51 protein-coding genes and 1 pseudogene (2 of these 52 only partly in view) are annotated in these 57285 nt (G+C 68.1%); 27 read left to right on the top strand and 25 right to left on the bottom strand.

The genetic code is table 11. The annotated features are described in order from the left end of the window. From HSO01S_RS05530 to HSO01S_RS05520, 3 genes are all read left to right on the top strand, one after another. Positions 1–2092, top strand: the 3' portion of a protein-coding gene (locus HSO01S_RS05530; RefSeq protein WP_066039553.1) for a cell wall-binding repeat-containing protein. It extends 326 nt beyond the left edge of the window; only the last 2092 of its 2418 coding nucleotides appear in the window; its start codon lies off the left edge, out of view; its stop codon occupies positions 2090–2092. A gap of 60 nt (positions 2093–2152) precedes the next feature. Continuing rightward, on the top strand, positions 2153–3265 hold the full coding sequence (gene purM / locus HSO01S_RS05525; protein ID WP_066039552.1) for a phosphoribosylformylglycinamidine cyclo-ligase: 1113 nt from the start codon (positions 2153–2155) through the stop codon (positions 3263–3265). Between the two features lie 91 nt (positions 3266–3356). Continuing rightward, positions 3357–3701: a hypothetical protein gene (locus HSO01S_RS05520; protein ID WP_174522967.1), complete on the top strand. Its 345-nt coding sequence runs from the start codon at positions 3357–3359 to the stop codon at positions 3699–3701. Between the two features lie 205 nt (positions 3702–3906). Here HSO01S_RS05520 and HSO01S_RS05515 read toward each other — a convergent pair whose 3' ends face one another. Next, on the bottom strand, positions 3907–5121 hold the full coding sequence (locus HSO01S_RS05515; protein WP_066039551.1) for a DNA-3-methyladenine glycosylase family protein: 1215 nt from the start codon (positions 5119–5121) through the stop codon (positions 3907–3909). Positions 5122–5309: 188 nt separating this feature from the next. On the opposite strand from HSO01S_RS05515, the gene HSO01S_RS05510 reads away from it, so the two are divergent. Together HSO01S_RS05510 and HSO01S_RS05505 are read left to right on the top strand one after the other, a co-directional pair. After that, entirely contained in the window at positions 5310–5534 is a 225-nt protein-coding gene (locus HSO01S_RS05510; protein WP_066039550.1) for a hypothetical protein, read from the top strand. Positions 5535–5701: 167 nt separating this feature from the next. After that, positions 5702–6772 (top strand): isopenicillin N synthase family dioxygenase, encoded by a 1071-nt coding sequence (locus HSO01S_RS05505; RefSeq protein ID WP_066039549.1) that lies wholly within the window; start codon positions 5702–5704, stop codon positions 6770–6772. Positions 6773–6959: 187 nt separating this feature from the next. On the opposite strand, the gene HSO01S_RS05500 is transcribed toward HSO01S_RS05505, so the two are convergent. Further along, positions 6960–7778 (bottom strand): AraC family transcriptional regulator, encoded by an 819-nt coding sequence (locus tag HSO01S_RS05500; protein WP_066039548.1) that lies wholly within the window; start codon positions 7776–7778, stop codon positions 6960–6962. 76 nt (positions 7779–7854) lie between these two features. Between HSO01S_RS05500 and HSO01S_RS05495 the strand changes: the two genes are divergently transcribed. Further along, on the top strand, positions 7855–8400 hold the full coding sequence (locus tag HSO01S_RS05495; RefSeq protein WP_066039547.1) for a VOC family protein: 546 nt from the start codon (positions 7855–7857) through the stop codon (positions 8398–8400). 53 nt (positions 8401–8453) lie between these two features. Then, the gene (locus tag HSO01S_RS05490) at positions 8454–9359 is read left to right on the top strand and encodes an alpha/beta fold hydrolase (protein ID WP_084361334.1); all 906 of its coding nucleotides are present in this window, start codon (positions 8454–8456) and stop codon (positions 9357–9359) included. Positions 9360–9423: 64 nt separating this feature from the next. Here HSO01S_RS05490 and HSO01S_RS05485 read toward each other — a convergent pair whose 3' ends face one another. The 3 genes and pseudogenes from HSO01S_RS05485 to purD form a co-directional block, all read right to left on the bottom strand. Further along, positions 9424–10128, bottom strand: a complete 705-nt coding sequence (locus HSO01S_RS05485) for an alpha/beta fold hydrolase (protein ID WP_066039546.1) — start codon at positions 10126–10128, stop codon at positions 9424–9426. Between the two features lie 43 nt (positions 10129–10171). Then, entirely contained in the window at positions 10172–11047 is an 876-nt protein-coding gene (locus HSO01S_RS19725) for a phosphoribosylaminoimidazolesuccinocarboxamide synthase (protein ID WP_373280207.1), read from the bottom strand. 138 nt (positions 11048–11185) lie between these two features. Further along, positions 11186–12499: pseudogene (gene purD / locus HSO01S_RS19720) on the bottom strand (phosphoribosylamine--glycine ligase); the annotation flags it as partial. A gap of 87 nt (positions 12500–12586) precedes the next feature. Here purD and HSO01S_RS05475 point away from each other — a divergent pair. Both HSO01S_RS05475 and HSO01S_RS05470 read left to right on the top strand, forming a co-directional pair. Next, the gene (locus HSO01S_RS05475) at positions 12587–12949 is read left to right on the top strand and encodes a sterol carrier family protein (protein ID WP_066039544.1); all 363 of its coding nucleotides are present in this window, start codon (positions 12587–12589) and stop codon (positions 12947–12949) included. A 109-nt stretch (positions 12950–13058) separates the two neighbouring features. Beyond that, entirely contained in the window at positions 13059–13403 is a 345-nt protein-coding gene (locus tag HSO01S_RS05470) for a hypothetical protein (RefSeq protein ID WP_066039543.1), read from the top strand. 18 nt (positions 13404–13421) lie between these two features. Here HSO01S_RS05470 and HSO01S_RS05465 read toward each other — a convergent pair whose 3' ends face one another. The 7 genes from HSO01S_RS05465 to HSO01S_RS05440 form a co-directional block, all read right to left on the bottom strand. After that, a complete protein-coding gene (locus HSO01S_RS05465; protein WP_066039542.1) occupies positions 13422–13628 on the bottom strand; it encodes a DUF3073 domain-containing protein in 207 nt (68 codons plus the stop codon). Positions 13629–13758: 130 nt separating this feature from the next. After that, complete coding sequence (locus tag HSO01S_RS05460; protein ID WP_245635898.1) at positions 13759–15792, bottom strand: APC family permease; 2034 nt, start codon at positions 15790–15792, stop codon at positions 13759–13761. A 149-nt stretch (positions 15793–15941) separates the two neighbouring features. Further along, entirely contained in the window at positions 15942–16076 is a 135-nt protein-coding gene (locus tag HSO01S_RS19590) for a hypothetical protein (protein WP_281177808.1), read from the bottom strand. Between the two features lie 185 nt (positions 16077–16261). Next, positions 16262–17761 carry an MFS transporter gene (locus HSO01S_RS05455; protein ID WP_066039540.1) on the bottom strand — a complete coding sequence of 500 codons (1500 nt, stop codon included), beginning with the start codon at positions 17759–17761 and terminating at the stop codon, positions 16262–16264. Positions 17762–17850: 89 nt separating this feature from the next. Further along, positions 17851–18378 (bottom strand): TetR/AcrR family transcriptional regulator, encoded by a 528-nt coding sequence (locus HSO01S_RS05450; protein WP_245635897.1) that lies wholly within the window; start codon positions 18376–18378, stop codon positions 17851–17853. A gap of 115 nt (positions 18379–18493) precedes the next feature. After that, positions 18494–20335 carry a cell wall-binding repeat-containing protein gene (locus tag HSO01S_RS05445; protein ID WP_066039538.1) on the bottom strand — a complete coding sequence of 614 codons (1842 nt, stop codon included), beginning with the start codon at positions 20333–20335 and terminating at the stop codon, positions 18494–18496. Positions 20336–20520: 185 nt separating this feature from the next. Continuing rightward, positions 20521–23115, bottom strand: a complete 2595-nt coding sequence (locus HSO01S_RS05440) for an ATP-dependent DNA ligase (RefSeq protein WP_066039537.1) — start codon at positions 23113–23115, stop codon at positions 20521–20523. Between the two features lie 37 nt (positions 23116–23152). Here HSO01S_RS05440 and ku point away from each other — a divergent pair, with 37 nt between their 5' ends. Next, the gene (ku, locus tag HSO01S_RS05435) at positions 23153–24085 is read left to right on the top strand and encodes a non-homologous end joining protein Ku (RefSeq protein WP_066039536.1); all 933 of its coding nucleotides are present in this window, start codon (positions 23153–23155) and stop codon (positions 24083–24085) included. Positions 24086–24093: 8 nt separating this feature from the next. Here ku and HSO01S_RS05430 read toward each other — a convergent pair whose 3' ends face one another. Together HSO01S_RS05430 and HSO01S_RS05425 are read right to left on the bottom strand one after the other, a co-directional pair. Further along, on the bottom strand, positions 24094–25407 hold the full coding sequence (locus HSO01S_RS05430; RefSeq protein WP_066039535.1) for a hypothetical protein: 1314 nt from the start codon (positions 25405–25407) through the stop codon (positions 24094–24096). After that, entirely contained in the window at positions 25404–26342 is a 939-nt protein-coding gene (locus HSO01S_RS05425) for a DMT family transporter (RefSeq protein WP_066039534.1), read from the bottom strand. Before HSO01S_RS05425 ends, HSO01S_RS05430 begins: the two co-directional genes overlap by 4 nt. Before the next feature lie 102 nt (positions 26343–26444). Between HSO01S_RS05425 and HSO01S_RS05420 the strand changes: the two genes are divergently transcribed. Beyond that, positions 26445–27827 carry a glycine--tRNA ligase gene (locus HSO01S_RS05420; RefSeq protein ID WP_066039533.1) on the top strand — a complete coding sequence of 461 codons (1383 nt, stop codon included), beginning with the start codon at positions 26445–26447 and terminating at the stop codon, positions 27825–27827. 118 nt (positions 27828–27945) lie between these two features. Continuing rightward, positions 27946–29622, top strand: coding sequence for an L-serine ammonia-lyase, iron-sulfur-dependent, subunit alpha (locus tag HSO01S_RS05415; protein ID WP_066039532.1), 1677 nt, complete (start codon positions 27946–27948; stop codon positions 29620–29622). 32 nt (positions 29623–29654) lie between these two features. On the opposite strand, the gene HSO01S_RS05410 is transcribed toward HSO01S_RS05415, so the two are convergent. Next, positions 29655–30608, bottom strand: a complete 954-nt coding sequence (locus HSO01S_RS05410; RefSeq protein WP_066039531.1) for an aldo/keto reductase — start codon at positions 30606–30608, stop codon at positions 29655–29657. Positions 30609–30659: 51 nt separating this feature from the next. On the opposite strand from HSO01S_RS05410, the gene HSO01S_RS05405 reads away from it, so the two are divergent. Further along, positions 30660–31427, top strand: a complete 768-nt coding sequence (locus HSO01S_RS05405; protein WP_066039530.1) for a MerR family transcriptional regulator — start codon at positions 30660–30662, stop codon at positions 31425–31427. Between the two features lie 31 nt (positions 31428–31458). Here the strand turns inward: HSO01S_RS05405 and HSO01S_RS05400 are convergent, their stop codons facing one another. Next, a complete protein-coding gene (locus tag HSO01S_RS05400) occupies positions 31459–32013 on the bottom strand; it encodes a GNAT family N-acetyltransferase (protein WP_066039529.1) in 555 nt (184 codons plus the stop codon). Positions 32014–32246: 233 nt separating this feature from the next. Between HSO01S_RS05400 and HSO01S_RS05395 the strand changes: the two genes are divergently transcribed. Together HSO01S_RS05395 and HSO01S_RS05390 are read left to right on the top strand one after the other, a co-directional pair. Next, entirely contained in the window at positions 32247–33749 is a 1503-nt protein-coding gene (locus HSO01S_RS05395; RefSeq protein ID WP_084361369.1) for a flavin monoamine oxidase family protein, read from the top strand. Further along, complete coding sequence (locus tag HSO01S_RS05390) at positions 33746–35128, top strand: NAD-dependent succinate-semialdehyde dehydrogenase (RefSeq protein WP_066039528.1); 1383 nt, start codon at positions 33746–33748, stop codon at positions 35126–35128. The genes HSO01S_RS05395 and HSO01S_RS05390 overlap by 4 nt, the downstream gene beginning before the upstream one ends. A gap of 121 nt (positions 35129–35249) precedes the next feature. Here HSO01S_RS05390 and HSO01S_RS05385 read toward each other — a convergent pair whose 3' ends face one another. After that, positions 35250–35999, bottom strand: a complete 750-nt coding sequence (locus HSO01S_RS05385; protein WP_066039527.1) for an SDR family oxidoreductase — start codon at positions 35997–35999, stop codon at positions 35250–35252. A gap of 203 nt (positions 36000–36202) precedes the next feature. Here HSO01S_RS05385 and HSO01S_RS05380 point away from each other — a divergent pair, with 203 nt between their 5' ends. After that, positions 36203–37048, top strand: a complete 846-nt coding sequence (locus tag HSO01S_RS05380; RefSeq protein ID WP_066039526.1) for a helix-turn-helix transcriptional regulator — start codon at positions 36203–36205, stop codon at positions 37046–37048. A gap of 379 nt (positions 37049–37427) precedes the next feature. Here HSO01S_RS05380 and HSO01S_RS18655 read toward each other — a convergent pair whose 3' ends face one another. Then, positions 37428–37904: a DUF6301 family protein gene (locus HSO01S_RS18655; RefSeq protein ID WP_157078926.1), complete on the bottom strand. Its 477-nt coding sequence runs from the start codon at positions 37902–37904 to the stop codon at positions 37428–37430. Positions 37905–37980: 76 nt separating this feature from the next. Between HSO01S_RS18655 and HSO01S_RS18650 the strand changes: the two genes are divergently transcribed. The 3 genes from HSO01S_RS18650 to HSO01S_RS05370 all read left to right on the top strand — a co-directional run bounded on the left by HSO01S_RS18650 (position 37981) and on the right by HSO01S_RS05370 (position 40448). After that, entirely contained in the window at positions 37981–38202 is a 222-nt protein-coding gene (locus HSO01S_RS18650; protein ID WP_157078925.1) for a hypothetical protein, read from the top strand. Positions 38203–39259: 1057 nt separating this feature from the next. Next, positions 39260–39922, top strand: coding sequence for a hypothetical protein (locus tag HSO01S_RS05375; RefSeq protein WP_066039525.1), 663 nt, complete (start codon positions 39260–39262; stop codon positions 39920–39922). Between the two features lie 172 nt (positions 39923–40094). Further along, positions 40095–40448 (top strand): hypothetical protein, encoded by a 354-nt coding sequence (locus HSO01S_RS05370; protein WP_157078924.1) that lies wholly within the window; start codon positions 40095–40097, stop codon positions 40446–40448. An 849-nt stretch (positions 40449–41297) separates the two neighbouring features. Here the strand turns inward: HSO01S_RS05370 and HSO01S_RS05365 are convergent. Then, positions 41298–42974, bottom strand: a complete 1677-nt coding sequence (locus HSO01S_RS05365; RefSeq protein WP_066039523.1) for an FAD-dependent oxidoreductase — start codon at positions 42972–42974, stop codon at positions 41298–41300. A 152-nt stretch (positions 42975–43126) separates the two neighbouring features. On the opposite strand from HSO01S_RS05365, the gene HSO01S_RS05360 reads away from it, so the two are divergent. Then, on the top strand, positions 43127–43672 hold the full coding sequence (locus HSO01S_RS05360) for an MmyB family transcriptional regulator (protein ID WP_157078923.1): 546 nt from the start codon (positions 43127–43129) through the stop codon (positions 43670–43672). A gap of 20 nt (positions 43673–43692) precedes the next feature. On the opposite strand, the gene HSO01S_RS05355 is transcribed toward HSO01S_RS05360, so the two are convergent. Genes HSO01S_RS05355 through HSO01S_RS05340 form a run of 4 tightly spaced genes read right to left on the bottom strand, consistent with a single transcriptional unit; the run spans position 43693 to position 48072 of the window. Then, entirely contained in the window at positions 43693–44412 is a 720-nt protein-coding gene (locus HSO01S_RS05355; RefSeq protein WP_066039521.1) for a hypothetical protein, read from the bottom strand. Between the two features lie 15 nt (positions 44413–44427). Continuing rightward, entirely contained in the window at positions 44428–45285 is an 858-nt protein-coding gene (locus HSO01S_RS05350; RefSeq protein WP_066039520.1) for an alpha/beta fold hydrolase, read from the bottom strand. Positions 45286–45298: 13 nt separating this feature from the next. Next, positions 45299–46525, bottom strand: a complete 1227-nt coding sequence (locus tag HSO01S_RS05345; protein ID WP_218003773.1) for an MFS transporter — start codon at positions 46523–46525, stop codon at positions 45299–45301. Then, the gene (locus tag HSO01S_RS05340) at positions 46522–48072 is read right to left on the bottom strand and encodes a thiamine pyrophosphate-dependent enzyme (RefSeq protein WP_066039519.1); all 1551 of its coding nucleotides are present in this window, start codon (positions 48070–48072) and stop codon (positions 46522–46524) included. Before HSO01S_RS05340 ends, HSO01S_RS05345 begins: the two co-directional genes overlap by 4 nt. A gap of 225 nt (positions 48073–48297) precedes the next feature. On the opposite strand from HSO01S_RS05340, the gene HSO01S_RS05335 reads away from it, so the two are divergent. After that, positions 48298–48957 carry an ABC transporter ATP-binding protein gene (locus tag HSO01S_RS05335; RefSeq protein WP_218003772.1) on the top strand — a complete coding sequence of 220 codons (660 nt, stop codon included), beginning with the start codon at positions 48298–48300 and terminating at the stop codon, positions 48955–48957. After that, positions 48954–50282: an FtsX-like permease family protein gene (locus HSO01S_RS18265; protein WP_084361332.1), complete on the top strand. Its 1329-nt coding sequence runs from the start codon at positions 48954–48956 to the stop codon at positions 50280–50282. Before HSO01S_RS05335 ends, HSO01S_RS18265 begins: the two co-directional genes overlap by 4 nt. Here HSO01S_RS18265 and HSO01S_RS05330 read toward each other — a convergent pair. Together HSO01S_RS05330 and HSO01S_RS05325 are read right to left on the bottom strand one after the other, a co-directional pair. Next, positions 50218–51165 (bottom strand): SLAC1 family transporter, encoded by a 948-nt coding sequence (locus tag HSO01S_RS05330; protein ID WP_169799943.1) that lies wholly within the window; start codon positions 51163–51165, stop codon positions 50218–50220. The two genes, HSO01S_RS18265 and HSO01S_RS05330, sit on opposite strands and share 65 nt — an antisense overlap. A 4-nt stretch (positions 51166–51169) precedes the next feature. Next, positions 51170–51994 (bottom strand): alpha/beta fold hydrolase, encoded by an 825-nt coding sequence (locus HSO01S_RS05325; protein ID WP_066039516.1) that lies wholly within the window; start codon positions 51992–51994, stop codon positions 51170–51172. A gap of 276 nt (positions 51995–52270) precedes the next feature. On the opposite strand from HSO01S_RS05325, the gene HSO01S_RS19445 reads away from it, so the two are divergent. The 5 genes from HSO01S_RS19445 to HSO01S_RS05305 all read left to right on the top strand — a co-directional run. Further along, on the top strand, positions 52271–53125 hold the full coding sequence (locus tag HSO01S_RS19445; RefSeq protein ID WP_084361331.1) for a helix-turn-helix transcriptional regulator: 855 nt from the start codon (positions 52271–52273) through the stop codon (positions 53123–53125). Positions 53126–53161: 36 nt separating this feature from the next. Then, positions 53162–53653, top strand: a complete 492-nt coding sequence (locus HSO01S_RS05315; protein WP_157078921.1) for an MmyB family transcriptional regulator — start codon at positions 53162–53164, stop codon at positions 53651–53653. An 83-nt stretch (positions 53654–53736) separates the two neighbouring features. Then, the gene (locus HSO01S_RS18260) at positions 53737–54171 is read left to right on the top strand and encodes a GlcG/HbpS family heme-binding protein (protein ID WP_169799942.1); all 435 of its coding nucleotides are present in this window, start codon (positions 53737–53739) and stop codon (positions 54169–54171) included. Then, a complete protein-coding gene (locus tag HSO01S_RS05310) occupies positions 54168–54965 on the top strand; it encodes a helix-turn-helix domain-containing protein (RefSeq protein ID WP_084361329.1) in 798 nt (265 codons plus the stop codon). The genes HSO01S_RS18260 and HSO01S_RS05310 overlap by 4 nt, the downstream gene beginning before the upstream one ends. After that, on the top strand, positions 54962–57285 hold the 5' portion of the coding sequence (locus tag HSO01S_RS05305) for an ATP-binding protein (protein ID WP_084361328.1). The gene runs 403 nt beyond the window's last position; the window shows 2324 of its 2727 coding nt (coding positions 1–2324); its start codon is at positions 54962–54964; its stop codon lies beyond the right edge, outside the window. The genes HSO01S_RS05310 and HSO01S_RS05305 overlap by 4 nt, the downstream gene beginning before the upstream one ends.

Below are 57285 nucleotides of genomic sequence, written 5' to 3'. Positions count from 1 at the left end.
CGTCGACGTGCTCTCGTCGCGACTCGAAGGGACTGATCTGGTCGTGAATGTCGCCGACCAAGCCGATGTCGCGGCTGTGGCGGCGGTCAATGCGACCCCCGAGATCGGTGAGCGGACTCCGGATGCGGCTCAGCTCGACGCCATCCGAGCGGCTGCGTCCGGAGCATTCGAGTTCAAGGGCGATCTGGTCGGAGGCCAGGGGTACTACTCCGAGGACGACTATTACTACTACTACTGCTCGACCGCGTTCAACGGTCAGACGAAGTCCGGCCCGCCCAGTCAGACCCTCACTGCGGGCCACTGCCTCGTGCCCGGAACCATCGGGGGCGGGTACGCGACGGAAATGGTTCAGTCCTACCCGGACGATGACGAGTGGCGCGTGGGTTCTCCCATCGGCTGGCCCGACCCGGGAAGTTACGTCCTCGGCAACGGGCTCGACACAGGGCTCATCACAACCAGTGGAATGAACCCGCTGCCCCAAGTCGGAACCTGGAACAACAACACGGGGCCGGTCACTGCGGGAGCGCGTCAGACCATCCGCGACTACGCCGACACCATCGTCGGGCAGCCAGTCTGCAAGTCGGGACGAACCAGCGGATGGACGTGCGGCACCATTCTGGAAACCGACGTCACCCTCACCGCGAGGAATGACGCCGGCGTGGCCGCTCAGATCAACGTCGACCTGACCGACCTCTGCGCACTGGCCGGGGACAGCGGGGGAGCCGCTGTATCGTCTTCCTTCGCCGTCGGTCTTCTCTCAGCGGGCACCTACGACAACAACTGTGCTGAGAAGGACAGATACAGTGCCCTGTTCCCCATGGTCGCGGTCCCAGGGCGCGGTTCGGTGACGAGCTCAGAACTCAACTGGGAGCCCATCGTCGAGGTGGCCGCACCGATCGTCGACACCCCCGCCGGTGGCGAGCTCAGGTGGGGCCTGCCGATCACCGGAAGCGTGCCCGGCGGATCGATCCATCACTCCGTCCGCATCACCATCGACTCGGGCCGCACGTACACCGCCCCGGTGGCTGCGGACGGAACCTGGTCGCTCATCATCTCCGACCTCTCCAATTCCACCCACAGCTACTACGCCACCACCGCATTCGGTTCCGGAATCGGTCAGAACGGCTCGCTGGCCACGAACGGATGGATCCGGGTGGTCGGGGCCCCGAGCGTCGCGCGCATCGCGGGCACCGACCGGTACGACGGCGCCGTGAAGATCTCGCAGGCCGCGTACCCGGCACCGGCGACCGTTCCCGTCGTCTACGTCGCGACCGGCCAGAACTACCCGGATGCGCTCAGCGCCGGCCCCGCCGCCGTGAAGCAGGGCGGCCCGCTGCTGCTGGTCACCCGCGACGAGGTGCCGGCCGTCGTGCAGGCCGAGATCCGTCGCCTGGCGCCCGGCCGCATCGTCGTGGTGGGCGGCCCGAACTCGGTGTCGGATGCCGTCGCCGGACAGCTCGGCACGCTGGTCGCCGGCACGAGTGTCGAGCGGCTGGCCGGCGCCGACCGCTACGCGGCGAGCCGCGCGGTCGTGCAGAGCGTCTTCGGCAGCCCGGAGGGGGCGACCGCTCCGAGCGCCTACGCGGCGACCGGCACGAACTTCCCCGACGCCCTGTCGGCGGGCGGCGCGGCCGGCTCGGCCCTCGAGCCCGTCGTGCTCGTGAACGGATCCCAGCCCTCGGCCGATGCCGAGACGCTGCAGCTGTTCCGCTCGCTCCAGACCCAGAGCATCGTCGTCGCCGGTGGGCCGAACTCGGTCTCGCAGGGCGTGCTCGACTCGCTGTCGGGAGTGCCCGCATCCGTCAGCCGCGTCTCGGCGGCCGATCGCTACCAGACCTCGATCGCGCTCAACCAGGCGTTCACGTCGAGTTCGACCGTGTACCTCGCGACGGGCCTCAACTTCCCGGATGCGCTGGCCGGCGGCGTGCTCGCCGGCACGACGCACGCGCCGCTGTACGTGGTGCCGACCGACTGCGTGCCGCGCGGGGTGCTCTCGGACATCCAGCGGCTGGGGGCTACGAAGGTGGTGCTGCTCGGCGGGCCGAACTCGCTCAGCCAGAACGTGCAGAACCTGGCGGCCTGCCCGGCGTGATGGCGGAGGTGCGAGAGGGGCCTGCCCGGCGTGACGCAGCGGGCCTGCGAGAATAGGCGCATGAGCAACAGTTACGCCGCAGCCGGAGTCGACACCGAGGCGGGCGACCGCGCGGTCGAGTTGATGAAGGCGGCGGTGCAGCAGACCCACGGCCCCGAGGTTCTCGGCGGGGTGGGCGGCTTCGCGGGGCTGTTCGATGCATCCGCTCTCAAGGGCTACGCGCATCCGCTGCTCGCCACCTCGACCGACGGAGTCGGCACCAAGGTCGCGATCGCCCAGGCGCTCGACAAGCACGACACCATCGGGCAAGACCTGGTGGGCATGGTCGTCGACGACATCGTCGTGGTCGGCGCGAAGCCGCTGTTCATGACCGACTACATCGCCTGCGGCAAGGTCGTGCCCGAGCGCATCGCGACGATCGTCGCCGGAATCGCCCGCGCCTGCTCGGCGACGGGCACGGCCCTCGTCGGTGGCGAGACCGCCGAGCACCCGGGGCTGATGGGCGCCGACGACTACGACGTGGCCGGTGCCGCGGTCGGCGTGGTCGAGGCGGATGCGACGCTCGGCGCCGAGCGGGTGCGTGACGGCGACGTCGTGCTCGCGCTCGAATCCTCGGGGCTGCACTCGAACGGGTACTCGCTCGTGCGGCACATCCTCGCCGGGGCATCGCTCGCCTACGACTCGCACTCGGACGACTTCGGCGGCGTCGTCGGCGAGGTGCTGCTCGAGCCGACCCGGTTGTACACGGGGCCGCTGGTGCAGATCCTGGCCGACCCGGCGCTCGCCGGCGCCATCCACTCGCTCTCGCACGTGACGGGCGGTGGTATCGCGGCGAACCTCGCGCGGGTGCTTCCGGTCGGATCGTGGGTCGAGGTCGACCGGTCGACCTGGTCGCCGGCGCCGGTGTTCCGCGTGCTGTCGTCGATCGCGGGCTCGACGCTCGAGTCGTCCGAGGGCACCTGGAACCTCGGTATCGGCTTCTTCGCCGTCGTCGAGGCGGGGCGAGCGGATGCGGTGGCCGCCGCGATCTCGGCCCTCGGCATCCCGACGTGGCCGGTCGGCACGGTCTCGACCGCGGCGCGCAGCTTCTGGCCGGCCGACGGCTTCGAGCAGGGTGCGAAGGGTGTCGACGGCGGAGCCGTGAAGCTCGTGGGCGCCTACCCCGCCCCCTGACCCGCTGGTCTCCGGCCCTCCGGCCGGCGCCGTTGCGGCCGGTCTCGGTTTCGGCCTGACGCGGTGGGGGCTGCGGGGGTAGCCTGGCGGCGTGGCCGTGCCGGTGAGTTCGGAGGAGGCGCTCGAGCGTCTCGACCTGGTGGTCGCCGAGCTCGGTGATCCGTCGGTCGAGCGCGGCCGCATGATGGGTCGTCCCGTGCTCACGCGTGCCGGAACGATGTTCGCGTGTCTGAGCGGCGACACCCTGGCGCTGAAGCTCGGCGCAGGATCGGCTGAGCACACGGCCGCGCTGGCCGTCCCCGAGGCCGAACTCTTCGACCCCGGAGGCAAGCGCCGCCCCTTCAAAGACTGGGTGGCGCTCCCGCTCGCGGCCGCTCCCCTCTGGCCCCTCTTCGCGGCCGACGCCCTGGCCCTCGCCCGCCTAACCCCCCGCTGACCCCGCCCCCGCCCCCGGTTCGCTCGGCCTTGTGGCACCCCCGACTGCCCTCGACCCGTCACTTGTTGTCGCTATCCGACGCTTTTAGCGACAACAAGTGACGTCTCGCGGACCTGTCGGCGCCCCCCACCCCGCGCTCGCCGAGGAGTCACTTTTACGTCCAAAGGGAGCGTTTTGGACGCAAAAGTGACTTCTCGAAGTGGGTTTACGCCTTGCGACGGAGGCCGAAGAGGGCGCGGCGCCGGGGCGGAGATGCCTCCACCGCGGTGGCCTCTGCGTCGGCAAAGGCATCAGGGGATGCCGCGACGTCCGGTTCCGTAACGGTTGTTACTGTTCCGGAGTCCTCGTCCTCGTTTTCGGCGTCCGTGGCGGAGGCATCCTCTTCGGGTGCCGCATCCGCATCACCGCCGGCCGCAGCATCCGCGAGACCGGCGGGAGCTGCCCTCGCAGCACCGTCGGCCGCAGCAGGGGCAGCATCCACATCCGCAGAACCGTCGGCCGCGGCGCGACGCAGGAGCACCGTGACCCACGTGCGGTACGGCGCCCAGCCCTCGCTGAGCACCTCGAGCTCGTCGGGCGCGGGCGGCGCGTCGAGGTCGTACGCGACGGCGACCGCCTCGGCGAAGCGTTTCTCGCCGAGCGGCGCGGCATCCGGATCACCCGCACCCCGCAACAGGATGAGCTCGGCCGAGAACGGCCCGACACCCGGCAGCGTCTGCAGGAACTCGAGGGCGTCGGCGCGGGGCATCCGGCGAAGACGAGCGCTGTCGATCGTGTTGCGGCGTGCGATCTCGCCGAGCGACCGCAGCCAGTCGACCTTCTGCGGCGTCAGCCCCTTGAACGACGACAGCTGCGCCAGAACCGCGGGCGCCGGGAAGGCCGAGCGCTTCGTTCCGTTGATGAGCACTCCCACCCCGAGCTCGTCGGCGAGCCGCGCCTTGAGCGCGGCCGCCTGCCCGGTGCGAATGCGCTGGCTGATGATCGACCACGCCGCCGCTTCGTACCACGACCAGAAACCCACGGGCCGGAGCCCGGGGTAGCGCTCCTGCAGGCCGCCGATGACGGGGTCGGTCTCGCCGATCGCCGCGTAGCCGGTGGCGTCGACGTCGAGTGAGAGGATGCGCTCCACCTGCTGGCGAGCCGCCGACAGCTCGAGCCGCTTCAGGGGGCGGGCGGCGACGATCCGGCCGCGCACCTCGGTCCCGACCTGCTCGACGCTGATGCCGACCGTCAGCCACGACCCCTCGAGGGCGAAGACCGCGTCGAGGGTCTGGCCGGCTTCGGCGGGCCCGGCCGAGTACGCGGCGGGCTCGAACCCCTCGAGAAAACGGATGCTCTCGGCCAGCGAGTACGGACCTCTCGGCTGCAGCGCGAACGACCCCCGCGGCGCGGCCGCGGCGAGCTCGCGGACGTCGACCATGCCCCCATCCTGGGGGATCGACCTGGCAATCACCAGCCCAGGCCCGTCGCCAGGCCCTGCGACGGAGCCCCGCCGACCCCCGCATCCGCCCGCAGCCGACCCGAGCATCCACACGTCGCCGACCCCCGCATCCGCCCGTCGCCGGCCCCGCACCCACCACCCCCGCCCCATCCGGGTACCCTTGCAGCATGACAACACCAGCTCTCGCGCACCTGTCCGGCGGCCCCCTCGACGGCCAGACCATCCCGCTCGACGACGGAGCCCCCGACGAGCTCGTCCTCCCCTACAGCGAAGGCCAGCTCGTCTACCTCAAGGCGTCCGACTCCGACGGCTCCGAGGGCCCGCCCACGGCCCAGTACCGCTACAACGAGACCTCTGAGATCCTCGTCGAGGGCACGTACAACGAGCACTGATCCGCACCGCACCTTCTGAGGGCCGCGTTACATCGTCGTAACGCGGCCCTATTACTGTCGTGGAAACACTTTCGTTCAACGGAAACCTCCATCGGCGGCCTCGCCCGCCGGAGAGCCAAAACAGAGACACGTCGAGTGGCCATCCCCTTTGTTCTCAAGGAGTAGTCATGACATTCCAGGTTCCCGCAGTCGACATCACGCCCTACGTCTCGGGCGGCACCGCCGATGAGAAGGCCGCGGTCGCCGAGGCGATCGACGCGGCATGCACCGAGGTGGGGTTCATCCAGATCCTCGGGCACGGCATCCCGCGACAGACCACCGACGGTCTCGCAGCCGCGATGGACGAGTTCTTCGGACTCGACCTCGACACGAAGAAGCGCTACCGCACGCCGCCCGGCATCAACCGCGGCTACGCGCCGCCGAAGTCCGAGAGCTTGAGCCTCAGCCTCGGCGTCGAATCCGCCAGCCGGATGAACGACTTCTTCGAGGCCTTCAACGTCGGCGCCTCGCAGGCCGACTACCCGGGCGTCGAGCTCGATCCGGTGCACTACGCCGAGAACGTGTGGCCGTCGGCTCCGGATGCGGCACCCGGCTTCGAACCCCGCGTCGCCGCCTACTTCGCCGAGGCCCGCCGGGTCGCGAACACGATGACCGAGATCTTCGCCGACGCCCTGGGCTTGCCCGCCGGCTTCTTCGACGCCTATACCGGACACTCGCTCGACGTGCTGCGCATGAACAACTACGCCCTCCCGCCCGGAACGGTCGACCTCGACGGCGACCTCACCGGCATGGGCGAGCACACCGACTACGGCATCGTGACCGTGCTCTGGGCGGATCAGGTGAAGGGCCTGCAGGTGCTCGGCGCCGACGGCGGCTGGCACGACGTCTCGCCCGCCGACGACGCGCTGCTGATCAACCTCGGCGACGTGACCGCGCGGTGGACCAACGAACGGTGGATGTCGACACTCCACCGCGTGAAGCCGCCCATCATCGACGGCACGATCGAGCGGCGCCGGTCGGCCGCGTACTTCCACGACGGCGACTTCGATGCGCTGATCGAGACGCTGCCCTCGTGCATCTCGGTCGACCGCCCGAACCTCTACGAGCCGGTCACGGTCGGCGAGCACATCGCGGCGAAGCTCGCGGGCTCGCGGGCGGGCGTGCGCAACGAGCGCGCCGAGCGCGAGGCGGCCCGTGTCGTGGCGGCGGCAGCCGCGGCGGCACCCACCGGCAGCTAGCCCGCGGGGCGCCCTCTCGCCGGCCGGTCGGTGCGGCCGGCATGGCCATCACCGTGTGGTGCGGGCTGCGCGGATCGTGGTGGCGGCCTCGTCCGGTGACTAGCCATTAGGGCGATGGATCTCCGACCGGTGGTGCGGCCGGCTGGGCCGTCAGCGCGAGGTGCGGGCGGCTCGGGCGGACCGGCCGTCAGCGCGCGGCGCGGGCGGCGCGGCGGGCCGCCTCGGGGGTCTCGCCGAGGAAGAGTGCGTACCGGCGCGAGAAGTGTGGGTAGTCGGCGTAGCCCACCCGGGCGGCGAGGTCGCTGAGGTCGGTCTCCGGATGCGCGAACAGGGTGGTGGCCGCCTCCTGCAGCCGGCGGCACTCGATCAGCCACTTCGGACTGACGCCCAGTCGCTCACCGACCAGCCGCTCCAGCGAGCGCAACGTCAGCCCGGCGCGGTCGGCCAGGTCGGCGGCCCGCAACAGCTCGGGGTCGTTCTCGGCGAGGTCGCACACCGTGTTGAGCAGCCGGCCCCGTTCATCCACTCGGTCGGCCACGGGCAGCAACCACGACCGCAGCGCCGCCACCAACTCCCGCCACGACCCTATCTCGCCGGTGGCGTCGGCGATCCGGGCCGTCGGAGCACCGGGCAGCGGCTCGGAGGTCGAGACGAGCGCCTTCGCGGGTGTCGTCGTCAGCGCTGCCCCGGCCGCGGGACGGAAGAGCACCCCGACCACCCACGACGTCCCGCGGAGCGGCTCCACGAACAACCGCGGATCCGGCCCGGCCAGCGCCGCCCCTTCCGGCCGCACGACCGCGTTGAAGGCGGGGTACCCGAGCACGCGCTGCGGCCTGATCTCGCCGGCCGGGATGCTCCACCGCGCCACCCACACGTGCCGCACCAGCTCCTCGAGCCCCGGACCCAGCTCGAACCGATCGAACCGCACCCCCGAGTCGCCCGGGTTGAGATGCCCCTTCGACTCGGGTGCGGATCCGATGTCGGGTGCGGATTCGATGTCGCTCATCCTGCTCCTCCGGGTTCTCGGATGCGTGTCGCATTCGTACAAGACGGCCGCCGGATGCTCGTCCTAGCATGACCGCATGACCACCGAAAGCGCACCCTCAGCCACCCCCACCCGCGCCGCCACCGGCGCGCACACGACGAACGGCATGCCGCACGGCTCCACCTCGCTGACCCCGCACCTCGTCGTCGCGCCCGCGGTCGCCGCGATCGACTTCTACCGCGACGTCTTCGGCGCGCGGGTGGTCGACGTCACCCGCTTCCCGGCGGCCGACGGCGGCGAGCTGATCGCCCACGCCGTGCTCGACCTCGGCGCCGGGATGCTCACCCTCAGCGACCCGCTCGACGACTACGGCCTCGTCGGCGCGGCCGCCGCATCCGCCGCCGCGGGTGGGCACTCGTTCTCGCTGGCGATCTACCTGCCCGACGTGGATGCCGCGACGGCCGCCGCCGAGGCAGGGGGAGCGACGGTCCGCGAGCGGCCCGCGACCTTCGTCTCGGGCGACCGCTTCGCGTCGGTCATCGACCCCTTCGGGGTGCGCTGGAGCATCATGACCCGCGTGGAAGACCTCTCGCCCGAGGAGGGCGCCCGCCGCGTCGCCGAGTGGGCGGCCACGCAGGGCTGAACCGGCGCCGCCTCGGGCTATCCACGGGCGGCGGCAGACGGCAGAGTGGGGTGATGGCTCTCTTCGACGACGTGATCGAGGGTCTCCGCGACCCCAAGGCCCCGCTGCTCCACGTCGCCGTCGACACCGGCACCGGCACCGGCACCGGCGTCGGCGCGGGATCCGACACCCCGGCCCCGCATCCGCTGGGCCTGTTCGGCGCACGCGGGTCCGGAGCCGCCGACCACGACGACCGACCGATCGTCGTGATGCTGCACGGCATCGCCTCCTCGTCGGCGACGTTCTTCTACGTCATCCCGCTGATCGAGAAGACCCACCGCGTGATCGCGATCGACCTGCTCGGCTTCGGCGGCTCGCCCCAGCCCGAGGGCGCCGAGTACACGCTCGAGGAGCACGTCGCGGCGATCGCGCACACCATCCGCTCGCTGCACCTCGACCGCCCGTTCGTGCTCGTCGGCCACTCGCTCGGGTGCCTGATCGGCACCCGCTACACCGCGACCCACGGATCCCACGTCACCAAGCTCGTGCTCGTCAGCCCGCCGGTGTACCTCTCGCCCCAGGAGATCGGCGACCCCCGCGTGCGCAGCCGGGTGCAGGGGTACCTCCAGGCGTACCAGTACTTCCGCGGCAACAAGCAGTTCACGACCGCGACCGCGGCTGTGGTGTCGCGGCTGCTGCCGGTCGAGCACGTGATGGAGATCACCGAGCAGAACTGGGATCCGTTCGTGAAGTCCCTCCAGCACTGCATCGAGTCGCAGACCGTCGTCAGCGACCTCGCGGGCGTCGACGTGCCGATCGACGTCATCTACGGACGCCTCGATCAGTTCCTGGTGCCGGGCAACCTCAAGGTGATCGAGAAGATGCGCAACGTCACCACCCACGTCGTCAACGTCAGCGACCACATGATCCGAAAGCCCATGGCCCGGGTCGTGGCGACGGCGATCGACGCCCCGGCCTGACCCCCGCCCGACGGCGCGCACCCGCCAGCCGCTCAGCCCTCGCCCGGCACGGATTCAGAAGAACTCAGCCCGAGATCGCCTCCAGGATGGCCGCGGCCAACTCGCGGGGCCGGGTGAACTGCGGCCAGTGCCCGGTCGGCAACTCGACGACCGTCACCGAGCGCAGGTGCGGGAACTCGGCGAAGTGCTCGTCGCCCGAATCGAGATACCCCTGCAGCTCCTCCTCGGTGAACGTCGTCGCGATCAGCGTCACCGGCACCTCGAAGCGCGCCGGATCGTGCAGCCGCTGCGGATCCCTCGCCACCCGCACCGGCTCGGGCACCGCGATCGACCGGAACCACGCCCGCAGATCATCCGTCAGCTCGCGCAGATCGGCCTCGCCGAACCCGTCCCAGCGCGGCAGCGGCACATCCGCCCCCTCCGCCGGCAGCTCGAGGTTCACCGCGACCCCGTCGGCGGTGGGCCAGCTGTCGACATAGACCGCCCGCACGACGCGAGCCGGCCGTGCGTCGACCGCACCGTGGATGATCGACCCGCCACCCGAATGACCGACCAGCACGATCTGCTCCGCCGCCGGGATCGAGTCGATCAGGGCCACGATCTCGGCGGTCTGAGAGGCCAGGGTCACCGCCCTGCGGTCGTCGTCGACCGAGGCGAGGCCTTCGAGGGTCGGTGTGTGCACGGTGTGCCCCGCATCGCGGAGTGCGGGCACGACGTCGTTCCACGACGAGCCCTTCAACCAGAATCCTGCGACCAGAATCACGTTCATGGTCAGACCCTACGCGGCACCCCCGACACCCGTCACTGGAGTACTACTCCCCGGTCAGCCGCTCCAGCAGCTCCCGGTACCGCAGCACCGTCCGCTCCACGATCTCCGCGGGCAGCGTCGGCGGAGTGCCGTCCTGGTCCCAGTTCGCGGCGAGCCAGTTGCGCACGATCTGCTTGTCGAAGCTCGCTGTGCGCTCACCCGAGTCGTAGGCCGCGGCATCCCAGTACCGGCTCGAATCGCTCGTCAGCACCTCGTCGGCGAGCGTGATCTCGCCGGTCTCGGGGTCGCGGCCGAACTCGAACTTCGTGTCGGCGAGGATGACGCCGCGCGCCTCGGCGATCGTGGATGCGCGGCGGTAGATCGCCAGCGACAGGTCGCGCAGCGCCTCGGCGTCTGCCTGACCGACCAGCTCGACCGTGCGCTCGAAGCTGATGTTCTCGTCGTGCTCGCCCATCGGCGCCTTGTAGGCCGGGGTGTAGATCGGCTCGGGTAGGCGGTCGCCGTCGCGGAGGCCGGCAGGCAGCGCGATGCCGCAGACGCTCTGGGTCGCCTGGTACTCCTTCCACCCGCTGCCCGAGAGGTAGCCGCGCACGACGCACTCGATCGGGAACATCTCGAGCGCCTTGACCACCATCGCCCGCCCGGCGAGCTCGTCCGGGATGCCGGGCAGGCCCTGCGAGACGGATGCCCCGGACACGAGGTGGTTCGGCACGCCGGTGAGCTGGTGGAACCACCACCGGCTGAGCCGCGTGAGCAGCTCGCCCTTGCCGTGGATGCCGGGCTCGAGCACGTGGTCGAACGCGCTCACCCGGTCGCTCGCGACAACGAGGAGCGCGGCCGGCTCGGCACCTGCGGGGGTGTCGGCGGGCACGTAGAGGTCGCGGACCTTGCCGCTGTAGAGGTGCCGCCAGCCGGGCAGCTCCGCCGACCCGGAGTCATCGACCCCGTCGGCACCCGAGCCCGACCCGGCATCCGAACCAGAGCCCGACCCGGCATCCGAACCAGAGCCCGACCCGGAAGCCGAACCCGAGACGGATTCCGACCCAGCCCCCGAACCCCCCGCGACCCGCTCCGCGATGTCCCGCCGGTACTGCCCGCCCTCGAGCCCGATCGACTCCAGCACCCCGTACGCCCGATCCCGCGCCTGCCCGAACGTCGGAGCCACGGCGACGACGTTGAGCACGCGCCCCCCGGTCGCCCGCAGCACCGGCCGGTCGCCGGACTCGTCCCGGTCGGTCGCCGCGTGCAGCACGCTCACGCCCTCGACCCCGGTTCCGGTCCCGCCGACCTCACCGACCCCGCCGGCCCACTCGTCGACCCCGAGCCCGGTGATCACGCGACCGGTCACGGGCGAGCCCGGGTAGTTCTCGCTCGCCAGCACGACCGTCACGGCGACCTCGTCCGAGAACACCGGCCGGGGCACGTCGCCGAGCGTGCCCGTCGCGGCCGCGAAGAGCAGGCCGCTCAGCGGCGTGACGAGCCGCGGCAGCACGACCTGCGTCTCGGGGTCGCCGAAGCGCGCGTTGAACTCGATCACCCGGATGCCCTTCGGGGTCAGGATCAGTCCGCAGTAGAGCAGGCCGATGAAGGGCGTGTCCTCGCTCGCGAGCTGCCGCACGGTGGGCAGCGCGATCGTCTCGATCACCTCGTCGACGAAGGCCTGCTCGCTGCCGAACCGCTCGTCGAGCCACGGCAGCGGCGAGTACGCGCCCATGCCGCCCGTGTTCGGGCCGAGATCGCCGTCGAGCAGCCGCTTGTAGTCCTGCGCCGGTGACAGCGGGGCGACCGAGTGCCCGTCGCTGAGGAGGAACAGCGACACCTCCTCGCCGTCGAGGAACTCCTCGATCAGCACGTCGCCGTGCTGCAGCCAGTGCGCGGCGTGCGCGGTCGCGGCTTCGAGGTCGCTCGTCACCAACACGCCCTTGCCGGCGGCCAGCCCATCGGCCTTCACCACGTAGGGGGCGCCGAACCGCGCCAGAGCAGCGGATGCCTCGGCCAGCGTGCCCGCGGTCGTCGCGCCACCCGTCGGCACGCCCGCGGCATCCATGATGCGTTTCGCGAAGGTCTTGCTGCCCTCGAGCGCGGCGGCCTGCCGGCCCGGTCCGAAGACGGGGATGCCGCGGGTGCGGAGCGCGTCGGCCACACCGGCCACGAGCGGGGCCTCGGGCCCGATCACGACGAACTGCACGTCCTCGGCCTGCACGTACTCGACGACCGCCTTCGGGTCGTCCGGGTCGAGCGCGACGGTCGGCACGACTGCCGCGATGCCCGCGTTGCCCGGAGCGGCCACGATCTCGTGCGCCTCCTCCCGCAGCAGTGCGGTGATGATGGCGTGCTCACGTGCGCCCGAGCCGAGTACGAGGATCTTCACGCCCCCAGCCTACCGAGGGGCGCCCGTGCCGCCGGGCTGCCACCGGGCGACTGCCGCTGCCCGGCCCGCGGGGGATACCGTGGACCCATGGCAAAAGCGAGGATCGGCGACGCCGACGGCACCGCGGCCGTCGCCGCCGCCACGGCCGACTTCGACCAGGCGTCGCGGGACACCCGTGCGACCGCCGTGCGCTACCTGCTGCAGCGGCTCGCCGACGCCGCCGAGGGCAACTCGGTCGAGGTGCGGGTGCCGCCGTTCGGCGCCGTGCAGTGCATCGAGGGCCCGGGGCACACCCGGGGCACCCCGCCGAACGTGGTCGAGATGGATGCACGCACCTGGCTCGAGCTCGCCACCGGCCGGCTCAGCTGGGCCGAGGGTCGCGCGACCGCCCGCATCCACGCCTCCGGCCAGCGCGCCGATCTCTCGGCCGTCGTGCCCCTGGCCCGCTGAACCGCGCGAACCATCCCGACCGCTGAATCGCGCGAACCGCGCCACAACGGAGCCGCGCAAAGCGTCCCGATCGCACCCCATGCCCAGCCGAGTGCGCGACAATAGAGGCGTGAGTTCGCACCCCGACGTCCCGCCCACCCGCGACGGCGACCAGGCACCCGGCCAGATCGGGCCGGTGTCGGTCCGCCGTGCGCCCCGCTACTACCGCTTCATGGCGGTCGGTGCGGCGATCGGCCTGCTGCTCACGCTCATCGTGACCTTCGCGTATCCCGAGCAGGGCGAATTCAGTCGCCTCCAGGTGATCGGCTTCACGGCCCTGTTCATCATCGCGATCTTCGTCGCGCTGGGCGCGATCGTGGCGCTCGTGATCGACCGCATCAGCCGCCGTCGTGCCCGCACCGTGACGGTCGAGCTCGTCCGCGAACACGGTTCCGACAACGACGAGACGGTCTAGCGGGCTCGAAAGCTCGGCTCAGGCGCGCTTCTGCTCGTCGGTCGGTTCGAACGCCTCGTCGGCGTCCGCATCCTCGTCGTCGTCGATCCACTTCGAGTAGTCGGGTTCGCCGTGCTGGCTGCCCGTGAGTTCACGCTCGAGCGCCGAATAGTTCGTGTCGGGGCTGAAGTACTTCAGCTCGCGTGCGACCTTCGTGTGCTTGGCTTTTTGACGGCCACGCCCCATGCGAGACCCCCTCACGAATCGGGCCGGGGGCGGTGCCACCCGGATGAGACGAACAACGACGAAAACTTGGGTCAGTTTAGCACGCAGCCATCGGTCGACCCCGTGCGCCGGGCAGGGTGACGGCGGGCGCTCAGCCTCGTCCGCGCTTCTGCACGACGGGGTCTCCCGAGTGCGGGCGGCGCGGCACCGGACGCACCGGCTCGCCGCGACGCTCCTGACCGGGCAGCGGGCGCGAACGGCGGCCGTAGAGCAGCTCGGAGGAGTCGAGCAGCCACGGCACCAGCGCGATGGTCACGCCGTGCACGAGCATGAGCTTCTTGCGGATGCGGCGCGCCTTGTGGTTGTGCAGGATCGTCTCCCACCAGTGCCCCACGATGTAGATCGGCGTGTAGACGGTCACGACCTCGCCGCCGTGCTCGGCCTGGTGCTTCATGATGTACTTCGCCAGCGGCACCGCCACGTCGCGGTAGGGCGACTCGATGATGTTGAGCGGCACCTCGATGTTCATCGACTGCCAGTCGGCCTCGAGCTGGCTGGTCTGCTCCTCGTCGATCGAGAGGTGCACCGCCTCGATCGAGTCGTGCCGGGCGGCGATGGCGTAGTCGAGGGCCTTGAGCACCGGCTTCTGCATCCGCCCCACGAGCACGATGGCGTGGTCGCCTGTCGCGCCGAAGGTGGTGTGCGGGTCGACCTCCACCTCTTTGTTGACGTCGCGGTAGTAGCGGTTGACGCCGAGCATGAGCAGGAAGAGCACGGGCATGATCGCGAACACGAGCCAGGCGCCGTGGGTGAACTTGGTGATGGTCACTACGATCAGCACGATCGCGGTGAAGACGGCTCCCACCGCGTTGATGGCGAGGGAGCGCACGACCGCGCCCCGGTCGGCGCAACCCTCTTTGAGCATCCGGAGCCAGTGCCTGACCATGCCGGTCTGGCCGAGCGTGAACGAGACGAAGACGCCGATGATGTAGAGCTGGATGAGCTGGGTCAGGTTCGCCTGGTAGACGATCAGGATCGCGGTCGCCGCGAGCGCCAGCACGATCATGCCGTTCGAGAAGACGAGACGGTCGCCGCGGGTCAGCATGGCCTTGGGGGCGTACGAGTCCTTCGCCAGCACCGAGCCGAGCAGCGGGAAGCCGTTGAACGCGGTGTTCGCCGCGAGCAGCAGCACCGCCGCGGTGGCGGCCTGGATGATGAAGAACATGATCGTGTTGTTGCCGAAGGTCGCCGCCGCGACCTGGGCCATCAGGCTCCGCTGCGGGGTGGTGGCGCAGTCGGCGAAGCCGATCAGGTGACAGGCGTCCTCGGCGTAGTGCACGCCCGAGATCAGTGCGACGGCGGTGAGGCCGGCGAACAGGCAGATCGCGATGCCGCCCATGAGCACGAGCGTGCGCTGCGCGTTCTGGACCTTGGGGGTGCGGAACGCGGGCACGCCGTTCGAGATGGCCTCGACGCCCGTGAGGGCGGAGCATCCGCTCGAGAACGCCCGCAGGAGCAGCAGGATCATCGCCGCCTGGGTCAGCTGGTCGGCCCGCACCTCGAAGCCCGCCGACTCGGCGACGGGAGCGGCGCCGAACGCCGTGCGCACCAGGCCGATCACGATCATCGCGGCGACGCTGGCGACGAAGACGTAGGTGGGGATGGCGAAGGCCTTGCTCGACTCGCGGACACCGCGGAGGTTGACCGCCATCAGGATGATCACGAAGCCCACCGCGATCTCGACCCGCCACGGGTTGAGCTCGGGGAGGGCGGAGATGATGTTGTCGACGCCCGAGGCCACCGACACGGCGACCGTCAGCACGTAGTCGACCAGCAGGGCCGAGGCGACGACCAGGCCCGCCTTCTCGCCGAGGTTCTTATGGGCGACCTCGTAGTCGCCGCCGCCGCTCGGGTAGGCCTTCACGAGCTGCCGGTAGCTGGCCACGACCACCACGAGCAGCAGCACGACCGCTGCGGCGACCCACGGCGCGAAGGTCAGGAACGAGAGCCCGCCGATCAGCAGGATCATGAGCAGCTCCTGCGGGGCGTACGCCACGGAGGAGAGCGGGTCGCTCGCGAAGATCGGGAGTGCCAGGCGCTTGGGGAGGAGCTGACCCTCGAGCTTGTCGCTCGGCAGCGGATCGCCGATCAACCAGCGTTTCGCTGAGCGGGTTTCATTAACCACGAGTGACGACACTACTCGCGCGCGAACGCGTGTCAAGTTGAGCGGCGGCGGATTTATTCCCGCTCTGCGCCGCAGGATTTCCGGGGCGTGAAAAAGCGCCGCACGCCCCGTGATTCCGGGGGCGTGCGGCGCTCGTTCGCCCTGGTCGACTACTCGTCGCCGGGGATGACGCTGTCGGTGTACTCGCCGCTCTCGGGCTCGGGCACGTCCACGTTCTCGGCCTCGGTGTCGGTGTACTCGCCGTCGCGCTCGCCGCGTCCGTCGTGTTCCTTCTTCTCGGTCATGAGATCCTCCTCGATTGGATGGCCGGTGGTCTTTGGCCGAAAGTACCACCGCGGTGGGGGCGCAGCCAGGGTTTCGCACGGATGTGCAGGGGCGTTCGGTCTGGTGTCGGACCTGGCGGGGGCGTCAGCCCCGGCGGGCGCGGGCGGGGCGGGTGCGGGATGCGCGGCGCGTGCTCGGGCGGGCGTCAGGCGCGGCGGGCGCGGGCGGGGCGGATGGCGAGCACGAGGGTGGCGGCGACCAGCGCGGCCAGCGCGCCTCCGACGAAGACGGCGCTGAAGCCCGAGGTCGCGGCGACGGCCGGGGCTGCTCCGGATCCGAGGGCTCCGCTCGTGACCGCAGCCGCGATCGTCGACAGCACCGCGAGTCCGAGGGCGCCGCCGATCTGCTGGCTGGTGTTGACCAGTCCGCTGGCGAGTCCCGCATCCGTCCCGCTGGTGCCGCTCACGGCGAGGTCGGTGACCGCGACGAAGGATGCGCCGAGCCCGGCGCCGATCACGATGGTCGGGGCGAGCAGGTCGCTGACGAACCCGGCGCCGGCCGGGGCGAACGAGAGCCAGATCAGGCCGGCAGCCAGCACGACCAGGGCGCCGACGAGCACGGGGCGGGCGCCGATCCGGGCCATCAGGGCCGGGACCGTGGCGGCCGCGACGACGAGGGTGCCGGCGAGGGGGAGCTGCGTCAGGCCGGAGGTGAGGGCGTCGAAGCCGAGCACGTCCTGCATGAAGACGGAGAGGGCGAAGAAGGTGGCGGTGGTGGCGGCCCCGATCAGGAGCATGGCGAGGTTGCCGCCGGTGACGGCCGGGCGCCGGAAGATCGCCAGGTCGACCAGCGGCGCGGGGCTGCGGCGTTCGATCAGCGCGAAGGCGGTGAGGAGGGCGACGGCGACGGCGAAGAGGGCGATCACGAGGGGGGAACCGAAGCCGGCCTGGCCTGCGGCGCTGAGGCCGGCGACCAGGGCGATGAGGCCTCCGGTGACGGTAGCAGCGCCGGGGAGGTCGAGCTTGGCGGGGGTGGTGTTGGTGCTGTTGCTGTTGCTGGTGTTGGCGTTCGCGTTGGTGTTCTCGGTGTCGGTGGCGTTCATCCGGTCGCGGCGCACGAGGCGGGGGAGGACGAGGAGCACGAACAGCCCGGCCGGCACGTTGACGAAGAAGATCGCGGGCCAGCCGAAGGCCGCCGTGAGCACCCCGCCGAGCAGGACGCCGGCGGCGCTGCCGATGCCGGCGACCGCGCCCCAGACGCCAAGGGCCTTGGCGCGGTCGGCGGGGGTGACGAACAGGCGGGTGACGATGGCGAGGGATGCCGGGGCGAGCAGTGCCGCGGAGGCTCCCTGCAGGGCGCGGGCCGCGAGCAGCAGGCCGCCGTTCGGTGCCAGCCCCGCGAGGGCCGAGGCGGCGATGAAGCCGGCGATGCCGATCAGGAAGACCCGGCGGTGCCCGAACCGGTCGGCGAGTCGTCCGCCGAGCAGCAGCAGTCCGCCGAAGGGGAGCACGTAGGCGGTGATGACGCCGCTGAGCTGGGCGGTGTCCAGGCCCAGCTGCGAGCCGATCGACGGGAGTGCGATGTTGACGATGGAGGCGTCGAGCACGACGAGGAACTGGGCGACGGCGAGCACGACGAGTGCGGCCCAGCGGTGCGGGCTGAGGGGCGGGGTGGTGGGGGTCATAGCGGAGGTGGTGGTGGACATGGTGGGCCTTTCGATTGGTGAGTGACTGTACAGTCACCCTTGTGCGGAAAGCAAAGCCGGGTCGATGGTCCGACCCGGCTGTTCGGCGCTCAGGCGGGGTGCGTGATGCCTTCGCTGAGAAGTCGTGCCCAGTTGGAGTCGATGTTCTCGACGCCGACCGTCACGATGAGGTGGCAGAGCTGGCCGTAGGCGATGAACCGCTGCACGGAGGAGTCGTCGGCCCCCGAGCGGCTGGCCGCGAACTCGGTGACGCGGGCGAGCCCGCGCTGCAAGGCCTGCCGTACCTCGGGCACGTCGGAGGCCGACTGGGCGTGCACCTGCAGCATGAGGAGGTCGCGGTCGGCGATGAGATGGGCGTAGGCATCCCCCATCGCGTCGAGGACGCCCTCGGGAGTCTGTTCGGTCGCGCCGGCGGCTCCGGCTTCGAGCGCCTCGAGCACGAGCTCGAAGCACCGCTCGAGTGCGGCGACGAAGAGCGCCTCCTTGCCCGGGAAGAGCTTGAAGACATACGCCGTCGAGATCCGCGCCTCCTCGGCGACCTTGGCGATCGGCGTGCCGAGGTACCCCGATCGCGAGAACGCCCGGATCGCACTGGCGACCACGGTCTCCCGTCTCACCTCCGCAGTAGAAAGCACCTTGCCCATATGAGTGACCGTACACTCACTACCTCCGCCAATGCAAGAGGCGACGACATATCGGCTCACCGTGGGTGAGCTTGGCGGTGAGCCGGTATCAGAGGAGGAAGGCGCCGAGCTGATCGAAGACGGCGGGCGAGACCGAGTTCGCTCCGCCCAGGACGACGATCCGTGTGGGCCGGAGCCGGGAGAGTTCGGTGGCCACGCTCGCAGGAATGGCGTCCCTCATCACGAGCAGGATCGGGGCGTTGTTGCTCGCAGCGGCCGGCCCGCCTGACAGTGCGTCCGGGAACGTGTTGCCCGAAGCGATGAACACCGTTCGGCTGCCGGTAGGGAATGCGCTCGCGGAGACCGCGGCCGACCCGTCATAGCGATCGACGCCCGCAACGCGAGTAGTGGGCGCGACTGTTCCGAGGACGCCCTCAACGCCGGCGCTGACGGTGTTGACGCCGCCGAGGATCACGATCTTGCCCGGCCGCAGCCGTGCGAGCTCGGTCTGCACGGCAGCGGGGATGGCATCCCGCTGCACGAGCAGAACCGGCGCCCCTCGAAGTCCGGCGACCGCGCCGCCGGCCAGAGCGTCAGGGAAATTCTCGCCCGACGCCACGTAGACCGCCGGGGGACCCGGCGTGAACGCTTGCGCTGACAGCGCGGCCGACACGGCGTACCGGTCGACACCTCCTACGCGTGTCGCCGGAGCGTAAGCAGTGAGAGCGCCGACGACACCGTCGCTGACCGATGCCGGCCCGCCGAGCACGACGATCCTGCCGGGCCGCAACCTCGTCAATTCCGCCCCGACGGCGGCCGGGATGCTCTCCTTCGATACGAGCAGCAGCGGTGCACCCCGACTCCCGGCCACGGCCCCACCCGAAAGCGCATCGGGAAAGTTCTCCCCGGACGCCACGTAGGCGACGGGGGCGCCGGCCGGGAACTCCGCAGCGGAGAGCCGAGCCGAACTCTCGTACCGATCCGCCCCACTCACCCGCACCAGCGGCGCCGTGCTGTCCAAATCCATGAGTGCCACGGTCTGCGAGTTCAACCCGACGACAAGGGCATGCCGTCGCGCGGAATCCACGCCGATCGACTGGATCCCGGAGCCGTAGTAGCTCCCCTCCTTCGGGATGACGCGAATCACGTGCAGGGTCTCGGCGTCGATCGCCGTCATCTGCCATTCCGTGGCCACCCAGACTTGCCGTCCGTCAGGATCGACGGCGATGCCGTCCGGGCCATCGCCGATACCGTTCGTTCGGTCGTTCGGAATCACTCCCACTACGTGGTTCGTCACCGTGTCGACGACCGAGACCGTCCCCGATCGTTCGTTCGCGATGAATGCGCGATGACGGATGGAGTCGACTGCGATCCCGCGCGGACTGAGCCCGATTCCCGTGGCGACGTCGTGAGGGATGACGGTGATGACGCTGTTGGTCGTGGTGTCGATGACCGAGACGGAATGGTCGTTGAGGTTCGGTACGTACGCGCGATGCAAGCCGGCATCGATGGCGATATCGATGGGATAGTTCCCGATCCCCGACAGTGAATCGTGCGGAATCACCGCCGTCACACTGTTCGTCGACGTGTCGATCACGGACACGGTGCCGTCGATGAAGTTGGCGACGTAGGCGCGGGAGAGATTGCTGTCGACGGCGATCCCCGTCGGACCTTTTCCGATTCCGCGAGTGCTGTCGTAGGGGATGACCTTGATGACGGCATTCGTCGTGGTGTCGATCACCGAGACCGTGTGGGAATTGTAGTTCGCGACATAGACCTGGCGGTGAGGCTCGTCTACGGCGATTGCGGAGGCACCATCGCCGATGCTGGTGGGTCCGTGCGGGATCGTGGTTGCGACCGTGTTGGACTGAAGGTCGATGACCGACACGGTGCCGTCGAAGGTGTTGCTGACATAGGCGCGATCGCTGCTCTGCTCGACCGCGACTGCCACCGGCGCGGGATCGGGGCGGGTGGGGGAGGTGATCGTGATCGTGGCCGTGAGGAAGTTCGTCGCCGAAGCTGGGGTCGGGGAGGCGATGGTGGCCGCGATGACCAGACCGGCGACGACGGGGACGCTAAGACGAGAATACCTCATTCAATGAGGATAGCGGCTGCAGCGGTGGGCGCAAGGGCGGGTCAGGACTCGCGACGGACGTCGGCGGGGGACTTGTCGGGGCGCCAGCCTCGCCAGGAGGGCTGGCGGAGGCGGTCGGTACCCGTCCACTCCGCGAACTCCACCTCGCCCACGAGCTTCGGCGTCACCCAGACCGCGTCGCGCGCCTCCGGCCCCGGCACGTCGGCGAAGGGGGAGGTCTTGCGCTCGAGCTTCGCGAGCCGCGCCGTGAGGTCGGCGAGGTCGCGCTCCGAGAAGCCGGTGCCGACACGACCGACGTAGCGCAGGGTGCCGTCGGCATCCGGGATCCCCATCAGCAACGACCCCACCTGCGACGCCCGGCGGCCCTTGCCCGGGCGCCAGCCGCCGATCACGACCTCCTGGGCCGCGTGGTGCTTGAGCTTGAGCCAGGCCCGCGAGCGACGGCCGAGCGAGTAGGGCGCGTCACGGCGCTTGGCCATGACCCCCTCGAGGCCGAGTTCGCGGCTCGCGGTCATCGCGTGCTCGAGGTCGCCCTCGAAGGCGGGCGGCAGGTGGATGGGGCCGTCGTCGGCCGGCACCACGTCCTCCAGAGCCGCCCGGCGGTCGTCGTAAGACTCCTTGACGAGCGACGACCCGTCGAGCTCGAGCAGGTCGAAGACCATCAGGTCGACCTTCGTGGTCGCCATGGCGGCCTCGACGTCACGCGGGCGGGAGAGGCCCATGCGCTGCTGCAGGCGGCTGAAGCTGGGCCGGCCCCGCGCATCCAGGGCCACGATCTCGCCGTCGAGCACCAGCGAGCGATCGGGGTACAGCCGCGCGAGCGCCTCGGTGACCTCGGGGTAGCCCGAGGTCACGTCGTTGCCGTTGCGCGTGCGCAGGGCGACCTCGCCGTGGTCGATGCGGATGAGGGCCCGGATGCCGTCCCACTTCATCTCGAACGCGTACTCGCTGTCGGGGTCGAGATCGCCTGCACCGGTGGCCAGCGTCGCGAGCATGGGCTTGAACGCCTTGTCGAGCGAGGCGGCCGCCGCTTTCGTGGAGGACGAGGACGAGGTGGATGAGGACGCGGCCTTCTTCGAGGAGGAGGACGAAGCCTTCTTCGCCGAAGACGACGATCCAGACGACGACGACCCGTCTCCGTCCTCCGCCACCATCCGATGGATCAGCCAGTTCTTCTCCTGATCCCCCCGCCCGGTATGGATGAGCACGACCTTCCGTGCATCCCCCAGCCCGCCCGACGGCTGCCCGTGCAGCGTGACGATGATCTCCTTGCCATCGCGCCACTTCTCGAGGTCGTAGGTGCCGTAGTCCCAGATGGTCATGGTTCCCGCCCCATATTCCCCCGCGGGAATGGATCCTTCGAAGGTGCCGTACTCGAGCGGGTGATCCTCGGTCATCACCGCGAGATGGTTCTGGTGCGGGTCGTCCGGCACCCCCTTCGGCAGCGCCCACGAGACCAGCACGCCGTCGTGCTCGAGCCGGAAGTCCCAATGCAACCGCCGTGCGTGGTGCTCCTGCACCACGAACGAGCGCCCGTCGGTCGACGCGGGCGTCGCCCGGGGCACGGGCTCCGGAGTCTTCGCCTGATCGCGCTTCGAACGGTAGACCTCGAGCCGGTCACGTTCTCCAGAACCGCCGCGGGCTCCGGATGCTGGTGCCGGGTGCGCATCCGGCTGGTCCTCCGGCCCCCGGTTCGAGTGCCACTCGCCCGCCGGCGCCTCCAGCGCCCCGGGGGCGTCGGCGCTCTCGGCGAGCGGATCGCTCCGCCGCTTCATCCGCGCCAGCACCTCGTCGAGCTCGAGCTGCCGGAGGTCTTTCGACGCGAGCTCCCGCCAGGTGCGCGGCACCGCCACGGTGGGCCGGGAGCGCCCACGCAGCGAATACGGGCAGATCGTCGTCTTGTTGCCGTTGTTCTGGCTCCAGTCGACCAGCACCTTGCCGACCCGCTTGGTCTTCTTCATGTCGCTCACGACGAGATCGGGGTGATCGGCCTCGAGCGCCCGGGCGAGTGCGTGCGCCACCTCCGAGACCTGGTCGCTGGTCTGCGTGCCGTCGAGCGGCGCGTAGAGGTGGATGCCCTTGCTCCCGCTGGTCACCGGCACCGGTTCCAGCCCCATCCCGACCAGGATCGTCTTCGCCAGCTTCGCGACCTCGACGCACTCGGGCAGCCCCGCGCCCTCGCCGGGGTCGAGGTCGATCACGAAGCGGTCCGGGTTCTTCTGCCGGCCGTGCGCATCCACCCGCCACTGCGGCACGTGCAGCTCGAGCGCCGCGATCTGGGCGAGCCAGGCCAGGGTCGCTGCGTCGTTGACGAGCGGGTAGACGTTGACGTGGTCGGAGTGCTGGATGTCGACCCGCCGCACCCAGTCCGGCGTGCCGTCGTCGAGGTTCTTCTGGAAGAAGACCTGCCCGGGCTCGTCGGCGGTGCCCACGCCGTGCACCCAGCGCTTGCGGGTCGCGGGCCGGTTGCGGGAGTGGGGGAGGAGGATCGGGGCGATCTCGGCGTAGTAGCGGAAGACATCCGCCTTCGTCGTGCCCGTCTCGGGGTAGAGGATCTTGTCGAGGTTCGTGATGCGCAGGCGGTGCCCGCCGACCGTCACGGTCTGGTCGTCGCCCTTCGCTGCTTTCGCGGCCATGCTTTCATCTTGGCCCTGTTCAGGGGTCTAATTGGGTATGAGATCGATCTGGAAGGGCGCCATCACCTTCGGCCTCGTCAACGTGCCCGTGAAGGTCTACAGCGCCACCGAGGACCACGACATCTCGCTGCACCAGGTGCACGACAAGGACGGCGGGCGCATCCGTTACCAGCGTCGCTGCGAGATCGACGGCAAGATCGTCGAGTACGAGAACATCGCCCGCGCCTACGACGACGGCGAGCGCACGGTCATCCTCACGAAAGACGATCTGGCGTCGCTGCCGGAGGAGCGCAGCCGCGAGATCGAGGTGGTCGAGTTCGTGCCGAGCGAGCAGATCGACCCGATCATGCTCGACAAGAGCTACTACCTCGAGCCCGACTCGAAGTCGCCGAAGGCCTACGCGCTGCTGCGCAAGACGCTCGAGAGCACGGACCGCACGGCGATAGTGCACTTCGCGCTGCGGCAGAAGACGCGCCTCGGCGCCCTGCGGGTGCGGGGTGACGTGCTCGTGCTGCAGTCGCTGCTCTGGGACGACGAGGTGCGCGAGGCCGCGTTCCCCTCGCTCGACGAGCCGACGCGGGTCTCGTCGCAGGAGCTCGACATGGCGATGTCGCTGGTCGACCAGTTCGCCACCGACTTCGAGCCCGAGAAGTTCACCGATGACTACCAGGAGCAGCTGCGCACCCTGATCGACGCGAAGCTCGCCCAGGGTGACTCGGTCGACACCGACGAGACCTTCGGCCGTGAGCCGGGCTCGGGCGACGAAGGCGGCGAGGTGCTCGACCTGATGGAGGCGCTGCGCCGGTCGGTCGACAAGAGCCGGTCGGGCGGCAGCGGGTCGGGATCGGATGGCGGCAGCAAGACGACAGCCGAAAAGAAGCCCGCGCCGAAGAAGACCACGGAGACCGCGGCGAAGAAGCCCGCCGCCAAGAAGCCCGCGGCGGCGAAGAAGACGTCGAAGGCCTCCTGAGACGAGGGTCAGCCCGCTGAACCCGGTCCGGGCTCGATCATCTCGGGGCCCTCGTCGCCGTGCTCGGCGCGACCGTCGGCGGCGGGATCGCGGCCGTGGCGACCTGCCCGCTGGTGCCCCGCATCCTGACCCGCGCCGTCGGCCTCGACCCCCTTGTCACCCCCGGCGAGGTACCGCGCCCGCACCGCGAGCGCCCGCCGCGCCTCGCGGATCAGCGGGTGGAAGAACGCCACCCGGTAGGCCGAGTTCGTCGTCACCGACACCAGGAAGTTGAGCGACGACACGCAGCTGAGGAAGATCGCGGTCTTCACCAGCGCCCAGGTGAACGGGATCTCGACGCCCAGCACCACGACCGTGCTGAGGCGCTCGCCGACCCACTCCTCGAGTACCTCGCCCGAGAAGGCGAAGATCCCGAGCAGCACCAGGAACGCGCAGACGATCACGGCGAAGAGCACGGTCTGCAGCCCCAGCGCGAACACCAGCACGGTCTGCAGGTTGAGGCGCTCGGGCCGGCTGAGCGGCGGGCCGGGCCGTGGCGCCGCGCCCTCCGGGTCGAGGTGGTCGGTCGATTCGAGCCCCTCGTCGAGCTCCTTCATCTCGGAGCGGCTGATCGGCAGCACGAAGAAGAGGCAGAGCAGCGCGAAGAACACGGCGACCGCGAACAGCCGCGCGGGTGACATGGTGCTCGTCACCATCCAGACCGGTTCTGAGAAGAACGCGAACACGATGACGAGCATCAGGATGGGCAGCGCCCGCGTGACCAGGGCGCCGATGGCCGCCGTCTGGCGGAGCGCCGCCCGGGCCGCCCAGGCGAGAACCGCCCCGACCCCGAGCCAGGTGAGGAGGTACGCGATGCCCGTGGTGATCGCGGCCCCGATGGCACGGCTGACGGCCGACGCCGGATCGCCGGCGATGGCCACGACGACCGGGAACACCAGGATGTACGCGGCCGGCACCGCGATGCCGAGCGGGAGACGCAGGGCCGGGCGCCGCCGGAGCAGCACCGCGCTCAGCCAGCCCGCCAGGATCGGCACGGCGATCGCCGCCAGCAGGGCGACGCCGACCAGCAGGGCGAGCAGGGCTCCGAGCGTGGGGGAGTCGTCGTCGATGAGCACGTCGACCGTGCCGAGGAGGGAGGCGGCGACGCTGGAGACCAGCGCGAAGACGAGGAATGGCACCACCCGGTCGGCCAGGCCGTCGGCCCGTGCGCCGCGCTGCACGAACGACGGCAGCCCGACGCTGCGGAGCCACCGCTCGGCCTCCCGCCGCCGCTCGCGCGCGTCGCGGTCACCCGATCCCGCCGCTGCCGACCCCTCGCTCACCCCGTCGCCGTCCCCGGTGTCTCGCCGACCTCGGCGGCATCCTTTCGCTGGGCCCGCGACAGCAGGAAGACGCCGCTGACGGCCACCGCCCCGGCGACCACGAAGACCAGCACCGCCCAGATCGGCGCCCCGGCAGCCTCGCCGAGGATCGTGATGCCGAGGATGACGGCGACGAACGGGTCGATCACCGTGAGCCCCGCGACCACCACCTCGGGGTTGCTCGTGGTGTGCGAGAGCTGCACGAAGTAGATGGAGAGGCCGCCGGCCACGAGGATCGCGAGCACGCAGAACCCGGTGAGCACCGTCGCCGAGTCGAGCATCAGCCGGTCGCTCAGCACCACCTGCACCCGCACGATCACGGTCTTGCCGAGGGTCGCGACGAAACCGGTCAGAAGGCCGCCGAACATCACGAACAGGATGGGGGGCATCCGTCGCCCGGGCCGGTGGAAGAACAGGACGGCGCCCGCGACCGCCAGCAGCACCACGCCCAGCACGATCAGGATCGTGATCAGCTGCACCTCGTCGATCGGCGACTGGTGCGAGACCACCGCGGCCACCCCGACGAAGACCGCGACGCCCGAGACGCAGATCAGGATGGAGCGCACCACGCGCTTGGAGGGCATCCGCTTGGTCGTGATCGCCGTCACGAGCGCGGCGAAGACGAGCGCCACCACCCCGACCGGCTGCACCACGATCAGGGGCGCCAGGGAGAGGCTCGCGATCTGGATGATGATCGACAGCACGAACGAGACGGTGCCGAGAAGCCACACCTTATTCAGCGCGAGCTTGCGGAGCTGCTTGGCCCCGAGCCCCTTCGAGGAGACCGCTGCGACACCGCGCGACTGCAGTTCGTTGCCGAGGGCGAGCAGGGCGGCCGCGACGACGGCCAGTCCGATACCCGCGACGGGAAGGGACGTGAGGGTCACGGGCTCCATGGCTCGACCCTAGCCGGATGCGGCGGATGCGGCCGGGCCCTCCCCATAGAATTGTGCAGACCCATCGCGTGCAGCCGGCCGCGTGGAGTTACCGGAGCCTCAATGCCTGCCTCACGTCTCGATTCCGTCATCGCCCTCGCCAAGCGCCGGGGCTTCGTCTTCCCGACCGGGGAGATCTACGGCGGAACCAGGTCGGCGTGGGACTACGGGCCCCTGGGCGTGGAGCTCAAGGAGAACATCAAGCGCCAGTGGTGGAAGTTCATGGTGCAGTCGCGCGACAACGTCGTCGGGCTCGACTCCGCGGTCATCCTGCCCCGCCAGGTCTGGGAGGCCTCCGGCCACGTCGAGGTCTTCTCGGACCCGCTGGTCGAGTCGCTGCACACCCACAAGCGCTACCGTGCCGACCACCTGCTCGAGCAGTACGAGGAGAAGCACGGCCACCCGCCGGTGAACGGCCTCGCCGACATCCGCGACCCCGACACCGGGCAGCCCGGTTCGTGGACCGAGCCGCGCCAGTTCTCGGGCCTGCTCAAGACCTTCCTCGGCGTCGTCGACGACGAGAGCGGCCTGGCCTACCTCCGCCCCGAGACGGCGCAGGGCATCTTCGTCGACTTCAACGCGGTGCTCAACTCCTCGCGCCAGAAGCCGCCGTTCGGCATCGGCCAGATCGGCAAGAGCTTCCGCAACGAGATCACGCCCGGCAACTTCATCTTCCGTACCCGCGAGTTCGAGCAGATGGAGATGGAGTTCTTCGTCAAGCCCGGGGAGGACGAGGAGTGGCACCAGTACTGGATCGACCAGCGCTTCCAGTGGTACACCGACCTCGGCATCGATCCCGAGAACCTGCGACTGTTCGAGCACCCCAAAGAGAAGCTGTCGCACTACTCCAAGCGCACGGTCGACATCGAGTACAAGTTCGGCTTCACGGGCAGCAAGTTCGGCGAGCTCGAGGGCATCGCGAACCGCGGCGACTACGACCTGACGACCCACTCGAAGGCCTCGGGCACCGACCTGTCGTACTTCGACCAGACGACCAACGAGCGCTGGACCCCGTACGTCATCGAGCCGGCCGCCGGCTTGACCCGGTCGCTGATGGCGTTCCTGGTGGATGCGTTCCACGAGGACGAGGCGCCCAACACCAAGGGCGGCGTCGACAAGCGCACGGTGCTGAAGCTCGACCCGCGGCTCGCGCCGGTCAAGGCCGCCGTGCTGCCGCTGTCGCGCAACGAGGCCCTCTCGCCGCTGGCGAAGACCCTCGCCGCCGACCTGCGCAAGAACTGGAACGTCGACTTCGACGACGCCGGCGCCATCGGCCGCCGCTACCGTCGACAGGACGAGATCGGCACCCCGTTCTGCATCACCGTCGACTTCGACTCGCTCGAGGACAACGCGGTGACCGTGCGCGAGCGCGACTCGATGGGCCAGGAGCGCATCTCGCTCGACCGGCTCACCGGGTACCTGGCCGAGAAGCTCGTCGGGGCGTAGGCCGGTCCTCACCCGTATCACGCGGTTGCGGCGGTGTTTTCCGCCGACCCGCGCAGCTTCGTTGCGAGTGGGTGGCGGATGCACGGCCGGGGTCCTGCGCGCGGGTTAGGGTTTCCGGATGGAATCGAGCCCCCGAGCACCCGCTGAGCGGATCGCGGGAGTCTTCGAACTCTTCTCGATCGGCATCGGGCCCTCGAGCTCGCACACGGTCGGGCCCATGCGGGCCGCGCGCGAGTTCGCGCTCGAGTGCGCCGCCCGTTGGCCGGGCCGGGCTCCGGATGCGCTGGAGGTCGACGTCTACGGATCGCTGGCGGCGACCGGCCGCGGGCACAACACCTTCGGCGCCGTGCTGCTCGGGCTGGAGGGCGCCGATCCCGAGACCGTCGATCCCGAAGCGGGGCGGATGCGCGTCGCCGCGATCGCCGAGGGTTCGCCGCTGCGGCTGGCGGGTGCGGAGACCGCGGGCATCCTGTTCGCCGAGAACGACATCGCGAAGCATCCGCTGGTCGTGCGCGATCGGTACGCGAACGAGGTCGCGTTCGCGGCGCGGTTCGGGGATGAGACGCTGGCGGTCAGCTACTACTCGATCGGCGGGGGGTTCATCCTCCGGGCGCCGGTGACGGCGGCGGGGGCTGGCTCGGGCTCGGGCGAGAAGATTCCGGAGCAGCCTGTGCCGACCGCGATCCCGACGGCGGTCTCGGGGGTCACCGAAGTGTCGGCGGTCCCGGGTGGTTCTGAGGTGTCTGAGGTGTCGGGCGCTTCTGAGGGGTCGGCGGTTCCAGCGATCTCGGCGGGTGCTGACGCGAGGGTGTGGCAGACTCCGGCCACGGAATCCCGGGCGACGGTCGTGGCCGGGGGCGACTTCGGGTCGGGGGACGAGTTGCTGGCCCTGTGCACCCGTCGGGGCATGTCGATCGCCGAGGTCGTGCTCGCCAACGAGGCCGCGCGGCACCAGGGCGGTGTCGAGGGGGTGCGCGAGGGCCTGCACCGCATCTGGGGCGTGATGCGCGGCTGCATCGAGTCGGGGCTGCGCACCGAGGGCATCCTGCCGGGCGGGCTCAAGGTGCCCCGGCGGGCGGCGAAGCTCGCGCGGATGCTCGCCGAGGACGGCGTGGCCAACAGCCCCGAGTGGGCCACGATCGCGGCGATGGCCGTGAACGAGGAGAACGCGGCAGGCAACCGGGTCGTGACCGCTCCGACGAACGGGGCCGCCGGGATCGTTCCGGCCGTGCTCTACCACGCGCTGCGGCACCGGCATGCGGCCGCCCCGACGCGCACCGTGCTCACGCCGCCGGCGCCGACCGACCTGGCCCGCGCCGATCTCGCGCGCGATCCGTTCGACTCGCCGGAGGCCCGCCGGGACATCGAGACCTATCTGCTCACCGCGGCCGCGATCGGCGGCATCATCAAGCAGCGTGCCTCGATCTCGGGGGCCGATGTCGGCTGCCAGGGTGAGGTCGGCTCGGCCTCGGCGATGGCGGCCGCCGGGCTCGCCGCGCTGCTGGGCGCCGACGTGCGCCAGGTGGAGAACGCGGCCGAGGTCGCGATGGAGCACCACCTCGGTCTCACCTGCGATCCGATCGGCGGCCTGGTGCAGATCCCGTGCATCGAGCGCAACGGTGTGGCGGCGGTGACGGCGATCACGGCGGCGAAGCTCGCGTTGGGCGGCGACGGGGCCCATCGGGTGAGCTTCGACCAGGTCGTCGAGACCATGCGCCAGACCGGTGCCGACATGAGCGACAAGTACCGCGAGACGGCCCGAGGCGGTCTCGCGGTCAACGTGCCGGAGTGCTGACCGCCGCGTGCTGACCGCCGCGACCGGCGAGGTCAGGCCGCCGGCGGGGTCCAGGCCGAGACGGCGTCCAGGCGCGCCTCCTCCTCGGGGCTGAGCGTCACGCGACCCACGGCCAGCAGGTCCGCGACCTGCGAGGCCCGGCTGGCGCTCGCGATCGGTGCCGCCACGAAGGGCTTGGCCACGAGCCAGGCCAGGGCGACGGTGGCGATCGAGGCGTCGTGGGCGCGGCCGATCTCCTCGAGCGCATCCACGATCGTGAGGCCCTGCGTCGAGACGTACTTGGCGGCCGAGGGCGCCCGCACGCTGCCGGCGAAGTCGTCCTTCGAGCGGTACTTGCCTGTCAGGAATCCGCTCGCCAGGGCGAAGTAGGGGATGACCGACAGCTCTTCGCGCAGGGCGATCGGCGCCAGCTCGTCCTCGACCTCGTTGCGGTGCACCAGGTTGTAGTGCGGCTGCAGCGCGACCGGGCGCGCGAAGCCATTGGCGTCGGCGATCGCCAGGTAGCGCTCGACCGACTCGGGCGCGAAGTTCGACAGCCCGAGGTAGCGCACCTTGCCCGCGCGCACGAGCCGGTCGAAGGCCTCCGCGGTCTCCTCGAGCGGGGTCGCCGGGTCTTCGGCGTGGGCGTAGTAGAGGTCGATCCGGTCGGTCTGCAGGCGGCCGAGCGAAGCATCCGCCGCGGCCGCGATCGTCGACGCCGAGAGGCCTTTGAACTGCGGATGCTTCGACACCTTCGTCGCGATCACCGTCGCGTCGCGCGAGCCGCGGCTGGTGAACCACTCGCCGATGATCGTCTCGGACTCGCCGCCGACGTTGCCCGGGGCGCTCGCCATGTAGCTGTCCGAGGTGTCGATGAAGTCGCCGCCGCCGGCCGCGTGGGCGTCGAGGATGGCGAGGGAGGTGTCGCGATCGGCGGTCCAGCCGAAGACGTTGCCGCCGAGCGAGAGGGGGAAGACGTCGAGGTCGCTGGTGCCGATGCGGGTCATCGTTCCAGCCTCGCTTGACACTGCCGCAGCGTCAACTCCTACGCTCGCAGCATGAGCACACGAGAGTGGCCGATCTCGGAGATCGCGGGCCTGACCGGCGTCACGAGCCGCACCCTGCGGCACTACGACGCGATCGGTCTGATCGCGCCGAGCCGGGTCGGCGCGAACGGCTACCGGTACTACGACGAGGGCGCGCTCGTGCGGTTGCAGCGGGTGCTGCTGCTGCGCGAACTCGGGCTCGGGCTGCCGACGATCGCCGAGCTGCTCGAGCGGGAGACGGATGCGCCGGCGGCGCTCCGCCGCCACCTCGGCCGCCTGCGTGCCGAGCAGGAGCTGCTCGGCCGGAGGATCGCCGCGGTGCTCTCGACGATCGACACGATGGAGAAGGAGGAACCGCTGATGGCGGAGAAGATGTTCGACGGATTCGACCACACCCGGTACCGGGAGGAGGTCGAGGAGCGCTGGGGCTCCGAGGCGTACGCCCGGAGCGACGACTGGTGGCGCGGGATGAGCGACACCGACCGGGCTGCGTGGACAGAGCGATCGGCCGCGCTCGCCGAGGACTGGCGGGCGGCGGCGTCGGCCGGGGAGGATCCTGCGGGGCCGGCCGGGCAAGAGCTCGCGCGGCGGCAGGCCGAGTGGCTCGCGGGGATTCCGGGCACGCCCGGGTCGGAGGCCGGTGCACCGACGGCCGAGTACCTCACGGGTCTCGGCGAGATGTACGTGGCCGATCCGCGCTTCGCGGCGAACTACGGCGGGGTGGAGGGCGCGACCTTCGTGCGCGACGCCCTCGCGGCCTACGCCCGTACCCTCTCCTAGCCGCCCCCAGCTGGCCGGGTGGGCCGCCTCGTCAGGCGAGGCGCTTGCGCATCTCGAGCTCGCGGCCCGAAGAGGGATCGAGCGGGTAGGGGCGGGTGACGCCCGTCTCGACGAACCCGCGAGAGCGGTACGCCCCCACAGCACGGTCGTTGTGCTCGTGCACCTCGAGGGTGAGGGTGTCGCCGCGCTCGCGGGCCCATTCCTCGATGCGCGTGAGTACAGCATCCGTCACCCCGGCGGCCCGGCCGCGATGCGAGGGTGAGACGTAGACGGCGAAGAGGAAGGCTCCGGATGCGCCGCGCGGCACCTTCGAGGTCATCGACGCGACCCAGCGCCCCTCGTCGGTGATGGCGACGGCGGTGATGGCGTCGGGGGCCGAGCCGTCCCGGGCCCAGGCGCGCCACTCGGCCTCGGAGCGCCGCTCGGCGTGCGCGACCGTCTCGAGGTAGGCCAGCGGAGTGTCGGCGAGCATCTCGAGCCGGAGCCCCCGCACCTCCCGCCAGTCCTCCTCGATCGTCCGCCGCACGACGAACCCGCCCGCCGTGTCCTCGTCCGCCGTGCCGCCCGCTCCCGCACTCCCACGCATCCTCCGACCCTATGCCTGTCCTCGATCCGTCAGTTGTTGTCGCTATCGGCGGCGAATAGCGACAACAAGTGACGGATCGGCGACCTTCGGTGGCAGCGACGCCGACGCCGGCCGAGGCCTATGCGCGCGAGGCCGCGGCGACTACCATCGAAAGCGACTGCGACCGTGGCGTGCTGCGCCGGGATCCGTCGTGGAGAGCTCGAAAACCTACGAAAAGAGTCGTCGTGCCGGAGTTGGAACGCCTCGAACGGGATGTCGTCGTGATCGGCGCCGGAGCAACCGGCCTGACGGCCGCGACGAAGCTCGCCCAGGCCGGGCTGAGCGTGATCGTGCTCGAAGCCCGCGACCGCGTCGGCGGCCGGCTCTGGACAGACCTGATCGACGGCCAGATGTTCGAGCTCGGCGGCCAGTGGGTCTCACCCGACCAGACCGCGTTGCTCGAGACCCTCGACGAGCTGGGCCTTTCCACCTACGAGCGCTACCGCGAGGGCGAGAGCGTCTACATCGGCCCCGACGGCCAGGCCGCCCGCTTCACCGGCGACATCTTCCCGGCCGGCGAGCACACGAAGGCCGAGATCGAACGGCTGATCGTCGTGCTCGACGAGCTCGTCGCCCAGACCGACCCGGCCGCGCCCTGGGAGCATCCCGAGGCATCCCGTTTCGACCGTATCTCGTTCCGCAGCTGGCTCGAGCAGCAGACCGACGACGCCGAGGCGATCGAGAACATCGCCCTGTTCATCGCCGACGCCATGCTCACCAAGCCCGCGCACGCGTTCTCGCTGCTGCAGGCGCTGCTGATGGCCGCGAGTGCGGGCAGCTTCAGCAACCTGGTCGACGCCGACTTCATCCTCGACCGCCGCGTCGTCGGCGGCCTGCAGTCTGTGCCGCTCACGCTCGCAGAACGGCTCGGCGACGACGTGCGGCTCGGGCAGCCCGTGCGTCACATCGACTGGTCGGCGGATGCGGCGACCGTCACGACCGACACCCTCGCCGTCGCCGCACGCCGAGTGCTCGTCGCGGTGCCGCCCAACCTCTACGACCGCATCGAGTATGCGCCGCCGCTGCCGCGCATCCGTCAGCAGCTGCAGCAGCACCAGTCGCTCGGCCTCGTGATCAAGGTGCACGCGACCTACCCGACGCCGTTCTGGCGCGCGGCCGGGCTCTCGGGCACGGCCTTCAGCCCGTACCAGGTGGTGCACGAGGCCTACGACAACTCGAACTTCGGCGAGGAGCAGGGCACCCTGGTCGGCTTCGTCTCCGACGAGAAGGCGGATGCGCTGTTCCGCCTCGACCCGGCCGAGCGCAAGCGGGCCGTGCTCGCCTCCCTCGCCGCGTACTTCGGGCCCGAGGCCGAGGCGCCGACCGTGTACTACGAGAGCGACTGGGCCTCCGAGGAGTGGACCCAGGGCGCCTATGCCGCCAGCTTCGACCTCGGCGGGCTGACCCGCTACGGCGCCGCGCAGCTCGAGCCTGTCGGGAGCCTGCGCTTCGGGTCGAGCGACCTCGCGGCCGAGGGGTACCAGCACGTCGACGGGGCGATCCGGGTCGGGCGCCGCCTGGCCGCCGAGGTCATCGCCGAGCTCGGCGCCGCAGCCGAGCCCGCCGCAGCCGAGCCCGCCGCAGCCGAGCCCGCCGCTACCGAGCCCGGCGCTACCCAGCCCGCCGCAGCCGACTCGGCCGCATCCACCCCCGCTTCGTCCACCACCGCCCGCCCCACCGGAGGAGAACCCCAGTGACCCACTACGCCGTGATCGACCCCGCCACCGGCGAGACGCTCGAGGAGTACCCGACGATCACCGACGAGGCGCTCCAGGACGCGCTCGCCCGCTCCTCGGCCGCCCATCGCGACTGGTCGCGCCGGGTGCCGATCGCCGACCGGGCCGCCCTCATCCAGAAGGTCGCCGACCTGCACCTCGAGCGCCGCGACGAGCTCGCCGCCCTCGCTGTGCGCGAGATGGGCAAACCGCTCGAGCAGGCGCTGGGCGAGGTCGACTTCGCGGCCGCGATCTACCAGTACTACGTCGACAACGGCGAGAAGTACCTCGCCGACGAGCCGATCGAGCTCGAGGACGGCGGGGGATCGGCCTTCATCCGCCGCGCCTCGCTGGGGGTGCTGTTCGGCATCATGCCGTGGAACTTCCCGTACTACCAGGTGGCCCGGTTCGCCGGCCCCAACATCGTGGCCGGCAACACGATCCTGCTGAAGCACGCCCCGCAGTGCCCGGCGTCGGCGACCGCCATCGCGCAGATCTTCGCCGACGCGGTCGACGCGACCGGGGCGCATCCGGACGTCTACATCAACCTCTTCGCCACGAACGAGCAGTCGGCGACCGTGATCGAGGATCCGCGGGTGCAGGGCGTCTCGGTGACCGGCTCCGAGCGGGCCGGGTCGGCGGTCGCCGAGGCGGCGGGCCGGGCGCTCAAGAAGGTCGTGCTCGAGCTCGGCGGCTCTGACCCGTTCATCCTGCTGTCGACGAACGACCTGGATGCGGCGGTGCAGGATGCGGTGAACGCCCGCCTCGACAACAACGGCCAGTCGTGCAACGCGGCCAAGCGCTTCATCGTCGTCGACGGTCTGTTCGACGAGTTCGCCGAGAAGTTCACCTCCGCGTTCACGGCCGCCCAGCCCGCCGATCCGATGGCCGAGGGCACGGTGCTCGGGCCGCTGTCGTCCGAGGCGGCGACCGAGCGGCTGCAGGAGCAGCTCGACCGGGCCATCGCGCAGGGTGCGACCGTGCTTGCCAAGGGGGAGACCCGGGGCAACTTCTTCCCGCCCGCGGTGCTGGCCGACGTGACGCCCGAGATGGATGCGTACCGCGAGGAGTTCTTCGGCCCGGTCGCCGCCCTCTACCGGGTGCGCGACGAGGCGGATGCCGTGCGGCTCGCCAACGACACCCCCTTCGGCCTCGGATCGTACGTCTACACGACCGACGACGCCCAGGCGCTGCGGGTGGCCGACGACATCGACGCCGGGATGGTCTGGATCAACCTCGTGCTGGGCGACGCGGCCGAGCTGCCGTTCGGTGGGGTGAAGCGCTCGGGTTCGGGGCGCGAGATGGGCCGTTTCGCGCTCGAGGAGTTCGTGAACAAGAAGCTGATCCGCATCGCGGGCTGACCCCTGCTGCCGCCCGCCCGGCCCGGACCGCGAATGCCCTCGATCCGTCAGTTGTTGTCGCCATCCGGTGGGAATAGCGACAACAACTGACGGGTCGAGGACAGTCGGTGGTGCCGAAGCGTCAGTGGGTGCGGGAGGCCAGGAGCGCCAGGGTCTCGTCGTAGGTGCCGCGCGCGACCGCGTGCCGCAGGAACATCACGTTCTCGACCTGCACCTCGGGTGCCGAGGGCTGGGCGGCCAGCAGCGCCATCGTCTCGTCGAGGAACTCCTCGAGCGGCATCCCCATGCCGAGCTCGTCCTGGTTCATCAGGCTCGTCTGCACGGCCGGCGGCACCAGCTCGACGACCTCGACCGCGGTGTCGGCCAGCTGCACCCGAAGGCTCTCGCTGAACGAGTGGATGGCGGCCTTGGTCGCGCTGTAGGTGGGCGTGGCCGGCAGCGGCACGAATGCGAGACCCGACGACACGGTCATGATCGTGGCCGAGGGCTGCGTCTCGAGGAACGGCTCGAAAGCCGCCACCAGCCGGATCGGCCCGAGCAGGTTGGTCGTGACGGTCGCCTCGGCCACCTCGAGGAACGAGGCGTCGCGGAGATCCTCGGGCTGCATGATGCCCGCCATCGCGATCAGGGTGTCGAGCGCGGGGAAGCGCCCGGTCACGTCGTCGAAGGCGGCGGCGATCGAGGCGGGGTCGGTCGTGTCGATGCGGGCGGTGTGGATGCCGGGGTGCTCCCGGGCGATGGTCTCGAGGAGCTCGGTGCGGCGGCCGCCGACGATGACGGTGCTGCCGGCCTGCTGCAGACGGAGGGCGAGGCCCAGGCCGATGCCCGAGGTCGCGCCGGGGATGAAGACGGTGCTGTTCGTGATGTCCATGGCTCCATTCCACCCGCCGGTCGTCGCGCGGACCAGGACACGCTCATCCACTGACCGGCGTGCAGTGGATACGGTGGCGGGAACGGGGAAGAGTGGAGGATGCGGGACGCCACGGCGCCCGAAACGCATCCGTCCCGCACCGCACTGCACCGCACAACGCGCCCCACCCCACCCCACCCCACCCGCACCCCGAGGAGCACCCCATGGACCCGATCGCATTCGGCGACTTCGTGCGCACCCGCCGCGAGGTGCTGCAGCCCGAAGACGTCGGGCTCCGCCGCGGCCCCCGACGGCGGGCTCCGGGCCTCCGCCGCGAAGAGGTCGCCGAGCTCTCGGGCATGTCGGCCGACTACCTCGCCCGGCTCGAGCGTGGTTCCGGCCCGCAGCCCTCCGAGCAGATGGTCGCCGCCCTCGCCCGCGGCCTCCGGCTGACGCTCGCCGAGCGCGATCACCTCTTCCTGCTGGCCGGCCACCGCCCGCCCAGCCGCAGCGCCTCGAGCGACCACGTCAGCCCGGGGCTCATGCGCATCCTCGACCGTCTCGCCGACACCCCGGCCCAGATCATGGGCTCGCTCGGTGAGGCCCTCGTGCAGACGGATGCGGCGGTCGCCCTGCTCGGCGATCAGACCGGCCGCACCGGGTTCGTCCGGAGCGCCACCTACCGCTGGTTCGTCGAGACCGAGACGCGCAGCATCCACCCTGCCGCCGACCACCCCCACCACAGCCGGGTGAAGGCGGCGCAGCTGCGGGCCGCGGCCGCGCAGGCCGGGCCGGACTCGGAGGCGGCCGCCCTCGTGCGTCACCTGCAGGCGGTCAGCCCCGAGTTCGCCGCGATCTGGGAGCTCGGCGGGGTCGACCTGCGCTACACCGACGAGAAGCGGTTCGAGCATCCCGAGGTCGGCGACCTGACGCTGCACTGCCAGATCGTGCTCGACCCCGACCAGCAGCAGTCCCTCCTGGTGTTCACGGCGACGCCGGGCACGCCGAGCGCCGAGAAGCTCGCGCTGCTCGCCGTGCTGGGGGCGCAGCGCCTGGCGGCGGACGCCTGACCCGCAGCCTGCCCGACTGTCTGGCCGACTGACTCACCGGGTGCCTGCCTGCTTTTCTTCAAAGCTAGCGAGCGCTCGCATCAACCAAGACGTCGCATCCCGCATTCGTGTCTCGCTAACCCCCCGGAAGCGCCGGTGAGACAGGCGAATGACTGAGACGACTTGGCGAGACATTGACGATGCCCGGAATCCGGGGGAGAGGGGGCGGTCGTCGAGCCTGCGGCCGACGTCTCGTAAATCTTCAGTTTTTCGAGACGGCGCCGGTGTTGCAGATGAGGCACCCTTCCGGGCAAACAAGTCGGGCGGGGTAAACGAGCACTCCGGTAACCGCGGGGCGGGCTAAGCAGGCGTTGGCGGTCGCTACGCGCTGGTCGATCGCTTAGCGGGCGCTGTTCTCGGCCGTCTGGCTGCGCGTGCGATGTTCGACCCAGACCATTACGACACTGGTATCGCGTCGGTCGAAGAGTTGCACGCCAACATCGAGTTCGCCGGTCCGCCACCGCAGGGGTGAGGGCTGTTCCACCCAAACCCTTTCCGGCGATCCAAGCTCTTCGCTGAGACCGGCGACTAGTTCCTCGTATGCCCCGGTCGTGCTTGCACTTGCGGGCTCGGGAGCTGATGCAACGAAGAAGAAGATGCTCGTCGGCTCGCCATAAAGGCTCGAAAGCGACGCATGTTCGATGCCTGAGACGGGGTCGACCCGTCGTTGCCGCACCCCAGACGAGAGCTCGACGACCGTTTCGGCCGCATTGCCGAACCCAAGTAGCTGCAGTTCATCCAGCGCGGCTTCTTCGCTTACCAGCCATCGCCCCTTGCTCAGCGACGAGACGATGGCAACAACCCGCTCCATACTCATCTGCCCAGCATCCCCTACCTGTCGACTCTAGGGCGCGCCGAGCGGTCGCCCATCGTGCCCGAATAGGGTGTGGCTGGTGAGAGTTCGAAACTGGCTATACGTGTTGGCAGGCGGTGTTGTCATGGCGGCCGCTGCGCTCGTCGCCGCGTACGTCTACGACTATTTCGGGTCCAAAGTGGGCTTGCTTGTCACTAACGGCATGTGGTTCGTCGGGATAGCTGGTGTGCTCGTGTCTCTGGTGGCCTTAGCGATTCTCTGGTTCAAGCGCCGACGTCAATCTGTCCGCTGGTCGTTGTGACGGCAGACCCATCGGTTTACGTGCAGCGGTGGCGACATTTGGGCACCATCCGCTCGCCGATTTCTCCATGAGCGAGAAAGTTCAACCTCTTGGTCGGCATTGGCTCCTCAGCCCGATGACGCAAATGACGACTAAGCACAGTCCTGCGATAGCGGCGAAATACGGGGCGATCGCGTTCGGATTGAGAATGATCAATGTCGAGTCGACGATGACGAGAAGAACCCCCAACGCGCCTAAAAACCAGTATGCCCTGACGGCTGTGTTGTTCCCCACATACGGAACGTAGCATCCTTGAGCGTCGCGCTTCAGGGCGCCGATACCTATTGCTCAGGCGACCGCGAGCCGATCGGTTACCAGAAACTCCCATGCGCGCCTTCTAGCTCGCGTGCGCTGGGTACTATTCATCTGTGTTCCAACTCAGCGGAACGCGGATAGTCAGAGAGGCGCGGGGGCGCTGACGGTTGGGGAATCCACATGAGGCACTCGTCGTTCTTGGCTGTGGTGGGTTGGGGTTGTTCTGATCGCGGGTCTGCTCTTGGCGGCGGTAACAACGTGGGTGATTCTGCACGACGGCGGCGCCGACACCCCGTGTCAGAGTGCCGGCGGTGTCCATGGTCGATTCAGTGTTTTCCCGTTGGGCATCTCCTGCGATTCGAGTGGCGGCGTCACTCTGATCGGACCCGGAAATTGGGTGGTGACGGCCATCATTTACGTAACGCTTGCCCTGGGGGCGTTGGTGATCGTTCGGGCAGAGTTGCTCCAACGCGGCGTTGAGAAATACTTTTCAGATGAAGTGCGCGAACGCCCGTAAGACAGCGGGCATCTGGGCGCAAGCGCGCTTGTCCGGAACAATTAGTCCGGTGAGGAACCGTCAAGCGTGCATGCTTGAGGCTCTGGGTGATGTCTACTGCAGCTCGAGGCCTGGCGCAGTCATACGGCCGGGAAAATATGAAGGCGAAGGCGCGGAGGCCGTGGAAGCTGCGCTAGGGGCACTCCGTTTGGATGGAGGCATAGTGCCATTCGTCGTTGGTTCGTTCATTCTTCCTGTGCCGAACCTATGAGCCGCAACGGGCAGGCGGCCGGGCGCGGGTTGTACATCGCGGGGACGGTGATCTTCCTCGCTGGAATGACCACAACCGTGGTCATCAAGGGCATAGCCCGGGGGCCGACTTTCACCTGGATCGCAATCCCGACCCTGGCCGGCTTCCTCGTACTGGTCGTCGTGCTCCTGCTGTCGCCGAGTAGGCCATACATGCGAGCTCGCGAGTCCGCGGCCGAGATACGTTCGAGGCGTGATTCGCCTTTCGTTATCGTCGCGTTGACGTTTGTGGACACTCGCCGGGCGATGAAGAAGCTGGGCCACACGTCAGTGAGTGTTCCGAAGTTCACTCCCGTGTCGGTCTCGACGGGAACGCTCGCGCTGTGGACTGAACGGCACGGTCAGCTGCGCCCGGCGGCAGAGATACCGGCGTTCAGCATCTCCTCGATCGAGGCGGGACCGTACCCGGCGGCCGGCTTCTCTGCCAATGCGATTTGGATTCACATCCACACGCCTCCAACAAAGTTTCCGCTGATTGTCATGGACCCTTCGAGTACCAAACGACCCAAGGGGCTCGTCGACCTTGATCGCCTCGACGACATCGCAAAGACTTTTCGCGCCGAACTGCAGGCGCCGAATCAGCCTCCAGAGGATCGTGCTCCCGACTTCAACATGAAGTAAGCGATCAGGGACGCCTCGTGGTCGGTCATCGGGATCAAATCATCTGTTCCGAAACGCCTGCTGCTGTGCTTTCGTAATTCCGCAGTCGAGTATCCGGGCTAAATACTGAGATCATCACGCTGTGAACAACGTGCCTCAGCGTCAGCCTCCGCAGTGGTCGAGGGTGTCGATCGTGCTCATCTCCGAGACGCTTTCTGCCTCCGACTTCTCTCGAATCTTGAGCGTTCCAAGCGTCTCGACGAAGCTCGATCGGTGGGTCGGCGATTTCGAAGGAGATGGGGGTTTGACGGTCATGGCGAAGATTGAGAACGCGACGGCGTTCTTGGCCGACCGTGCCGATGTTCTCCGACCAGTTCTGTCGAAAGGCGATCTGCAACTGTTCATAAGTTGGTCTCCCGCCCCATCGCAAGACGGGATCGGGTTCTCGGTAACCGAGGTAGCGGTCCTCGCCGACCTGGGTGGTCGCATCCTGTTGGACACGCATGTCGATGAGGTGGACGGCGACCTTCCCAGCCTCTCCAACTGAGTGATGTATGCGGGGCTGGGCATTTCCGGTGGGCAACCGAGAGGGTGATTCGTCGGTCATCCGGCCGTCATTTAGAGCTGAAAGAAGAGGTCCGCCGAGGGATCGGTTAACGTGCACAATTCGTTCAGAAGCGGGTTTATTCGATCCGGACAATCTCGATTTGGATGCGACCTGCCAGGACGCATGGCGCCAAATAGCACTCTGAGAACGGGGCCTTTAGCGCTGTGGTTCGCGGGGAGGGGAGAGATCGTCGCAGCGCGCAGCGCGCAGCGCGCAGCGCGTGTCTCAGAATTCTTTACTTATTCGAGGCGCCGCGCGAGCGGCGCTGACCGCAGCCACGTTATGAAGGCGATCGAGGCCCGATGAGTAGCAGCGTCTACTGGCCAAGGCTCTCGCGCAATTCCTGGTAAGAGCCGGTGTCGAGTATCTCTCCGGTCGTGTCGTCGACGAACTCGACGATGACGGCGATGTCGTCGGGGACGACGTCATTGAGTCGTTGAACTCGACAGCTGTCACCGAGCTCGAATCGTAGGCGGTGAGCTCATCTGCGGCGTCCTACGCAGATGAACGCATCTGAGCGAGCATCTCGTCACGCTGCGGCTTCGTCATGGTGTAGACGACGGTGTCGCCCTCGACGGCCGCCGCGATGCCTTTCTTCTTGGCGCCGGCCACGACCTGCTGGTCGGTGAGCGAACCGTTCTGATCAAGGAGCGACCGGGCGATGCGGACATCGACGGTGACCAGCTCCTCTTCGACCTCAATCGCGGCGGAAGACCCAGTCGGTCTATGGGCTGCGTCGTCCCCGATAGCCGCACGACCGCTGAGGGCGAATGCTGCAGAGACGATCGCCTACACGTTTCCGACCGCAACATGAACGGATTTCACTGCGCTGGCCCCTTCTCCCACCGCGCCAGTGACCCTCTTCATCGAGCCCTGACGGACATCACCAACGGCAAAAACCCGCGGGATGCTCGTCTCGTACGGCAGCGGGCTCCTACCCAGCGGACGGAAAGCGGCCTCCGCCGAGGGAGGTAGGTCTGTGTCGGTCAGTAGGAATCCATCAGAGTTCAGTGCCAAGTCTCCGTTTCCGCTGCCACGCAACCATCCCGTCGCGGGTTCGGCGCCGATGAAGCAAAAAAGACCGCGGCAGTCCTGAGACCACGTCGTCCCGGTCGTATGGTCGGTGAGCTCCACTTTCTCGAGATGGCGGGCACCACTTAAACCCACGACTTCGGTGCGGGTACGGATCTCAACGAGCGGGTGCGCCTCCAGGCGGTCGACCAGGTACGAGGACATCGTCGCTCGCAGATCTGCGCGGCGAGCTGCGATTGTGACAGCTGCACCTCGCGATGCGAGATGCAAGGCCGCCTGCCCGGAAGAGTTGGCGCCGCCGATCACGGTGACGCTGCTCTGCCCACAGTCCCTGGCCTCGATCTCTGTCGCCGCATAATAGATACCGGCCCCTTCGAAGTCTGCCCAGTTGCTTATAGGCAGTGACCTGTATCGGGCGCCCGTTGCAACTATCACCGCTTTCACTCGAATTCTGACTCCATCCTCCAAGTCCAATTCGATCAATGGACCCGATGTATCCAGTGCCTTCACCTCGCACGGCGAGTAGAGATGTGCGCCGAACTTCTCTGCTTGCACCATGGCCCGCGCGGTGAGTTCCTCACCGCTCAGACCCGACGGGAAGCCGAGGTAGTTCTCGATCCGGGAGCTCGCAGCAGCCTGCCCGCCCAGCGACACCGCCTCCAGCAATATGGTGTCCAAGCCTTCGGAGGCTCCGTAGACTGCTGCGGCCAGCCCCGATGGCCCGCCACCGATTACAGCCAGGTCGACGACTTCGGCCTCCCCCCGTGGTCGGTAGGTAAGCCCAAGGTGCCGGGCCAAGTCGCCGGGAGTTGCCGTCTTCAAGGTGGCGTCTGGTGCCAGCACCACGGGCAAGTCGTCGGGGCCGAGATTCAGCTTGCGCGCCACTGCTGCTCCGTCGGGACTTTCGATATCGATCCAAGAGTGCGCGATTCTCTGGCGAGCGGCGTAGGTGCGCAGTCCTAATGCTCGTCCGTCCAAAGCGCTTCCGACGATCTCGACACCGCGTGCCCCCTGCCCACCCTTCAGGAAACGCCGCCGACTGATGAACGCCCGCAGCATGAGGTCCGACAGCTCAGGATCCTCCGCCATCACCTTTCGGAACCCCGCCGCTGTGACGCGCGTGACCGAACCGTCTTTCGTGACCCGGCCCTGCAGGAAGATCCGCTGCCCGGTCAAGAGGTTGAGCTCGCCGACGAACTCACCGGGTCCGAAAGAATCGATGACCGTCTCGTCGACCAGCATCGTCGCCGGCTGGACCACGTCGACCGCGCCTTGATGAACCAGGATGAGATCCGGCGAGACATCACCTGAGCCGAACACCGACTCCCCTGCAACCACAGTGCTGGCATTGCCATAGGCGGCCAACCTGGACATCTGTGGAGCGGACAGGACTGGATGGACGGCACGGGCATCTGCGGAAGTGAAATCGGTCATGACGCTGAAAATAGCGTTCGGTCGCCGGAGCAGCGTGGCTCAGACGGGGGCAGGATCAGACCTGCGCATCGTCGTCGTGGAATGCTGAGAAAATTCATGGTGGCCCTCTGAGGAGTACCTTCCGCATCTGCCCGGCCATTAGCGTGTAGCGCATGCCCCATACGAGTCAGGAACTACCCGATCGTGCTGCTGCCGCCGCACTGATTGCTTCGCTGACAGAGACTCCGGCTCTTGGGCTCGATAGGCACCTCACAGTTTTCGCTGCCAACGGCCTCGCTTCGGCCGTCCTGCCGTCGTCTGCCGTAGGGGCGAATATTGCGCGTGCGGTGTTTCTCGTCGAGAAGCCCTCGCATGTCGACGTCGGGTGGGGTTTGGCGTGCGAACATGTCTCGGCCGCGTTGAAAGCATCGCTGGGCCGCCATGGTGAGGATGACGAGTTCATCAGGCTGGTGGGTGAGCTCGCAGCCCTGAGCGAGGATTTCAACGATGCTTGGGCGCGAAATGTGGCGCCGACTCGCACCGGCACGTTCCGCTTCTCCACCGGGGAAACGTCGTCGGCGGAACTGACCTACACGCTCAACTCCGTCTCGGACGGGAGCGGAGATTCTGTCGTCCTGTGGGAGCCTGCTGATGAAGCCTCGGCGCTGGCCCTGCAACGTGTCAGTCCTCCCGAGGTCAGACGGTTTCGGGAGGACTGACAACGTCGGATTGACTGCCTCTATCCGATGGAGACGTCGTCGATGTCGATCGAGACGAGCAGGGGCTCCCGCACAGCATGACCGGCGTCGTCGCGCACGAAGATCTCCCGATGCTTGGGCAGCAGCAGTCCGTCGAAGAGCGTGTGCTCGGTCATGTACTCCACAGCAGGTGATCCCCCCGCGATGTCGACGGAGTAATCACGGCGACGGAGGACTCCGTCGGAGTCCGCGTACAGGACCTGAACCGGTGTGTGGGTGGCGAGGGAGCTCGGGTACGTCACCTGGAGCCTGTCCCAGACCTGACCGTCTTCCTCGGTCCAGGGGCCGAGTTCTTCCGTGACCACCCCGTCTAGGGTGAACGACTGCGGTTCGGTGTTGTAGGTCCACATGGCATATCCGGTGAAGTACGCCAGATGCAGATCGTTCCAGGGCGTCATCAGCTCGTGGCCGTTGAACGAGTCACGCGGATTCAGCAGTTCCTCGACCACGGCGCCATCTGCCCGGACGATCGCAACCCTGTCGGGGGTGAAGTCGGTATGAAGATTCGCGTCACCGAAGTTGTAGAGCTGACTGTGTTCGCGTCGGAGGTCGACCGTGAATCGACCTTCTTCGGCGATCCCGGGAACAGATTTCAGTGACCAGAATGCACCGCCGAACTGCCGTGTCGCCGAGATCTGATCGACCTCGCTCCAGCGACTTCCGCCGTGCGCGTAGATGATCTTCTCGAGTAGCGTTCCCATGATTTTCTCCGATTTCTAGATGTTCGTCGAGTCGACGAAGTCGTTGACCAGGGCCGCAGCTTCGGTCGGGTACTGGAAGATCGACGCGTGTGCGGCGTCGGGGAAGATGTGGATGCGCGCATCCGGAATCAGACCCGCGAGGATGTGGGATCCAGGAGTCGGGATCATCAGATCGTTGTCGCCCTGGAGGATCAGGGTCGGCTGGGTGATTCCGAGGAGACGTTCGAGCCGGCCGAGCGTGGGGATGCCCCAGTCGAGTACGGCGTCGTACTGCGCATCGCGCACCGCCGGTGTGGTGGGGGCGTCTCGGTCTTCGGTTCGAGTGAAGATGCGGCGAAGGAACTGGCCGCCCAGCGCTCGGCTGGTGTCGGTGTGAGCAAAGAAGATGTAGAGCAAGCTTTCCGGGGTGGGCTGGTCGTGGTGCGATTCGCGACGGATGTCCTCACGCCATCCGTGCATTCGCGGTGCACCGGATGGGCCGGTTCCCGCGAGCGTGATTGTCCGCACAGCGGTCGGACGCAGCAGTGCAAGCTCCTGAGCGACGAAACCGCCGAGCGAGAATCCGAACAGGTCGTACCGGGGGATGCCGATCGCGTCGACGAATGCCGTGATATCACGCGCCATCTGCGCGACGGAAGTGGGAACTCGGCCAGTTGATCCCCCCACGCCGGTGTTGTCGACAAGGATGACTTCGCGCTCCACGGCAATCGCGTCGATCAGGTCTGGGTCCCAGTTGTCGAGGTTGCCGCGGAAGTGCTGGAGGAAGACCATCGGAACGTCGTCGGAACTGGTGCCGAACCGTCGGTACGCGTATGTCTCCCCATTCGCAGCCGCAATTGAAAGATTGGGCGCGTTGAGTGTGGTGGTGGTCATGGTGTTCTTCCTTTCAGGGGGTGGTCGCTTCGGCGGGGACCCGCCGGGCAAGAAATGAGACGGAGATAAAGGCCCAGACTGCGAGACCGATGACGACGGCCCCGTAGGCGAGGACGATGATGGTGAGGTCAGTCACGCCCGAGAGTGTCCCGGCCACCAGGACAGGCAGGCCGTAGCTCCCGTAGGCGATCAGGTAGATGGCGGCGAATAAGCCACCGCGGTCCTGGCTTTCAGCGAGGGGTGCGAGGACTCGCAGCGATGCGCCGAACCCGGCGCCCTGACCAGCCCCTCCGGCCACGGCCCCCACGGCGACGATTAGTAGCTGTCCCGATGCGACGCCGGTTACGGCCAGGGCAGCCCCGATCACCATCAGAATCGCGCCGATAAAAGCGGAGCGCTCCGCTTTAACCCGAGTGAAGATCAACCCGAATAGGGCGGTCGACGCGGGCTGAAGTGCCACGATCACGCCGTTGAGTGCGCCGCTGTCGATGCCGAAACGGGTCCGGTCGAAGGTCGGCGCCAAACCGAGAAACAGCCCGGAGAACATCCACCCGGCTGCAACCAACGGGGCTACTCCGAGGAACCACCGGCGCGCTGAGCGCGGGATTACCAGCCGAGGACGAAGAGATTCGCGGACTCCAGGCGTTCTCGCTGATGTCTCGCGTGCGGCTCCCACGGAGACGATGCCGATGACAAGACATACGGCAAGGATGCCGAATACAAGACGCGTGGGATCGTGCACCATGTCGGTCAGGACGCCGGTGGTGAGGGCGCCGAGCGCAAGGCCGGCCACAGGGGCAACGCTCGTCACCACAGTCATTACCGGCCGGCGGCGGGCGCTACTGAGTTCGATGATGGCCGCCGCAAAAGTGCTCGTCGCTGCCCCCGTCGCAACACCTTGGAGAGCGCGGGCCGCGATGACCCATCCGACCTGATCGTCAACCCAGAACAACGCACTAGAGATGAGCATCAGGATGAGGGCGCCTATCAACACCGGGCGCCGTCCGAGGTGGTCGGAAAGGGACCCTGCCAGGAGCAAGGTCAGAAGCAGCGTGACTGCGTACACAGTGAACGCAGCGGTCAGCTCCCAGAGCGGGAACCCCCAATCTCGCTGGTAGAGAGACAGCAGCGGAGTGCCTGCCCCTGCCGCCCAGGCCACCACTACCGAGGCGAACACGATCCCAGCCAGCGGCCATGTCGTGTGCTGCTCGCCTCGCGAGCCCCAGCGTTCGCTCGTCATCGGAGCGCTCCGCTCAGATCGCGCCGTGCTCGTTCCGCGCTTGGGACACCCAGGGCAATCTCGACCGCCGCAGTGCCCTTGCAGGAGAGGAGGCGAGTAAGCGCCGAACGCGCGTCTGAGAACAGATCCAACCTCGTAACATCGATGCCGCTCAAGCCATTGGGTAGCCAGGTCGTGGCCGGGCACGGGTTCAGCAGCACCGCCTTCACCGGAAGGTCGCGGGCTGCGAGAGCCGTGAGTTGTCCGCCCAGCTGCGCCGCCCCACGCAAGCCGGCGAGGACGATCACCTGGCGTTCTGGGTCGGCGGATTGTGCGCCCCCTGCCCGCGAGACTGCATCGGCCAGCGCGCCATGCCTCATGGAACCGATCAGGCGTCGGCTTCCGTTCGTGCGGAGGTGCCGCACCGCTCGATGCCACTCCGGACCGACATCGACGGCGAAAATGGCGTCGGCGCTAGCGACTTCGCTCAACAACGCCGCAACATTCTCGGCGTCGAATGCTGCAGTGACCGCTTCGGAGCGAAACCAAACCTCTTCCATCCGACGGAGGGCCGTTGACTCGACCATGAACGCCTTGTCGGTGCGCAGCGTCAGGCAGGACGCCAGCGCTGAGAGCGTTTCCCCCACGTCACCCAAGAGCGCGAAATGCACCGCCGTGCTGCGTCCAATACGGCGGGCATCCCGATCGATCTGAATTACGAGCGTTCCCGGGGCAATGAACCCCGGGTAGGCGAAGTCCGTTCCGATGAGCACGACGGTATCGGCGCGGGCAAGAGCGTCGCGTGCCGCTGAGTGGCCTGAGTCTCCTACAAGCCCGATGTCGTAGGGGTTTCCCCACTCCAGGTTCTCCTTACCGCGGAGCGTGTGCGCTATGGGTGCCTGCAGAATGCAGGCCAGAGCCAGCACCTCATCATGGGCGTCCGCCGTTCCGCCTCCCGCCACGAGCACCACGTTCCGGGATGCGCCCAACGCCATCGCCGTACGGTGTAGGTCGTCCGCATGCGGAACTCTCCTTGGAGCATCGGGTGCAGCGGTCGCCGGGAGCTCGACTGTTCCGGCTGCGTTTTGCCGGGCCAATTGTGAGGCAGAGAAGGCGACGACTGCGACAGAGCGCTCTTCGAGAGCGAAGTGCGCGGCGCGCGCGATGGCGCTCGGCAGGTGCAGGCCGTCGTGGACGACTTCGCAGCGCGCACCGCCGTCGGCAAGGGCCTGCAGCCTTTCGGCTGCGGCGCGGTCCGTGGGCGCACCGGTCAGGAGTACAAGCGCGATAACCGCAGCGTCGGTGCGGATGATGTTCGCGACGCCGTCAAGGAAGCCGTCGTTCGCCAGCCACCCGGCACAGGCCGCGAGCTCGCTAGTCACGGCAGACTCCCCGGCGGCGGCGCCCGGCGCTGCCGAGCCCTCCGGCGACAGAATGACGGGAACGGGCTCCGCCGTCGGCCCCGCCGCGTTCCGGACGAGCGCCTTCGTCTCTGCATCCGCGATGTGAACCTGACGCACACCGTGTGTGCGCAAGTCGCGCAGCAGGTCGTCCGCATTGATTTGCATGGCTGGCTCTCCCTTCGATCGGCTGGCCTGATCAAACGGTAGGCAGACTCGACAGGGCGGTCATGGCCCTTCCACGGACAGGCTGCCCATGGGGCTGTTCCCCGTGAGGTCACCCTCTTTCGAAGCTCTCTTCCTACGCTGAATAGGTGATCCGAAGGGAGCTGCATGCTCGTTGTCGCGCAGAACGTAAGGAAGAGCTATCGAGGAGCGGGAGGGCGCCCCTCAGTGGAGATCCTGCACGATGTCTCAATCGAGGTCCAGGAGGGCGAATTCGTGTCGGTCGTCGGACCGAGCGGCTCCGGCAAGTCGACACTGCTCTACTGCCTGGCCGGCCTCGAACCCGTCTCAAGCGGGTCAGTCAGCCTCGTCGGCACCGACATCGCATCGCTGAGCCGCTCGCAGATCGCGCGCTTGCGACGCGATCAAGTTGGTTTCGTGTTCCAGTCCTACAACTTGCTGCCCTCACTCAGCGTGCGGGAGAACGTCGAAATGCAAGCGCGCCTCGCAGGTCGCCGCGTGCCGCGCGGCGAAATCGATGCGAGTCTTCAGTCCGTGGGGCTGGAGTCGTTCGGGAATGCACGACCCGCCAGTCTCTCCGGCGGTCAGCAGCAACGAACCGCTATAGCCCGCGCACTGGTTGCGCGGCCTCGAGTGCTCTTCGCAGACGAGCCCACGGGGGCGTTGGATGCGGTTGCCGGCACCGAGGTCATTGGTCTGCTGCGACAGACCGTCACCGATGAGCGGGCGGTTGTGATGGTCACTCACGACCCGGAAGCAGCGGCCAGGACCGATCGCGTGCTCGTGATGCGCGATGGGCGCGTCCACCGTGAAATGGTGCGGCCGAGCGCCCGTGACGTCTTCCGCGCGGTGGAGCACGCGGCATGATCGCCCGGCTCGCACTGCAGGACTTACGCGATTCTTGGGTTCTGTGGGCGGCGGCCGCGTTTGTAGCAGCCGCAGGCGCCTTCGTCGCCCTTGTGCCCGCCACCCTGATCGAGTCGGCGTTCCCGATCACCGACGTCACGTCGCTCGCGCTCCTTGCCATCGCCGGCACGGTGATCGCATTCACTGTGGTGTCGCTGGTGATCGTGATGGGCTCAGTGTCGCGCGCCACAATCGACGCGCGGCGGCCGACGTTCGGGCTATGGCAGATCGGTGGTGTGTTGCCCGGTCAAGTTGGGGTGGTCGTCTTCTCGCAGGTAGTCGTCGTTGGGATCTTCGGCGCTATCCCAGGGGCCCTGCTCGGTCTCTGGTTCGGGCCGGTCTTCGCGCGAGCCACGCTCACCGAGGCGCTGGGTGCCTTCGACGCGCACGTCGGTCCGACGGGAGTTCTGAGCGCAGTCGGCGCCGTGACGCTACTGGTCGGTGCGGCCGCGATTCCGGCAGCTCGACGAGCTGCCGATACCCCTCCCGTTCGACTGGTCAGCGGCATCGCGGCGACCGACAGGCCATCGAGCCCCGGGGTCAGCGGCGCGTTGGTCGTGAAAAGTGTCGTGGCGGTCGCACTCGCTCTGCTGCTCTACCAGCTGCTCGCTTCTCTGCCATCGTCCGTCTCGTCGGGTGGCTCGCAGCCGCTTCTCATAGGGCCTGCGTTGGTGGCCCTGATGTGCTTGCCCGGTCGCAATGCGATGGCGGCGGTGGCTCGACTCTGGACAGCAATCGTTCCGAAAGTTTGGTCGACGTCGTTCATGCTGGCGCGCGTTGATGTCACACGCAGCCGCGATGGTGCCGCGCCGATCACACCGTTCGCCGTTGCGATCGGCCTCCCCGTCACTTTTCTCGCTGGCACCTCTATCGCCTCGAGCGCCAGCGGGGCGACCGGCAACGATCCGACAGAGGGAACGATGCTCGTGCTCTTCGGCCCCGTGCTGCTCTCTGCCATCGGTGGGGGAGCTTCACTTCTGCTCCGCTCGGTGCAACGCCGACGGGAGACCGGGGTTCTCGACTCGCTGGGTGCTGGAACTCCGGTGATGCTTCTGCAGCGCCTCTGGGAAGTGGTCATCGGAGTTGCGACAGCGGCCCTCGTTGGCGTCATCGCACTGGTCGCCACGGTCGTAGCCGAGTTCTGGGTATTGGCCGTCACGCATCCAGAAACCGCCGCGTACGTCGAAGTCCGGCCACTGCTCGCAGTGACCGGACTGTGCCTCACGATCGGACTGGCTGTCGCTGCCTCAGGAGCGCCAGGGATCGTACGCCGATCGCGCCGATGAACAGCGTGGCGGCCGCGAGTACGCACCAAGCGGCCACTGCCGCCCAGGCTCCACTCTCGAGCGAGAGCAGCCGAAGCGTGAACGTAGCGCTCGCAGCCGCTGTGAAGGTGAGCGCCCAGAATCCAAGCGCGAACGGCAGCTTCGCATACCGTCTGACCAGGAAAAGATGGGGCGCTATGACTGCCGCCATGGCGCCGGCCAGCAGCTCGCTGATCATGCTGCCCTGGCCGCCGCTGATGATCCACCAGGCGTTACCGGCCACCGCGGGCGGGGCCGAGAAAATGCCGAGGGTGGGCATCAACGCTGCCAGCGAGTCCGGACCTGCGATCAGTCGAGCGATCACCGCCCCTCCGATCAACAGCCAGAAGAGCATCCCGATGCCGAGGGCGCCGACTGCAAGCTTCGGTTCTCCGATCACCGCCAGAGATTGCGCGGTAAGCAGTCCTGCTGCGACCGTCGGGAGGAAGTAGCCGCTGTGAACGGGCCCGAACCCTCGCGAGACTGTCAGAAGCTGCGAGATGAACCACGACCCGAACACAGCCGACACCACAACGCAGACCCACACGAGAGGAACGCCGACTTGAGGCAGAGTCGGCTCGAGGTGGGCGCCCAAGAGCATCGGCGGAATCGGGATGAGCGCTGCGAACGGACCCAGCACCGGGTTCTTCAAGTCCCCGGTCAGTTCATTCCATCCATGCAACCTGCTGATGAAGAGGACGGCTGTGGCGAGCCAGACCAGGAGGGCGAGAACCCACAGGGCCTCAGCGATGAACTGAGGCGACGCGAGTGAACGCGCCGCCTCAGTCCACGCTCCGGCCAACCCGGTCAACCCGAAAGCGATGCCGAAGGTGTTCAACGGCGGTCGGGGGCGGAGTGTTCGCATTTCTCTACGCCTTGATGAAGGCGAGCACATCCTTGATGAGCTCATCCTGATAGTCGCCGTAGATACCGTGCGGCGCACCCTCGTACACCTTGAGCGTGCCGTACTTCACGAGCTTGATGCTCTGCTCGGCAGCGCCGGCGATGGGAACGATCTGGTCGTCGGAGCCGTGCGCGATGTAGATCGGCACGTCCAGCGCCTTGAGATCGTCGAACTGCTCCGTCTCCGAGAACGCCTTGATGCAGTCGTAGGCCGCTGCGAGGTTCACCAGCGCACCCTGGCGCCAGAAGTCACGCTTCGCGCCCTCGGAAACGGAACTACCCGGGCGGTTGGCGCCGAAGAACGGGCCCTCGGCGAGATCGATCCAGAATTGCGACGCGTCCTTCAGCACTCCTGCGCGGATGCCGTCGAAGACCTCGATCGGCGACCCACCCGGATTCTTGTCCGACTTGAGCATCACGGGTGGGATGGCTCCAGCGGTGACCACCTTCGCGACGCGACCGTTTGCGTACTGCGCGGCATAGCGGACCGCTTCGCCGCCACCGGTCGAGTGGCCCCAGATGACGAGGTCGTGCAGGTCGAGGTGCTCGATCAGCTCGGCGAGGTCGCGGGCGTAGGTATCGATGTCGTTGCCGGTGGAGGTCTTCTGTGACCGGCCGTGGCCGCGACGATCGTGCGCGATGGTGCGGTAGCCGGCGTCAGCGAACACCTTCAGCTCGACCTGCCACGCGTCGCTCGAGAGTGGCCATCCGTGACTGAACACGATCGGCTGGCCGGCACCGTTGTCGGTGTAATAGAGCTCGATGCCCTCGGAGGTAGTGAAGTACGGCATGGTCTTTCTCCCTGAGTGTGGTCGTTGTAGTCGTTGTGACGTCCACAACGTTAGGAATCTGACCCCCGAAGCACGTGGCCCTTAGGGGGACAGCTAGCGGGAGTTAATTGCGGGTCCAGCGGCGCTACGCGTTTGCCGTTAATCGCCAGGACCGCGCCAACTGGCCACCTTCTGCTCGTATCTGCCTGTGTTCTGCATGGACGAGAAACGGCGAGGTGGTCAGAGTTGTTCCGAACAAGAACTCCGGCGTCGATCGGCAAGAAGAATGCGAGGTGGATGGTGGACTCACCACTGGGAGAGTATCTGAGGGTGCGGCGGGCAAGCCTCCGACCCGAAGACGTGGGGCTTCGGAGTATGTCGGGTCGCCGTGTTGAAGGTCTCCGCCGCGATGAAGTCGCTCAGCTCGCTGGTATCAGCCCCGAGTACTACTTACGCATCGAACAGGGCCGAGGACACCAACCCTCCGACCAGGTACTGCGTTCCCTGGCGCGAGCTCTGAAGCTGGACGCCAACGCGATCCAGTACATGACGAGGCTGATTGGAATCCAGTCAGGTGTTCAACGGGCGGCGGAGTCCCAGCACCTCATCCAGGCGAGCCTCGGGCCGATGATCGACCAATGGTCCACGATGCCGGCATTTGTGACCGATAAGAACCAGACGGTCGTCCTCGTCAACGAGCTGGCGAAGGCGATCCTTCCCGGCGGAATCGATCTCGGTACAAGTCTTGTGCTGAAGATCTTCAGCCGAGACTGGCGTGCTTCCGACGTCGACTGGGAAACAACAGCACACCGCGCTCTTGCAGCGCTGCGGTTCCACGCCGATCCATCCGACCTTCACTTTCAAGACATCATCGGGCTTCTTTCCATGCGCGATGAGGACTTCCGTCGAATCTGGGCCGCACACGCAGCAACGCCGATGGACACAAGCGAGCTACACCTCGACGTCGCCGGATTCGGCCGAGTCGAGTTCTCGTTGCAGAGCCTCAGGCCAGCCGGTGACGAGAACCATCTTCTCACTGTGCTGCACGCAGAAGCCGAGTCCGCCGCGGCAGATATGGTCAAGTCCCTCCGAGTCGCCCATGCGTCGACGAACACGCATGCCGGTTTCGGGAACCATCAGGCGACAGCATGAGGAAGTCCAGGCGCGGAGGTTCTGATGGTTCATGACATGAGGCCGATCGTGTTGGACGTACTTGATGCACTACCGGAGATCGCGATGATGGCTTATGACCGTCATCTCGATGTGATCGGGTCTACACGAAAGGCGCAGGCACTCCACCCCATCTACTTGCCTGGGACGAACATCGCTCGATTCGCCTACCTCGGTGCAGAGACGAACCGGGACCTGCAGGACTGGGAGCACAAGGCGGATCTCATTGCGTCGGCACTTCGATCATCATTGAACCGGCACCCGGAAGACAACATCTTTCTCGACTTGGTCGGTGAGCTGACTGCGCGCAGCGATGTCTTCGCCCGGTCATGGGCCCTGAATATCGACCACGCGGGGCAAGCAGCCGTGCTGATCCGCCACCCGGAGGCGGGTGAGCTTCGTCTGAATCAGCACGAATTACCACTCGGCGGCGGCTCGGAAGACACCCTCGTGGTGTGGACCGGTGCGGACGAGAGTTCGGCCTCCAAGCTCGCGCACCTCGTCGGATAGCGATCATTGCGATGTCGATGACTGTGCCGAATGTGGTCATTCGACCGATGCCTCACAGTAGGTCTCCGCGGCAGAGTCCATACATGGACATGGCCGTTGTTTCCCCGATCATCTTGCCGCTCGAACTAGCTCGAGCACTCACGACCGCTGCCATCAGAAGAGTCGAAGACACCGGGATACCGTCCTGCGTGGCGGTGGTGGATGGCGGCGGCAATCTGGTCCTGCTCACCCGAATGGATGGCGCCGCGATCGGGGCGATCGACTCATCCATCGCGAAAGCACGCACTGCGGTGCATTTTGCTGCTTCCACGTCTGATCTCAGCGCAGCAGCGGCAGGAGGGCCGCTCGCGACAATCGCGACCTCGTCTGAGGTCAGACTGGCGTTCGTGGCCGGAGGAGTTCCGATACTCGACGGTGGGGGTGTCGTCATCGGTGGGCTGGGAGCGGGTGGGGGTTCCCCATCGCAGGACCATGACGCGGTCTCTTCGGCCGCACGGAGTGTGGGAGGCGCACTGTGACCAGTGTGAGGTCGAGCAACCGCTCGTCGACCATTCTCGGTGAGTACTTGTGGGCCCGGCGCGCTGCCATTCCGCCCGAAGCGGTCGGTCTCGTGCGTGAACCCAACCGCAGGGTTCCCGGACTCCGGCGCGAGGAGGTTGCGAAGCGGGCATCGATCAGCCCGGAATACTATCTGCGACTGGAGCAGGGGCACGACCGCGAGCCGTCGGACCAGGTCTTGCGGGGCATCGCGAAAGCTCTTTTGCTCGACCACAACGCTGAGCAGCATCTGTTGCGGTTGCGGCATATGCAGCTGAAGCCGTTTCGTTCATCACCGGAGCAGCTCGAGATCGAAGTCACAGAAGAGATGGTGCAGCTGCTCAGAGGGTGGTCGAATACGCCGGCAATGATCATCTCGGTCAATTTCGACGTGTTCTTGGTGAACGATGCCGCTGCTCAACTCGGCGACGGTCGGCTTCGACAGGGTTTCAACCTGATCGAGTCCGTCTTCGCAGCTGAAGGCCGGGACGACCACGACTGGGAAGCAGGGGCGAGCCGGGTACTGGGAGCCCTCCGCTACCACGGGAATCCGCACGACCGTCGGTTTCAGGAACTAGTGGGGCGACTCTCGATCAGAGATGACGATTTCAGACGTCTCTGGGCACGGCACGACGCCCGGCCGGTTCCGTACGGTCGGATGCGCGTCGGTGTCGGCGGCTCCGCGGAGGCGCGCGCGACCTGCAGCACCTTCGAGGTACCCGGTGCCGACGGGCTGCTGCTAATCGTGTTCCTGGGGGATACCCTCGAACTGTGAGCCTGCAATCGCCGGTACGCCTGATCGGGCGCGATGCTGAGACGAGCGCGGTCATCGCCGCCCTTGACCGAGCTGCGGGAGGACACGGCGGTGCTCTTCTCGTTCAGGGAGAGGCAGGGATCGGAAAGACCGCGTTCATGGAGTCGGTGCGAACCCAAGCCATCGGGCGCGGGTTCGAGGTCGTCGAATGCGCTGGCGTCAGAGACGCCAGCTCTGCTGGATTCGCTGGCCTCCACCAGCTGCTCCAACCACTGCTCCGCCACCTGGAGACCGTTCCCTCACGGCAGGCGGGTGCTATCCGCACGGCCTTCGGAATGAGCGACGACGGCGATGTGGACCGCCTGCTTCTTGGGTTGGGTGCGCTAGGACTCCTCGAGGAGACGGCAGCGGAGTCGCCCGTGCTTGTGATTGCCGAAGACATCCACTGGCTCGATTCGTCCAGCGCGGACGTCATCGGTTTCCTCGCCCGTCGTCTCAGTGGGCTTCCTGTACTCATGATCGCAACGGCACGGCCAGGTCAGGGGGAGACCGACTTCGCAACTCGGTTCGGCGGGCTGCTTCCGCTGGCGCCCCTGAGCGATGCCGACTCCCTGAAGCTGATCGAGCAGAGTTCGCCGACGCTTGAGGCTCGGGTGCGTGATCTGATCGTGTCCAACTCGCTCGGAAACCCATTGGCGCTCACCGAGTTCGCCATCTCAGCGCCCCCCAGTTCAGCTGTCCCGGGACTGACTGGCGAGTGGTTGCCACTCACGGGACGACTTGAGGAAACATTCCTGTCAGAGATTCGACAGCTTCCAGAATCCACTCGCCAGGCGCTCCTGGTCGCGGCTGCCGGTCAACGAGCAAGCCTGCGGGAGGTGATCGCTTCCCTTCACGTCTTAGGTCTGTCCGAACGCGATTTCGTCCCCGCCGAGCGGCTCAAGCTGATCCAGGTGAGAGACGGTGAGTATCGGTTCCGGCACCCCCTTGTCAGTTCGGCCCTGTACAGCGCGAGTGATTCCGGAAGCCGAGCGGATACGCACTCCGCGCTGGCTGCTTCGGTCACGGACCCGACTCGTGCCGCTTGGCATCGAGCGGCCGCAGCATCGGGTTGGGACGAGGATGTAGCACGCGAACTCGACCACGCCGCGGAAGCAGAGGAACGGCGGGGTGCGCGCATCGAGGCTGCTGCGGCTTGGCAGCGTGCAGCCGATCTTTCACCCATCACCACCGACCGAGCCCATCGAATCGCTCTGGCCGCAGAAGCGACCCGCCAGGCGGGGGCTCCTGATGCTGCGGCAGCCCTGATCGCCGAGGCGATCCCTCTTGCCGAAGGCGATGACGACGTACTCCGGCTTGCCCGAACGGAATGGATGCTCAGCCAGACCACTGCTCATCAAGGTCGGAGCGCTCTCGACTTGGTCGGCCTCGCGGGCGAGCTGCATGATCGGGATGACCGGATCGAGGCGCTCGTCTTCGCAGCTGTCCGTGCCTACATACTCGGCGAACCAGCCGAGGTGAGGTCAGTCATTGCGCGAGAGCTGTGGCAGGTCGACCCCAGCGGCGACGACGTGTTTCAGCGCATCGGCCTTACGCTCATGGAGCCCGGGCGAGGAACGGGGGATGTCGAGATCGCGCTTCGGGCCTTCGAAGGCCGACTACGACAGACAGATTCGGTGCTCATCAACTGCCTGGCGTTCAGTGCCGAGGAAGTCAGCGATCTCTGGGCGGCTGAGACCGTCTGGGACGCGGCTACGAGAGCTTTTCATGCCGCCGCGCGAACCAGCGACGAAGCCACAGGACTGTGCGGCCGTGGGGGGCTGCGCATCATCGCAGGACACCTGACCGCGGGGTTGGCCGACGTAGAGCAGGCGTTGCACCTGAGCAGAGAACTCAACCTGGGGGTCGTCGGCGGAATGGCGGCAGCCTTCATCGCTCGAGCTCGCGCACAGCGCGGCGAGGCAGAGCTCGCCCGTGAAGCACTCCAGACGGTCCTCGAGCAGGCAGGTCCGCAGCCATTTGCCCGCATCGCGGCCACTGCGGCTTGGGCTGCGGCGCAGCTAGCCATCGACGAGGGTCGGTCCGATGTGGCGATCGACGAACTCGTGAAGACACGGGTCAATGAGCCGATTGCCTTGTGGGCTGGGGGAGACCTCGCCGAGCTGAGCGTGAGAACCGGGCGACGCGTCGAGGTCGATGAGTGGCTGGAGCGAGCTGACCGGGCCATCGAGGCTACCGATTCTGATCATCTTCGAGTGGTCGTTGCGCGTTCTCGAGGAATCATGGCCGAGGGAGAGGAATCAACCACGCACTTTGAGGCCGCTATCGAAGCGGGTATGCG

The organism is Herbiconiux solani NBRC 106740 (genome assembly GCF_001571005.1).
GTDB lineage: Bacteria > Actinomycetota > Actinomycetes > Actinomycetales > Microbacteriaceae > Herbiconiux > Herbiconiux solani.
The sequence above is the reverse complement of the archived record's forward strand: the minus strand, read 5'-3'. Positions and strand labels throughout refer to the sequence as shown.

Coding starts and splice junctions, on each gene's coding strand:
- HSO01S_RS05340 (WP_066039519.1), bottom strand. CDS start 48,072: ATGCAAATCAATGCGGACGACCTGCTGCGCGACTTGCGCACACACGGT.
- HSO01S_RS05515 (WP_066039551.1), bottom strand. CDS start 5,121: ATGGTCGACGTCCGCGAGCTCGCCGCGGCCGCGCCGCGGGGGTCGTTC.
- HSO01S_RS05475 (WP_066039544.1), top strand. CDS start 12,587: ATGGCAAAAGCGAGGATCGGCGACGCCGACGGCACCGCGGCCGTCGCC.
- HSO01S_RS05440 (WP_066039537.1), bottom strand. CDS start 23,115: ATGGCCGCGAAAGCAGCGAAGGGCGACGACCAGACCGTGACGGTCGGC.
- HSO01S_RS19590 (WP_281177808.1), bottom strand. CDS start 16,076: ATGACCGAGAAGAAGGAACACGACGGACGCGGCGAGCGCGACGGCGAG.
- HSO01S_RS05315 (WP_157078921.1), top strand. CDS start 53,162: ATGAGGCCGATCGTGTTGGACGTACTTGATGCACTACCGGAGATCGCG.
- HSO01S_RS05385 (WP_066039527.1), bottom strand. CDS start 35,999: ATGGACATCACGAACAGCACCGTCTTCATCCCCGGCGCGACCTCGGGC.
- HSO01S_RS19445 (WP_084361331.1), top strand. CDS start 52,271: ATGGTGGACTCACCACTGGGAGAGTATCTGAGGGTGCGGCGGGCAAGC.
- HSO01S_RS05455 (WP_066039540.1), bottom strand. CDS start 17,761: ATGTCCACCACCACCTCCGCTATGACCCCCACCACCCCGCCCCTCAGC.
- HSO01S_RS18265 (WP_084361332.1), top strand. CDS start 48,954: ATGATCGCCCGGCTCGCACTGCAGGACTTACGCGATTCTTGGGTTCTG.
- HSO01S_RS05400 (WP_066039529.1), bottom strand. CDS start 32,013: ATGCGTGGGAGTGCGGGAGCGGGCGGCACGGCGGACGAGGACACGGCG.
- HSO01S_RS05495 (WP_066039547.1), top strand. CDS start 7,855: ATGACCACCGAAAGCGCACCCTCAGCCACCCCCACCCGCGCCGCCACC.
- HSO01S_RS05510 (WP_066039550.1), top strand. CDS start 5,310: ATGACAACACCAGCTCTCGCGCACCTGTCCGGCGGCCCCCTCGACGGC.
- HSO01S_RS05355 (WP_066039521.1), bottom strand. CDS start 44,412: ATGGGAACGCTACTCGAGAAGATCATCTACGCGCACGGCGGAAGTCGC.
- HSO01S_RS05410 (WP_066039531.1), bottom strand. CDS start 30,608: ATGACCCGCATCGGCACCAGCGACCTCGACGTCTTCCCCCTCTCGCTC.
- HSO01S_RS05380 (WP_066039526.1), top strand. CDS start 36,203: ATGGACCCGATCGCATTCGGCGACTTCGTGCGCACCCGCCGCGAGGTG.
- ku (WP_066039536.1), top strand. CDS start 23,153: ATGAGATCGATCTGGAAGGGCGCCATCACCTTCGGCCTCGTCAACGTG.
- HSO01S_RS05325 (WP_066039516.1), bottom strand. CDS start 51,994: ATGCCGTACTTCACTACCTCCGAGGGCATCGAGCTCTATTACACCGAC.
- HSO01S_RS05425 (WP_066039534.1), bottom strand. CDS start 26,342: ATGGAGCCCGTGACCCTCACGTCCCTTCCCGTCGCGGGTATCGGACTG.
- HSO01S_RS05490 (WP_084361334.1), top strand. CDS start 8,454: ATGGCTCTCTTCGACGACGTGATCGAGGGTCTCCGCGACCCCAAGGCC.
- HSO01S_RS05360 (WP_157078923.1), top strand. CDS start 43,127: ATGCCCCATACGAGTCAGGAACTACCCGATCGTGCTGCTGCCGCCGCA.
- HSO01S_RS05500 (WP_066039548.1), bottom strand. CDS start 7,778: ATGAGCGACATCGAATCCGCACCCGACATCGGATCCGCACCCGAGTCG.
- HSO01S_RS05375 (WP_066039525.1), top strand. CDS start 39,260: ATGAGCCGCAACGGGCAGGCGGCCGGGCGCGGGTTGTACATCGCGGGG.
- HSO01S_RS05415 (WP_066039532.1), top strand. CDS start 27,946: ATGGAATCGAGCCCCCGAGCACCCGCTGAGCGGATCGCGGGAGTCTTC.
- HSO01S_RS18655 (WP_157078926.1), bottom strand. CDS start 37,904: ATGAGTATGGAGCGGGTTGTTGCCATCGTCTCGTCGCTGAGCAAGGGG.
- purM (WP_066039552.1), top strand. CDS start 2,153: ATGAGCAACAGTTACGCCGCAGCCGGAGTCGACACCGAGGCGGGCGAC.
- HSO01S_RS05420 (WP_066039533.1), top strand. CDS start 26,445: ATGCCTGCCTCACGTCTCGATTCCGTCATCGCCCTCGCCAAGCGCCGG.
- HSO01S_RS05350 (WP_066039520.1), bottom strand. CDS start 45,285: ATGACCACCACCACACTCAACGCGCCCAATCTTTCAATTGCGGCTGCG.
- HSO01S_RS05365 (WP_066039523.1), bottom strand. CDS start 42,974: ATGACCGATTTCACTTCCGCAGATGCCCGTGCCGTCCATCCAGTCCTG.
- HSO01S_RS05505 (WP_066039549.1), top strand. CDS start 5,702: ATGACATTCCAGGTTCCCGCAGTCGACATCACGCCCTACGTCTCGGGC.
- HSO01S_RS05405 (WP_066039530.1), top strand. CDS start 30,660: ATGAGCACACGAGAGTGGCCGATCTCGGAGATCGCGGGCCTGACCGGC.
- HSO01S_RS18260 (WP_169799942.1), top strand. CDS start 53,737: ATGGACATGGCCGTTGTTTCCCCGATCATCTTGCCGCTCGAACTAGCT.
- HSO01S_RS05330 (WP_169799943.1), bottom strand. CDS start 51,165: ATGCGAACACTCCGCCCCCGACCGCCGTTGAACACCTTCGGCATCGCT.
- HSO01S_RS05465 (WP_066039542.1), bottom strand. CDS start 13,628: ATGGGGCGTGGCCGTCAAAAAGCCAAGCACACGAAGGTCGCACGCGAG.
- HSO01S_RS05345 (WP_218003773.1), bottom strand. CDS start 46,525: ATGACGAGCGAACGCTGGGGCTCGCGAGGCGAGCAGCACACGACATGG.
- HSO01S_RS05485 (WP_066039546.1), bottom strand. CDS start 10,128: ATGAACGTGATTCTGGTCGCAGGATTCTGGTTGAAGGGCTCGTCGTGG.